This is a genomic window from Mesorhizobium sp. M0058, assembly GCF_040323095.1.
In the GTDB taxonomy this organism is placed as follows: Bacteria; Pseudomonadota; Alphaproteobacteria; order Rhizobiales; family Rhizobiaceae; genus Mesorhizobium.
The window spans coordinates 1-57,115 of the sequence record NZ_JAMYUQ010000022.1 but is presented as its reverse complement, the minus strand read 5'-3'; the positions used below and the strand labels follow the sequence as shown (position 1 = coordinate 57,115).

The 57,115-nt window shown below is 63.3% G+C and carries 50 protein-coding genes and 1 pseudogene; 25 read left to right on the top strand and 26 right to left on the bottom strand.

Translation table 11 applies throughout. From position 1 onward, the window contains the following. Positions 1–33 precede the first annotated feature (33 nt). The 8 genes from NKJ75_RS28895 (at position 34) to NKJ75_RS28860 (ending at position 7,717) form a co-directional block, all read left to right on the top strand. Positions 34–816 carry a formyl transferase gene (locus tag NKJ75_RS28895; RefSeq protein WP_352500489.1) on the top strand — a complete coding sequence of 261 codons (783 nt, stop codon included), beginning with the start codon at positions 34–36 and terminating at the stop codon, positions 814–816. A 188-nt stretch (positions 817–1,004) separates the two neighbouring features. After that, positions 1,005–1,307, top strand: a complete 303-nt coding sequence (locus tag NKJ75_RS28890; RefSeq protein WP_023670397.1) for a virulence factor — start codon at positions 1,005–1,007, stop codon at positions 1,305–1,307. Continuing rightward, a complete protein-coding gene (locus NKJ75_RS28885; RefSeq protein WP_023696447.1) occupies positions 1,300–1,923 on the top strand; it encodes a methylenetetrahydrofolate reductase C-terminal domain-containing protein in 624 nt (207 codons plus the stop codon). The genes NKJ75_RS28890 and NKJ75_RS28885 overlap by 8 nt, the downstream gene beginning before the upstream one ends. Next, a complete protein-coding gene (locus NKJ75_RS28880) occupies positions 1,920–3,011 on the top strand; it encodes a methylenetetrahydrofolate reductase (RefSeq protein ID WP_023744709.1) in 1,092 nt (363 codons plus the stop codon). Before NKJ75_RS28885 ends, NKJ75_RS28880 begins: the two co-directional genes overlap by 4 nt. A gap of 80 nt (positions 3,012–3,091) precedes the next feature. After that, a complete protein-coding gene (locus NKJ75_RS28875; protein WP_352500488.1) occupies positions 3,092–4,066 on the top strand; it encodes a methyltetrahydrofolate cobalamin methyltransferase in 975 nt (324 codons plus the stop codon). Then, positions 4,017–6,146 carry an ASKHA domain-containing protein gene (locus NKJ75_RS28870; protein ID WP_352500487.1) on the top strand — a complete coding sequence of 710 codons (2,130 nt, stop codon included), beginning with the start codon at positions 4,017–4,019 and terminating at the stop codon, positions 6,144–6,146. The genes NKJ75_RS28875 and NKJ75_RS28870 overlap by 50 nt, the downstream gene beginning before the upstream one ends. A gap of 186 nt (positions 6,147–6,332) precedes the next feature. Then, positions 6,333–6,500, top strand: coding sequence for a hypothetical protein (locus tag NKJ75_RS28865; protein ID WP_196813564.1), 168 nt, complete (start codon positions 6,333–6,335; stop codon positions 6,498–6,500). Between the two features lie 251 nt (positions 6,501–6,751). Beyond that, positions 6,752–7,717 carry an alpha/beta hydrolase gene (locus NKJ75_RS28860; RefSeq protein WP_352500486.1) on the top strand — a complete coding sequence of 322 codons (966 nt, stop codon included), beginning with the start codon at positions 6,752–6,754 and terminating at the stop codon, positions 7,715–7,717. Between the two features lie 124 nt (positions 7,718–7,841). On the opposite strand, the gene NKJ75_RS28855 is transcribed toward NKJ75_RS28860, so the two are convergent. Continuing rightward, entirely contained in the window at positions 7,842–8,741 is a 900-nt protein-coding gene (locus NKJ75_RS28855) for a LysR substrate-binding domain-containing protein (RefSeq protein WP_023670389.1), read from the bottom strand. Positions 8,742–8,943: 202 nt separating this feature from the next. On the opposite strand from NKJ75_RS28855, the gene NKJ75_RS28850 reads away from it, so the two are divergent. The 4 genes from NKJ75_RS28850 (at position 8,944) to NKJ75_RS28835 (ending at position 11,096) form a co-directional block, all read left to right on the top strand. Continuing rightward, a complete protein-coding gene (locus NKJ75_RS28850) occupies positions 8,944–9,129 on the top strand; it encodes a hypothetical protein (protein WP_023681786.1) in 186 nt (61 codons plus the stop codon). A gap of 363 nt (positions 9,130–9,492) precedes the next feature. Next, positions 9,493–9,627 carry a hypothetical protein gene (locus NKJ75_RS28845; protein ID WP_023681787.1) on the top strand — a complete coding sequence of 45 codons (135 nt, stop codon included), beginning with the start codon at positions 9,493–9,495 and terminating at the stop codon, positions 9,625–9,627. A 349-nt stretch (positions 9,628–9,976) separates the two neighbouring features. Further along, positions 9,977–10,915 (top strand): GlxA family transcriptional regulator, encoded by a 939-nt coding sequence (locus NKJ75_RS28840; protein ID WP_348524244.1) that lies wholly within the window; start codon positions 9,977–9,979, stop codon positions 10,913–10,915. A gap of 7 nt (positions 10,916–10,922) precedes the next feature. Beyond that, positions 10,923–11,096 (top strand): type II toxin -antitoxin system TacA 1-like antitoxin, encoded by a 174-nt coding sequence (locus tag NKJ75_RS28835; RefSeq protein WP_084569949.1) that lies wholly within the window; start codon positions 10,923–10,925, stop codon positions 11,094–11,096. 1 nt (position 11,097) lies between these two features. Here the strand turns inward: NKJ75_RS28835 and NKJ75_RS28830 are convergent, their stop codons facing one another. The 14 genes from NKJ75_RS28830 to NKJ75_RS28765 all read right to left on the bottom strand — a co-directional run bounded on the left by NKJ75_RS28830 (position 11,098) and on the right by NKJ75_RS28765 (position 28,424). Then, positions 11,098–11,883, bottom strand: a complete 786-nt coding sequence (locus NKJ75_RS28830; protein WP_023730688.1) for an ABC transporter ATP-binding protein — start codon at positions 11,881–11,883, stop codon at positions 11,098–11,100. Beyond that, positions 11,880–12,653, bottom strand: coding sequence for an ABC transporter permease (locus NKJ75_RS28825; RefSeq protein ID WP_352500485.1), 774 nt, complete (start codon positions 12,651–12,653; stop codon positions 11,880–11,882). The genes NKJ75_RS28830 and NKJ75_RS28825 overlap by 4 nt, the downstream gene beginning before the upstream one ends. Positions 12,654–12,743: 90 nt before the next feature. Next, positions 12,744–13,694 carry an ABC transporter substrate-binding protein gene (locus NKJ75_RS28820; protein ID WP_023730687.1) on the bottom strand — a complete coding sequence of 317 codons (951 nt, stop codon included), beginning with the start codon at positions 13,692–13,694 and terminating at the stop codon, positions 12,744–12,746. 99 nt (positions 13,695–13,793) lie between these two features. Next, a complete protein-coding gene (locus tag NKJ75_RS28815) occupies positions 13,794–14,639 on the bottom strand; it encodes a DUF1194 domain-containing protein (RefSeq protein WP_023730686.1) in 846 nt (281 codons plus the stop codon). Between the two features lie 91 nt (positions 14,640–14,730). Beyond that, a complete protein-coding gene (locus NKJ75_RS28810; RefSeq protein WP_352500484.1) occupies positions 14,731–17,292 on the bottom strand; it encodes a GcvT family protein in 2,562 nt (853 codons plus the stop codon). A 155-nt stretch (positions 17,293–17,447) separates the two neighbouring features. Beyond that, entirely contained in the window at positions 17,448–18,203 is a 756-nt protein-coding gene (locus NKJ75_RS28805; protein ID WP_023691006.1) for an FkbM family methyltransferase, read from the bottom strand. Then, the gene (locus tag NKJ75_RS28800) at positions 18,200–19,426 is read right to left on the bottom strand and encodes a hypothetical protein (RefSeq protein WP_352500483.1); all 1,227 of its coding nucleotides are present in this window, start codon (positions 19,424–19,426) and stop codon (positions 18,200–18,202) included. The genes NKJ75_RS28805 and NKJ75_RS28800 overlap by 4 nt, the downstream gene beginning before the upstream one ends. A 33-nt stretch (positions 19,427–19,459) precedes the next feature. Further along, entirely contained in the window at positions 19,460–20,890 is a 1,431-nt protein-coding gene (locus NKJ75_RS28795; protein ID WP_352500495.1) for an aspartate aminotransferase family protein, read from the bottom strand. 67 nt (positions 20,891–20,957) lie between these two features. Beyond that, entirely contained in the window at positions 20,958–21,965 is a 1,008-nt protein-coding gene (locus tag NKJ75_RS28790; RefSeq protein ID WP_023688098.1) for an NAD-dependent epimerase/dehydratase family protein, read from the bottom strand. After that, positions 21,962–22,405: an EamA family transporter gene (locus NKJ75_RS28785; RefSeq protein WP_352500482.1), complete on the bottom strand. Its 444-nt coding sequence runs from the start codon at positions 22,403–22,405 to the stop codon at positions 21,962–21,964. The genes NKJ75_RS28790 and NKJ75_RS28785 overlap by 4 nt, the downstream gene beginning before the upstream one ends. Before the next feature lie 124 nt (positions 22,406–22,529). Further along, complete coding sequence (locus tag NKJ75_RS28780) at positions 22,530–23,882, bottom strand: FAD-binding oxidoreductase (protein ID WP_023706098.1); 1,353 nt, start codon at positions 23,880–23,882, stop codon at positions 22,530–22,532. A 3-nt stretch (positions 23,883–23,885) separates the two neighbouring features. Further along, complete coding sequence (locus NKJ75_RS28775; protein WP_352500481.1) at positions 23,886–25,319, bottom strand: UbiA family prenyltransferase; 1,434 nt, start codon at positions 25,317–25,319, stop codon at positions 23,886–23,888. Between the two features lie 206 nt (positions 25,320–25,525). Continuing rightward, on the bottom strand, positions 25,526–25,789 hold the full coding sequence (locus NKJ75_RS28770; RefSeq protein WP_023670370.1) for a hypothetical protein: 264 nt from the start codon (positions 25,787–25,789) through the stop codon (positions 25,526–25,528). Between the two features lie 145 nt (positions 25,790–25,934). Beyond that, positions 25,935–28,424 (bottom strand): mechanosensitive ion channel family protein, encoded by a 2,490-nt coding sequence (locus NKJ75_RS28765; protein WP_352500480.1) that lies wholly within the window; start codon positions 28,422–28,424, stop codon positions 25,935–25,937. A 317-nt stretch (positions 28,425–28,741) separates the two neighbouring features. On the opposite strand from NKJ75_RS28765, the gene NKJ75_RS28760 reads away from it, so the two are divergent. From NKJ75_RS28760 to NKJ75_RS28740, 5 genes and pseudogenes are all read left to right on the top strand, one after another. After that, complete coding sequence (locus tag NKJ75_RS28760; RefSeq protein ID WP_023670368.1) at positions 28,742–30,001, top strand: sarcosine oxidase subunit beta family protein; 1,260 nt, start codon at positions 28,742–28,744, stop codon at positions 29,999–30,001. Between the two features lie 11 nt (positions 30,002–30,012). Continuing rightward, positions 30,013–30,309 carry a sarcosine oxidase subunit delta gene (locus NKJ75_RS28755; protein WP_023670367.1) on the top strand — a complete coding sequence of 99 codons (297 nt, stop codon included), beginning with the start codon at positions 30,013–30,015 and terminating at the stop codon, positions 30,307–30,309. Beyond that, positions 30,306–33,299, top strand: a complete 2,994-nt coding sequence (locus tag NKJ75_RS28750) for a sarcosine oxidase subunit alpha (protein ID WP_023815505.1) — start codon at positions 30,306–30,308, stop codon at positions 33,297–33,299. Before NKJ75_RS28755 ends, NKJ75_RS28750 begins: the two co-directional genes overlap by 4 nt. Continuing rightward, positions 33,292–33,909, top strand: coding sequence for a sarcosine oxidase subunit gamma (locus tag NKJ75_RS28745; RefSeq protein WP_050594087.1), 618 nt, complete (start codon positions 33,292–33,294; stop codon positions 33,907–33,909). Before NKJ75_RS28750 ends, NKJ75_RS28745 begins: the two co-directional genes overlap by 8 nt. Before the next feature lie 153 nt (positions 33,910–34,062). After that, positions 34,063–35,504: pseudogene (locus tag NKJ75_RS28740) on the top strand (MFS transporter). Positions 35,505–35,522: 18 nt separating this feature from the next. On the opposite strand, the gene NKJ75_RS28735 reads toward NKJ75_RS28740, so the two are convergent. After that, on the bottom strand, positions 35,523–36,227 hold the full coding sequence (locus NKJ75_RS28735) for a nitroreductase (RefSeq protein WP_023725586.1): 705 nt from the start codon (positions 36,225–36,227) through the stop codon (positions 35,523–35,525). 282 nt (positions 36,228–36,509) lie between these two features. On the opposite strand from NKJ75_RS28735, the gene NKJ75_RS28730 reads away from it, so the two are divergent. The 5 genes from NKJ75_RS28730 (at position 36,510) to NKJ75_RS28710 (ending at position 44,121) form a co-directional block, all read left to right on the top strand. Next, entirely contained in the window at positions 36,510–37,052 is a 543-nt protein-coding gene (locus NKJ75_RS28730; RefSeq protein ID WP_023739108.1) for a helix-turn-helix domain-containing protein, read from the top strand. 94 nt (positions 37,053–37,146) lie between these two features. Next, a complete protein-coding gene (locus NKJ75_RS28725; RefSeq protein WP_352500479.1) occupies positions 37,147–39,600 on the top strand; it encodes a GcvT family protein in 2,454 nt (817 codons plus the stop codon). Beyond that, entirely contained in the window at positions 39,597–40,496 is a 900-nt protein-coding gene (locus NKJ75_RS28720; RefSeq protein WP_023833849.1) for a homocysteine S-methyltransferase family protein, read from the top strand. The genes NKJ75_RS28725 and NKJ75_RS28720 overlap by 4 nt, the downstream gene beginning before the upstream one ends. Next, positions 40,496–41,677 (top strand): pyridoxal phosphate-dependent aminotransferase, encoded by a 1,182-nt coding sequence (locus tag NKJ75_RS28715; RefSeq protein ID WP_023833850.1) that lies wholly within the window; start codon positions 40,496–40,498, stop codon positions 41,675–41,677. Before NKJ75_RS28720 ends, NKJ75_RS28715 begins: the two co-directional genes overlap by 1 nt. Next, on the top strand, positions 41,674–44,121 hold the full coding sequence (locus NKJ75_RS28710; protein ID WP_352500478.1) for a GcvT family protein: 2,448 nt from the start codon (positions 41,674–41,676) through the stop codon (positions 44,119–44,121). Before NKJ75_RS28715 ends, NKJ75_RS28710 begins: the two co-directional genes overlap by 4 nt. 171 nt (positions 44,122–44,292) lie before the next feature. Here the strand turns inward: NKJ75_RS28710 and NKJ75_RS28705 are convergent, their stop codons facing one another. From NKJ75_RS28705 to NKJ75_RS28675, 7 genes are all read right to left on the bottom strand, one after another. Then, a complete protein-coding gene (locus tag NKJ75_RS28705) occupies positions 44,293–44,874 on the bottom strand; it encodes an NAD(P)H-dependent oxidoreductase (protein WP_023818027.1) in 582 nt (193 codons plus the stop codon). Next, the gene (locus tag NKJ75_RS28700; RefSeq protein WP_023833852.1) at positions 44,874–45,455 is read right to left on the bottom strand and encodes an NAD(P)H-dependent oxidoreductase; all 582 of its coding nucleotides are present in this window, start codon (positions 45,453–45,455) and stop codon (positions 44,874–44,876) included. Before NKJ75_RS28700 ends, NKJ75_RS28705 begins: the two co-directional genes overlap by 1 nt. A 286-nt stretch (positions 45,456–45,741) precedes the next feature. Continuing rightward, positions 45,742–47,145 carry an FAD-binding oxidoreductase gene (locus NKJ75_RS28695; RefSeq protein WP_352500494.1) on the bottom strand — a complete coding sequence of 468 codons (1,404 nt, stop codon included), beginning with the start codon at positions 47,143–47,145 and terminating at the stop codon, positions 45,742–45,744. Further along, on the bottom strand, positions 47,145–48,446 hold the full coding sequence (locus NKJ75_RS28690) for a cytosine deaminase (protein ID WP_023833854.1): 1,302 nt from the start codon (positions 48,444–48,446) through the stop codon (positions 47,145–47,147). The genes NKJ75_RS28695 and NKJ75_RS28690 overlap by 1 nt, the downstream gene beginning before the upstream one ends. Positions 48,447–48,644: 198 nt before the next feature. Continuing rightward, positions 48,645–49,496: an ABC transporter permease gene (locus NKJ75_RS28685; protein WP_023753453.1), complete on the bottom strand. Its 852-nt coding sequence runs from the start codon at positions 49,494–49,496 to the stop codon at positions 48,645–48,647. Further along, positions 49,483–50,307 carry an ABC transporter ATP-binding protein gene (locus NKJ75_RS28680; protein WP_352500477.1) on the bottom strand — a complete coding sequence of 275 codons (825 nt, stop codon included), beginning with the start codon at positions 50,305–50,307 and terminating at the stop codon, positions 49,483–49,485. The genes NKJ75_RS28685 and NKJ75_RS28680 overlap by 14 nt, the downstream gene beginning before the upstream one ends. Before the next feature lie 2 nt (positions 50,308–50,309). Next, positions 50,310–51,314, bottom strand: coding sequence for an ABC transporter substrate-binding protein (locus NKJ75_RS28675; protein WP_023670774.1), 1,005 nt, complete (start codon positions 51,312–51,314; stop codon positions 50,310–50,312). 255 nt (positions 51,315–51,569) lie between these two features. Between NKJ75_RS28675 and NKJ75_RS28670 the strand changes: the two genes are divergently transcribed. Continuing rightward, on the top strand, positions 51,570–51,953 hold the full coding sequence (locus NKJ75_RS28670; RefSeq protein WP_023670775.1) for a RidA family protein: 384 nt from the start codon (positions 51,570–51,572) through the stop codon (positions 51,951–51,953). 53 nt (positions 51,954–52,006) lie between these two features. Beyond that, positions 52,007–52,810 carry a creatininase family protein gene (locus NKJ75_RS28665; RefSeq protein WP_023744686.1) on the top strand — a complete coding sequence of 268 codons (804 nt, stop codon included), beginning with the start codon at positions 52,007–52,009 and terminating at the stop codon, positions 52,808–52,810. Between the two features lie 117 nt (positions 52,811–52,927). Here the strand turns inward: NKJ75_RS28665 and NKJ75_RS28660 are convergent, their stop codons facing one another. From NKJ75_RS28660 to cobD, 3 genes are all read right to left on the bottom strand, one after another. Further along, entirely contained in the window at positions 52,928–53,989 is a 1,062-nt protein-coding gene (locus NKJ75_RS28660; RefSeq protein ID WP_155923536.1) for a hypothetical protein, read from the bottom strand. A gap of 404 nt (positions 53,990–54,393) precedes the next feature. Next, a complete protein-coding gene (locus NKJ75_RS28655) occupies positions 54,394–54,903 on the bottom strand; it encodes a tyrosine phosphatase family protein (RefSeq protein ID WP_352500476.1) in 510 nt (169 codons plus the stop codon). Further along, on the bottom strand, positions 54,900–55,955 hold the full coding sequence (cobD, locus tag NKJ75_RS28650) for a threonine-phosphate decarboxylase CobD (RefSeq protein ID WP_352500493.1): 1,056 nt from the start codon (positions 55,953–55,955) through the stop codon (positions 54,900–54,902). The genes NKJ75_RS28655 and cobD overlap by 4 nt, the downstream gene beginning before the upstream one ends. Between cobD and cbiB the strand changes: the two genes are divergently transcribed. Then, complete coding sequence (cbiB, locus tag NKJ75_RS28645) at positions 55,954–56,931, top strand: adenosylcobinamide-phosphate synthase CbiB (RefSeq protein ID WP_023823095.1); 978 nt, start codon at positions 55,954–55,956, stop codon at positions 56,929–56,931. The genes cobD and cbiB overlap by 2 nt on opposite strands. Positions 56,932–57,115 lie beyond the last annotated feature (184 nt).

Here is a 57,115-nt window from a genome sequence, read left to right as displayed (position 1 = left end):
GCAAATGGTTGCGCGCCGGCAAGAAAGCGCGCCATGGCATCAGCGGTTGAAAAAAGTGCTGCGATCGTCATCGTCACCGAAGGCGGGCCGCACATCTGGACCATCGTCAACGCCATCGCCGACCAGTTCGGTCCTGTCAGCGTCATCCTCGAAAGCCCTGAATCCAAAAAACAATTGCTGCTCGGCCGGGCGCGCCGCCAGGGCTTGTTTTCGGCCATCGGCCAGCTTGGCACGATGGTGCTGACCAGGCTCGGCAAACGCTTCTTCGCCGGGCACGCGGAGCGGCTGATCGCAGCGCAAAAACTGCAGACAGAGCCGAGGCCGGGACAAAAGATCATCCACGTCTCCTCCGCCGACGGGCCCGATTGCCTGCAGGCGGTCGCCGACATCCGCCCGGGCGTGGTGCTGCTCGCCGGCTGCCGGATTTTGTCCCGGCAGACGCTGGCGCAAATGCCCTGCCCGGTGCTCAACTACCACGCCGGCATCGCGCCCAAATACCGCGGCATGAATGGCGGCTACTGGGCGCTGGCCTGCGGCGATCTCCAGAATTTCGGCACCACCGTGCATCTGGTCGACGCCGGCGTCGACACCGGCGGCGTGTTGAAACAGGCGCGCGGCAAGCCGGAGCCCGGCGACACGATTTCGAGCTATGCGTTGCGCCAGGCGGCGTTCTCGCGCGACATCTGCGTCGAGGCGATCCGCGACGCCTTGGACGGAAAGTTGGCCACGATCAAGCCGGACCTGCCCTCGAAACAATGGTACCATCCGACGATCTGGTTCTATCTCTGGACCGGCCTGACCAAGCGGGTTTGGTAGCCAGCCTTCCCTCGGAATCTCGCCTTTCTTTTTGCGACGTCCAATAGCGTCGCTTTTGAATGCGCGCGCGTCGTCCCATAACAAGCAGCCCCACTGCGCATCCGGCAATGCTCGCACCTGCTGGACAAAGTGGTGGAGCGTCGTTTCCCTCATGGACGCACGGCGCTCTACAGGGAGTGAGAGAATTCATGGCCGATCTGATCGTCGTCTATTGGCGCGACATCCCCGCCCAGGTCATCGTCAAGAAGGGCCGGCAGAACGCCAAGCGCGAACTGCCGCTGCGCTTCACCGAGGCGATCGATATGTGCGCCATGCGCACCGGCGCCGGCGGCACCGACGATTACCTCGCCGAATGGCGCAAGGCCGATCCGATCCCGGTCGGCGACGACCTCGAAGCCGAGGTCGAGAAGGCATTCAGCGACATCGACGCGAAATACGACCGCGAGCGGCTGGTCGCTCTGGTCAAGGCAGGCGGGAAAGAAAATGTCTGAAACCACTCCTGCCAAAGAGGGGCCAAGGGTTACCCAGCCGGTTACCCAGGCCACTCAGGTCAAGAAAGCAGCGCCGAAATCGGACTACAAGCCGGCCGACGTATCGCCGCAGCGGCGCGTGCAGCGCTCGTTTGCGATCAGGCTGTGGTCGATCCGCCATTCGCGATTGCTCGAATGGTTCTACTCCAGATTCGCAGACATGTTCCTGCTGCTCCATCCGCTGTGGAAAGGCCTTGGCTACGGCCGCGTCGAAGCGCCGATCAAGTTCGTTGAAAAACGCGTAAAAGGCTTCATGTTCGACTGCCGCATGTGCGGTCAGTGCATATTGTCCTCGACCGGCATGTCGTGCCCGATGAACTGCCCCAAACAGCTGCGCAACGGCCCGTGTGGCGGCGTGCGCGCCAACGGCAATTGCGAGGTCGAGCCCGACATGCCTTGCGTCTGGGTCAAGGCCTGGGAAGGTTCGCGGAACATGGAGCATGGCGACAGGATCCTGACCGTTCAGAAGCCCGTAGACCAGTCGCTGCGCGAAACCTCGGCCTGGCTGCGGGTGACGGCGCAGTCGGCAGCGGCCCGTGAAGCCGCTGCCAAAGCCAACACTGGAGCGGCCGCGTGATCGGCCGCCAGCGCGACGAAAACCCGGCCGGCATCCATCTGCCGCTCGATCCCCTGCCCGGCCACTCCTCACGTGGCCGACTGGAGCGTGTGCTGCGGCGCGGCGAATTCGCGGTCACTACCGAGCTCAACCCGCCCGACAGCGCCGATCCCGAAGACGTCTATAACCGCGCGAAAATCTTCGACGGCTGGGTCGACGCCATCAATGCCGTCGATGCCTCCGGCGCCAACTGCCACATGTCCTCGGTCGGCATCTGCGCGCTTTTGACCCGCATGGGCTATGCCCCGATCATGCAGATTGCCTGCCGTGACAGGAACCGGATCGCCATCCAGGGCGACGTGCTGGGCGGTGCGGCGATGGGCGTCGCCAACATGCTGTGCCTCACCGGCGACGGCGTCCAGGCCGGCGACCAGCCCGGCGCCAAGCCTGTCTTCGACCTCGATTCCATGTCGTTGCTGGAAACCTGCCGCATCATGCGCGACAACGGCAAGTTCCTGTCCGGCCGCAAGTTGACGACGCCGCCGCAAATTTTCCTCGGCGCCGCCGTCAACCCCTTCGCGCCACCCTTCGATTTCCGCCCGATCCATCTCGGCAAGAAGATCGCCGCCGGCGCGCAGTTCGTGCAGACGCAGTATTGCTTCGACGTGCCGATGTTCAGAACCTTCATGCAGAGGGCGCGGGACTTGGGGCATACGGAAAAAGTTTTCATCCTGTGCGGCGTCGGCCCGCTGGCTTCGGCCAAGACGGCCAAATGGATCCGCTCCAACGTGCCGGGCATTCATATTCCCGATACCATCATCAAGCGGCTGGAAGGCGCGCAGGACCAGAAGAAGGAAGGCAAGCAGCTCTGCACCGACATCATCAACGAGGTGAAGGAAATTCCTGGTGTCTCCGGCATCCATGTGATGGCCTACCGCCAGGAGGAATATGTCGCCGAGATCGTCGATGAATCGGGTGTGCTGAAAGGCCGCCAGCCATGGAAACGTGAGATCCGCCACGACGATCAGATGGTCGCCGACCGGCTCGAGAGCATACTGCACGACGACATTACCGAAACGCAGGTGGATATGGTGAAGACCGCGCACTGACAGCGCGGACGGCCAGCCATTCGCTTGAATGAAACCAGACAACGATATAAAGAAATCTTTATATCAGGCGGAGAAACTTCATGACCCGGACCATCGTCGCCTCGGCGACACGAGAGATCATCATCGGCTTCGACCAGCCTTTCTGCGTCATCGGCGAGCGCATCAACCCGACCGGCCGCAAGAAGCTGGCCGCCGAGATGATCGCCGGCAATTTCGAGACCGTCATCAAGGATGCGCTGGAACAGGCCGCCTGCGGCGCCACAATGCTCGACGTCAATGCCGGCGTCACCTCCGTTAATCCGAACGAAACCGAACCCGGCCTGCTGGTGCAGACGCTGGAGATCGTCCAGGGCCTGGTCGACCTGCCGCTGTCGATCGACTCGTCGGTGACCGCCGCCATCGAGGCAGCGCTCAGGGTCGCCAAGGGCCGCCCGCTGGTCAACTCCGTGACCGGCGAAGAGGAAAAGCTCGAAGCCATCCTGCCGCTGGTCAAGAAGTACAATGTTCCGGTCGTCGCGATCTCCAACGACGAGACCGGCATTTCGATGGATCCGGATGTGCGCTTTGCCGTCGCCAAAAAGATCGTGCAGCGCTGCGCCGATTTCGGCATTCCCGCGCATGACGTCGTCGTCGACCCACTGGTGATGCCGATCGGCGCGCTGGGCGATGCCGGCCGCCAGGTCTTCGCGCTGTTGCGCCGCCTGCGTGAAGAGCTCAAGGTCAACACCACCTGCGGCCTGTCCAACATCTCGTTCGGCCTGCCGCACCGCCACGGCATCAACGCCGCCTTCATCCCGATGGTGATCGGCGCCGGCATGACTAGCGCTATCATGAACCCGGTTCGCCCGCAGGAAATGGAAGCCGTGCGCGGCGCCAATGTGCTCAACGGCACCGACGAGAACTGCACCAACTGGATCCGCACCTACAAGGATTACAAACCGGCCGAAGGCGGCCAGGCGGTCGCAGCGCCCACCGCCGTGAACGCTCCGGGCGAAGGCGGCGGCAATGGCGGTCGCCGTCGCGGCGGCCGTGAAGCCCGCATGGCCAGGGGATAAGCGCGCAATCGTGAACTCGCCTGCAAACATTACTGATCCGCTCGTGCTGTTCATGCCGTCAGGCAAGCGCGGGCGGTTTCCCGTCGGCACACCGGTGCTCGATGCCGCGCGTCAGCTCGGCGTCTATGTCGAGAGCGTCTGCGGTGGCCGCGCCACCTGCGGTCGCTGCCAGATCGAAGTGCAGGAAGGCAATTTCGCCAAGCACAAGATCGTCTCGTCCAACGACCACATCTCGCCCAAGGGCGCCAAGGAAGAGCGATATGAGCGCGTCCGCGGCCTGCCCGAGCGGCGGCGCCTGTCCTGCTCGGCGCAGATCCTCGGCGACCTCGTCATCGACGTGCCGCAGGACACGGTCATCAACGCCCAGACCATCCGCAAGGATGCCGACACGCGCGTCATCGCCCGCGATGCGGCAATCCGCATGTGCTATGTCGAGATCGAAGAGCCCGACATGCACAAGCCGCTGGGCGATCTCGACCGCCTCAAGATCGCCTTGATGAAGGATTGGGGCTTTAAAAACCTCGAATTCGACTTCTACCTGATGCCGCAGGTGCAAGGCATACTGCGCAAGGGTAACTGGACCGCGACCGCGGCCATCCACAAGGATGCCGAAAGCGACATCGCCCGCGTCATAGCACTCTGGCCCGGCCTCAAGAACGAGGCCTATGGACTGGCCTGCGACATCGGCTCGACCACCATCGCCATGCATCTGGTGTCGTTGCTGTCGGGCCGCGTCGCCGCTTCGTCGGGCACCTCCAACCCGCAGATCCGCTTCGGCGAGGATCTGATGAGCCGCGTCTCCTATGTGATGATGAACCCGGACGGCCGCGAAGGCATGACGGTCGCCGTACGCGAGGCGATCTCGGGCCTGGTCGACAAGGTCTGCGCGGAAGGCAATGTCCAGCGCAACGACATCCTGGATTCCGTCTTTGTCGGCAATCCGATCATGCACCATCTGTTCCTCGGCATCGATCCGACCGAACTCGGCGGCGCGCCCTTCGCACTCGCCGTCTCGGGCGCGGTGCGCATCAAGGCCTCCGATATCGGCCTGAAGCTCAACCAGGGCGCCCGCCTCTATATGCTGCCTTGCATTGCCGGCCATGTCGGCGCCGACGCCGCAGCCGTGACGCTGTCGGAAGGCCCGCATCGCCAGGACGAGATGATGCTGATCGTCGACGTCGGCACCAATGCCGAGATCGTGCTTGGCAACCGCAAGCGGGTGGTCGCAGCCTCCTCGCCCACCGGTCCCGCCTTCGAGGGCGCGGAAATCTCCGGCGGCCAGCGCGCTGCCCCCGGCGCAATCGAGCGCGTGCGCATCGACCCCGATACGCTGGAGCCGAAATACCGCGTCATCGGCTCTGAACTCTGGTCCGACGACCCCGGCTTCCTGGATAGCGTGCAGGCGACCGGCGTCACCGGCATTTGCGGCTCCGGCATCATCGAGATCGTGGCCGAAATGTACCTCGCCGGCATCATCTCCGAGGATGGCGTCATCGACGGGTCGCTGGCCGAGCGGTCGCCGCGCGTCACGGTCAACGGCCGCACCTTCTCTTATGTCTTGAAGGAAGGCGAACCCAAGATCACCATCACGCAGACCGACGTGCGCGCCATCCAGCTTGCCAAGGCGGCGCTCTATGCCGGCACCAAGCTTCTGATGGAAAAGCAGAACACCGAACACGTCGACCGCATCCATTTCGCCGGCGCCTTCGGCTCGTTCATCGATCCGAAATACGCCATGGTGCTCGGCCTGATCCCGGACTGCGACCTCGACAAGGTCTCGGCCGTCGGCAACGCCGCCGGCGCCGGTGCGCGGATGGCGCTGCTCAACCGCGGCTATCGCCGCGAGATCGAGGACACGGTCAGCCACATCGAGAAGATCGAGACCGCACTGGAGCCGAAATTCCAGGAGCATTTCGTCTACGCCATGGCGCTTCCCAACAAGGTCGATCCGTTCCCGAAACTGTCGGCGGCGGTGAAATTGCCGCCACGCAAGACCGTCAGCGAGGATGGCGTCGCCGGCGACGCCGCCCCGCGCCGGCGTTCGCGCGAAGGCCATGCCGCCAGGCGCAGCCGGGAATAAGCCGCCTTACGAAGGCCGCCAATTCGCCCAATTTCATTTGTATGCAAATGTTTCCAGATCGCACCGATCTGGAAACCGAAACGCTGTTTTGGCGCAATCCGTCCGATACAGACGTGAAGCATTTAACGGACATCGAATGGCGGACCGGACTATTCCGCCGCCACAACGCTCCAAAGGAGAATAGAGATGTTCGAGACCCTGGGCCGTTTTCGTGCGGCCATGAAGAATGCACAGGCCGTGCGCGCCATGAACAACCTGCCACCCGAAATCCAGAAGGACATCGGCTGGCCCGTGTCGCCGCGCATCGACGCCCAGACCAACCTGTCGCGTCTGATCCTGGGCTCGGGCCGCTGATGACCTTCGCCGACAAGTGCAAATTGCTGACCAAGCGCCGGGGCCGCCGCATGGTCCCGGCTGCGACCGACGTCAAGCTGCGCGCCGCGCTGCTGCCCCGGCGCTGAGCCGCGCTGCGCAAAACAGCGGACCTGGCTGATCAAACAACCGTGTTGGCTTGGGCCAGAATCTTGACATTTCGGCTGGAGGTACGATCTTCGAGACAGTGGGGGAATTCTCTTAGTCGGCTGCGGCCGAGCTTGTGTACGCGAATGCCCAGTTTCAAAAGCCACCTCGTTTCCTTCATCCTCCGGCACAGCCGCAAGAAGGCATTTGCCAGCCCGGAAAACCTGCAGCGCTGGATCGCCTATGCCCGCAAGACCGAGGATCATCATCCCCCGGCATTGCTGCGGGAGCAGCTCGATATCACCGAGCGCAGCGTCGATGGCTTCCCTGTCTATGAAATCGCGCCGAAGGCCGGCGAACGCAGGCGCATCCTCTACATGCATGGCGGCGCCTATGTCTTCCAGATCACATCCTATCATTGGGGGTTGATCGCCGAGGTGGCCGAGCGCTTGGGTTTCGGCATCACCGTGCCGATCTATCCCATCGCGCCGGAGCATGATTTCCACGCCATGTTCGGCATGGTCGGCGACGTCTACCGGCAGATGCTGGATGAGACCGACGCTGAAGACATCGTCTTCATGGGTGATTCCGCGGGCGGCAACATGGCCGTCGTGCTGACCATGATGGCGGCTGAGGAAGGCCTGCCCTTGCCGTCGCGCCACGTGCTGATTTCACCCGGCCTCGACATGTCGCTGTCCAACCCCGAAGTGTTCGAGGCGGAACGCAACGATCCGTGGCTCGGCATTTCCGGCGGGCTGGAAGCGATCCGCATGTACAGTGCCGGCATCGATCGCAGCGACTGGCACATCAGCCCGCTCTATGGCGACCTCTCGGTGCTGCCGAAGACCCTGCTTCTGACCGGCTCGCACGACCTGCTCAGCCCCGACAATCTGATCTTCGCCAAAAAGGCGCGCGCTGCCGGCGTCGACGTCGAGGTCGTCTACGAGGAAGGCATGTTCCACGTCTGGCCGCTGATCGAGATGCCGGAGGCGCGTCGCGCCAGGGACAGCATCGTCACCTTCCTTGAGGGTGAGCCCACCAAGCGGCGCGCAACTGCGCGGCGCACGGCGCGACCCGCTCTCGCGGCGCGCCCCGCCCAAGCAGCGGAATAGCAGAGCAATTCCAGGAAAAGTGTAAAACGGTTTTCCAGGGAAAAGCGTGTAGCGCTTTCCCTTGGGAATTGCGTCAAAACAAGGAGTTAAAGCGGCTCGCGTCTCCGTGAAACGGTGAACCGCTCTAGAACTTGCCGGTTTCGCGGAAAAGCTCGAACGTCGCACGGATATGGTCGGCGACGGCCTTGACCGGCGCGCTGGCGTCCGGCGACACCACCATCGCCAGATTGTAGGTGCCGATATCGGGCATGCCGTCCTTCGGGCAAAGCTCGACCATGTCGTTGCCGAGGAACGATTTCGGCAACGGTGCAACCGCGAGATCCGACATGATGGCGGCGCGCTGGCCGGCCGTGTGGGCGCTCATATAGGCGATGCGGTAATTGCGGCCTTCACGGCTCAGCGCATCGAGCGCGCCGGCCCGCCAGGCGCAGCCCTCTTCCCACAGCGACACCGGCAAAGGCTCGCGCAGATGCGCGCTGCCGCCCTTGGCGCCGGCCCAGACGATCGGCTCGGTGAGCAGCACCTCGGCGCCGAGCGCGCTGGTCTTGTAGGAATTGGTCAGCAGCGTGATGTCGAGCGCCCGGTCGTCCATGCGACGGCGCAGATTGCTGCTCTGGTCGATGGTGACGTCGACGGCGATCGACGGATGCGACTGCGCGAAACGCTTCAGCACATGCGGCAACACGCGCTCGCCATAGTCGTCCGGCGAGCCGAGCCGCACCACGCCGACGATCTCGGGGATGATGAACTTCGACACCACCTCGCGGTTGATCGACAACAGCCGGCGGGCATAACCGAGCAGCATCTCGCCATCGGTGGTCAGCGTCACCGAGCGCGCATCGCGCGCGAAGACTGAGCGCCCGAGAATGTCCTCGAGCTTCTTGATCTGCATGGAGACCGCCGACGGCGTGCGGAACACCGCATTGGCCGCCGTGGTGAAACTGCCGGTCTCGGCAATGGCCACGAAGGTGCGCAAAACGTCGAGATCGAGCAGCGGCAGCGGATGATTGAGTGGGGCGTTCATCGGGATCGACCTTCAATTTTTCTGATGTGAAGCATCATTCCATTTCGTTTGATTGAACATCAGATTGGGAGGATAGTCAACTCCATCGAAGGCAGGACGTGCCATGGGCCTAACGCTCCTGACACGGAATTGCACTCGATGCGGAATATCCAGGCGACGGAACGCGTTCATGCGGGACGTGCCACAACCAAAGGAGAATGAAATGTCTATCCTGTCATCCATCGGTCGGCTTGCGACCGAATTGAGCGCGGCCCGCGCCCGCTTCCAGACCGAACGTGCGATCCGCTCGCTGCCGATCGAACTGCAGAAGGATATCGGCTGGCCTGAAGCTGCCGACACCAAGACCGGTGCACGCCACGGCGTCGGATCCTGGGCTGGAGCAAAGTAAACCATTGTGTACCTTGTGCTGAAGGCCTGCCGCGCAGACCAGCCCGGCAGGCCTTCTCTATTCGCCCTGCAGGCTTTCTCCAACTTATTTGCACTCAAATGATTTTCAGAGCCGTGTCGCCGCTGCATGGCGCATATGCGTCACTTGCATGGCGCCTCAATGTCGCCGGTAACACACTGTAAGTAATCGTAAATTTTGGGCACCATGCCCAATAATGTCGCAAACGATGTCGCATTTCCATTCAAGCGCTTCGCATTTGCGATTTAGTTTCTGCTCACGCAGGCCTATATCACCGTCAGCAAACGAGCTGCCCCACTCCATCAAGCGAAGGCGACCCGTCTGAGCAACCGATAGGAGATGATGATGAAGCTTTTTGCCCGCCTCTTTGCCCGCCGCGAAATGAACCTGACGACCGCTCTCGAGCGCCAGCGCCTTGCCAATACCATGCCCGGCCAGACCGGTGCCATGAATGCGGTGCGCCTCGGTTTCGTTGCCTGAGATAACGGCTAGCGCTCAGCGCTTCCCTGCCGCTGCCGATAGTCGATAACAGCGCCGCTTCGGCTTGACCGAAGCGGCGTTTCTCGTTTTTGGCACCTATGCCGCCGCAACCATGCCCAATCCGTCGGCAGCCCGTGCCTGTCATCCCGGACGATCGCTCATTTGCGACCCATGTCGCAAATATAGTTTCCGCTTAGCCCCCTAGCCAATTGACAGGAATGGTTTTTCCTGATGTCGCTGTGCTGTTCGCGACATCCTGTTCGCGCCATGGCTGCGTGAGGTTCCCTTGAACGCCGTAAAGCATCCGATCAAGCGATCGTTTGTATTCTTCCTTGTCCCGGACTTCACCATGATCGCCTTTGCGACGGCGCTCGACCCGCTGCGCTCGGCCAACCGCATGCTTGGCTATGAGGCCTATCGCTGGCGCTTGGCCAGCATCGACGGCAAGCCGGTGCGCGCCTCCAACGGCGTCGAATGCGCCGTCAACACCTCGCTCGAGGAAGAGCGCAAGAAGATGGCCGGACCGGATCGGCCGAACATGGCCATCGTCTGCAGCGGCATGAATGTCGAGCGCTACCAGAACAGGTCTGCCTTCGCCTGGCTGCGCGAGGAATATAACAGAGGCGTCGCCGTCGGTGGCCTGTGCACCGGCGCGCATATCCTTGCCGCCGCGGGCCTGCTCTCCAACAAGCGCTGCGCCATCCATTGGGAAAACCTGCCGGGCTTTTCCGAGGCTTTTCCGAAGGCCAATGTCTTTGCCGACCTCTTCGAGATCGACCAGAACATCTACACCTGCGCCGGCGGCACCGCCGCCCTCGACATGATGCTGAAGCTGATCGGCGACGATTTCGACGACAATCTGGTCAACCGCGTCTGCGAGCAGGTGTTGACCGACCGCGTGCGCAGCCCGACCGACCGCCAGCGCCTGCCGCTGCGCGCGCGCCTGGGCGTCCAGAATTCCAAGGTGCTGACCATCATCGAACTGATGGAAGGCAATCTCTCCGAACCGCTGTCGCTGATCGAGATCGCCGACCATGTCGACCTGTCGCGCCGCCAGATCGAGCGCCTGTTCCGCACCGAGATGGGCAGATCCCCTGCCCGCTACTACTTGGAAATCCGCCTCGACCGCGCCCGGCACCTGCTGATTCAGTCGTCGATGCCGGTGGTCGAGGTAGCGGTCGCCTGCGGCTTCGTCTCGGCCTCGCATTTCTCCAAATGCTACCGCGAACTCTACGCCCGCTCGCCGCAGCAGGAGCGCGTCGACCGCAAGCAGCTGCTGGCGGCCTGAGAGTCACATGACCGCGCGAACGGCACTCTCCAAAGAACTCGCCGACCGGCAGAGTTTCCGCCTCGACGTCGAAAAATGGGCAGCATTTAAGGCGGCGTTGGAAACTCCTGCGCGTGACCTCCCACGCTTGAAGCGATTGCTGAGCGAACCGAGCATCTTTTCCGTAGGCAACCCAGCTTAGGTCACTGCGCCTGCGCCGTCCGCATCGCCTCGACGCGGATATCCTCGGTCAGCTGCGCCTTGAGCGCCGAGAATTCCGGGCTGGTCTTCAGCGTGTAGTGGCGTGGATGGGGCAGGTCGATGGCGACATCCGACTTAATGCGGCCTGGCCGCGCGCTCATCACGATTACCCGCGAAGCCATGAAGATCGCCTCCTCGATGTCGTGGGTGACGAACAGCACCGTCTTCTTGCGCCGCTCCCAGATGCCGAGCAGCAGTTCCTGCATCAGTCCGCGCGTCTGGTTGTCGAGCGCACCGAACGGCTCGTCCAGCAACAGGATTTCGGGGTCGTTGGCCAGCGCCCGGGCGATCGCCGTGCGCTGCTGCATGCCGCCGGACAGCTGCTTTGGCCAATGGTTCTCGAAGCCCTTGAGCCCGACGAGGTCGACATAGGAAGCGACGATCCCGTCTCGCTCCTTTTCGGCCATGCCGCGTTCGCGCAGGCCGAAGGCGATATTCTGCGCCACCGTCAGCCACGGAAACAGCGTGTAGGACTGGAACACCATGCCGCGATCCGGTCCCGGCTGCGTCACCGCGTTGCCGTCAAGCAGCACACGGCCTTCGCTCGGCGCTTCCAGTCCGGCAACGATCCTGAGCAGCGTCGACTTCCCGCAGCCGGACGGCCCCAGAATGGTGATGAAGTCGTTGGCCGCGACCGCAAGGTCGACCGGCATCAGCGCCTTGACCGGCTGCCCGCCGCGCACGCCGGCGAAGGTTCGCGAGACGCCTTCGATAAGCAACTTGCTCATGCCAAGCTCCAGGGGAAGAGCCAGCGATTGAACGCCTTGAAGGCGAAGTCGGACAACAGTCCGATCAGCCCGATGACGATGATGCCGAAGATGATCTGCCCTGTCGCCAGCCGCGACTGGCTGTTGATGATCATGTAGCCGATGCCTGAGGACGAACCGATCAGCTCGGCGACGATGACATAGGTCCAGGCCCAGCCGAGCACCAGCCGCAGCGTTTCGGCAATCTCGGGCGCATTGGCCGGCATGATGACCCGTTTGACGATACCGTTGTTGGTCGAGCCCAGCGTATAGGCCGCCTCGACCAGATCGCGCCGCGTCGAGCCCACCTTGACCGCGACGATCAGGATGATCTGGAACACCGAGCCGACGAAGATGACCAGCAGCTTTTCCAGCTCGCCAATGCCGGCCCACAGGATGAGCAGCGGAATGAAGGCCGAAGCCGGGAGGTAGCGGGCGAAGGAGACGAACGGCTCCAGAAACGCCTCTATTGGTTTCCAGGCGCCCATGGCGATGCCGATCGGCACGGCGACGATCGACGCCAGCAGGAACCCGCCGAAGACCCGCCAGATGGTGATCATTATGTCGAGCCAGAAGCGGTCCTCGACCAGCAGCCGCCAACCATCCCGCAGCATCGACAGCGGGTCGGCGAGGAAGATGCGGTTGACGTGGCCGCCAAGCGTGATCCACGCCCAGAAGGCGACGAACAGCACGAAGAAGGAAATGCCAAGCACGGTTCGAATGCCCGGCGACACCGGATGCAAGGGGCGCATCTTCAGATCGTCCGCATCGTCAAATCATCACTTGTCCAGGAGAGAGCGACGGCCTAGGCGCCGCCGCACAATGGTCAAAGGCGAGGCCTGTCAGTTCGCCACCGCGCTGGTATCGGCAAGCGCTGCAACATCTGGCGCTTCCTTGATCAACCCCATCTGCAGCAGAAGCTCGCCGGCGGTCTTGGAAAAGTCCTGGAATTCCTTGGTGAAAAACTGCTTGTTCTCCGCCTTGTCGGCCCATTTCAGGTATTTCGCCGAATCCTCGAATTCTTTAGCAGACTGCTTCACGTCGGCGCCCATGATCTCGTAGGATCTCTGCGGATCGCTCTTGATCAGGTCGAGCGCTTCGAAATAGCTGTCGGCCAGCGCCTTGGCAGCGTCTGGATTGGCGGTGAGGAATTCAGGCGTGCAGCCGACCGTGTCGAGCACCATCGGATAGTCGAGCGTGGTCGCCAATATGTGGCCCTGATCGGACTTGTCGCGCACCGCCGAGATGAACGGCTCATAGGTGACCGCCGCATCGTTCTGGCCGGCGAGGAAGGCTTGCGCCGCCGCATCCGGTTCCAGGTTGACGACGGTCACATCCTTGGTCGACAGGCCGTTCTTGTTCAGCACCCAGGCCAGCATGAAATAAGGCGACGTGCCCGGCGCCGAGGACGCGACATTCTTGCCCTTGAGGTCGGCGACGGTCTTGATGTCGTTGCGCACGACAATGCCGTCGGCGCCATAGGATTTGTCGAGCTGGAAGATCTGCTTGGTGGTCACCCCTGAGGCGTTCCACACCAGCCAGGTCTCGACCGTGGTGGCGGCGCATTGCAGGTCGCCGCTGGCGATGGCGAGCGGCCGGCTGGCCTGCGGCACCTTCTTCAGGGTCACGTCGAGGCCATGCTTCTCGAAGATGCCGGCCTGCTTGGCGAGCGTCAGCGGCGCAAAGCCGGTCCATCCGCTGATGCCGATGGTGACCGATGTGGCAGCCTCGGCCGGCACGGATATTGCAGCCGCAAGCGCCAATGCCGCGGCAGCGACGATGGTCTTGTTCATGTCGGTTCCCCTTGTTTTTTCGGATGTCGAATTGTGTCACAGACGCCCATGGGCTTGTCAATGAAGCCGGCCCTTCACGGCAGCGTGATGATGCGCACGCTAACGCGCATCGAACATCCAGCTGCGGTCGCGCCACATCTTTTCGCCGACCTGGCAGTCGGTCGGCCGGTCCTGCGCCAGCACCACCAGCGGATGCCCGGCCTCCTCGCTCGCCCGTTGCGGCGAAGCGGCGCCGGCCAGCTCCAGCACCAGCTTGCGGCGGATCGCTTCGGGAAACTGCGTCCAGTCATTGACCGGGATCATGAAGGATCCGGGACCGCCGATGACGCAGTCGCTGTAGTAGCGGTCGAGATTGTTGACGTCATAGGCGCCGCCGAACCCGCCGCGCGTCATCAGCGGCAGGCCGTTGATGATGATGCCTTGCTTGACCACCGCGTCGCGGGTGATGTCGACGGGCGCGCCCTGGTTGTTGGGGCCGTCGCCGGAAATATCGATGACGCGCTTTGTCCCCTGAAAACCGCTTTCGGCGAACAGATCGCTGCCGAATTCCAGCGCGCCGGAAATCGAGGTGCGCCGGGCGCTGGCCGGCGGATGGGCGGAAAGCTGCGCGGCCACCCGCTCGGCATCGGCCCGGCTGGCGATCACCGTCCACGGCACGACGACCTGCTGCGTGGTCGCTCCCGCCCATTCGACATAGGTGACGGCGACCTTGCCGTAGGCGCCATCGGCGATGGCCTGCAGAACATTGTCGTGCGTCAGCGCAGCAGCATAGCCGTGACGCTGGATTTCAAGTTCGCCCGGCGACATCGACAGCGACACGTCGACGGCCAGCACCAGCTCGACGTCGACCGGCTCGGCGGCTTGAACCGGCGGCACCAGCCAGAGCCCCAGCGCCAGCGCGGCGCTGCCTGAAAGGAAATGTCGTGCGCAAGAAAAAGCAGACATACCCGAAGGTAAGCGAAAACCGGCTGCTGACAAAGCAAAAAGCCCGGCGAGGTGCCGGGCTTTTCGATGTGTTGGTTGGAACCTATGACGCTCAACTCCTCGGCTTCAAATTCTCTGGATCGTAGAGCGGCTTGTAACCAACCGCCGCCACTTCTACCGGGTAGGTCTCGCCGAAATACTCGATGGCGAGCTTGCGGCCTTCCTGGGCATGGGCCCAGGGCAGATAGGCGAGGCCGATGTTCTTGCCGATGGTCGGGCCATAGGCCATCGACGTGGTGAAAGACCGGCGGCCGAGTTCGTCAACCAGCGTCTCGCCGGTCTTCGGATCCATCACCGGCATGGTGCCGACGGGATAGCGGGCAACGCCTTTCGCATCGACGTTCTCGGTCATCACCAGCGTGCACAGGATCGCCGGCTGGTGCTCGCGGGCGCGGTATTCGACATGTTTGGCCTTGCCGCAGAAATCGTTCTCCTTGACCTTCGGTCGGGCAAGGTCGGCCTCAAGCAGATTGTACTCGGTCAGAAGGTCGGCGTTCTGCAGGCGCAGGCTCTTTTCCATGCGCCGCGTGTTGGCATAGGTCTCGACGCCGAACGGCATCACGCCGGTCGAGCGCAGCGCGTCCCAAACGGCCAGGCCGTCCTCGTAGCGCATGTGCAGTTCCCAGCCCTGCTCGCCGACATAAGAGATGCGGAAGGCGGTGACGTCCTTGCCGCCGATCCTGACCGGCTTGATCGCCGCGAAGGGGAAGTTCTCCAGCGAGAGACCATCCGGATTTTCGACCACTTTCTGCAGTGTCGCCCGCGCGTTCGGTCCCCAGATGCCGATGGTGACATATTTTTCCGTCACGTCGGTGATGGTGACGTCAAAGCCTTTGTCCTGCGCGGTGCGCTGCATGTAGCGGAAGTCGCGCGGGCCGGCGTCGGCGCCGTCGATCAGCCGGCAGCGGTCGGCCATGCGGATGACGGTGAAGTCGGCGCGCACCATGCCTTGCTCGTCGAGGAAGTGGGTGTAGATACCCTTGCCGATATTGTTGTCGCCACCGATCTTGGCCGCGCACAGCCACTCCAGCAGCGCGACATGATCCGGCCCTTCGATGTCGTACATCGAGAAATGCGAGAGGTTGACGATGCCGCAATCCTCGCTCATCGCCAGGTGCTCGGCATTGGACACCCGCCAGAAATGGCGATTGTCCCACTCGTTCTCACGTATGGGAACCCGGTTGCCATACTTCTCCAGCAGATGCTCGTTGGCGGCATAGCCATGCGCGCGCTCCCAACCGCCCAGCTCCATGAAGTAACCGCCAAGCTCCTTCTCGCGCTCCCAGAACGGCGAGCGGCGGATGTTGCGGCCTTTGGAGAACGGCTCGCGCGGATGCACCGCCGGATTGTAGACCTTCATCGCCGTCTCGGTGCAGCGATCCCAGATGAACTGCTCTTTCGTCTGGTGCGGATAGAAGCGCGCATAGTCGATGGCGTGATGGTCGATTTCCGTGCGGCCGTCCGTCATCCAGTCGGCGATCAGCTTGCCCATGCCGGGGCCGTCCTTGACCCAGATGGCGACGGCGTACCAGAGGCCCCTCACCTTCTGGCTCTCGCCCATGGACGGGCCGCCATCGGGGGTCACCTGCAACAGGCCGTTGAAGGAATGGCTTTCATTGTAGCCGAGTTCGCCCAGAATCGGCGTCAGTTCCATGGCGCGCTCCAGCGGCGCCAGGATCTGCTCCATGTCGAGATCGCGCTGCGACGGCGACAGCCGCGCCTGATCCTTTTCCAGCAAATCGCGCGGATGGCAAAGACGCGGATTGGTCTCTTCGTAGTAACCCCATTCGATCTGGCCGCCTTCGGCGGTCCTGGGGTCGCCGGTGTCGCGCATATAGGCCGAATTACCCTGGTCGCGCAACAGCGGCCAGCCGATCTCCTTGCCGGTGCCGGCGAATTGATTGTAAGGCCCGAAGAAGGTCAGCGGATGGTCGATCGGCATGACCGGCAGGTCTTCGCCGACCATCTCGGCGATCAGCCGGCCCCAGATGCCGGCGCAGACGATGACATAATCGGCCATGATCGTGCCGCGGTCGGTGACGACGCCCTTGATGCGGCCTTCCTCGACGATGAGAGATTTGGCGGGCGTGTTCGCGAAGGATTTGAGTTTCCCCGTAGCTTCCGCCTGGTCGACCAGCTTGCCGGCGACGGTCTGCGAGCGCGGGATGACCAGGCCGGCGTCCGGATCCCACAGGCCGCCCTGCACCATGGACTCTTCGATCAGCGGGAATTTTTCCTTGATCTCGGCCGGTTCGATCAGCCGGGCGCGAGTGCCGAAGGATTTGGCCGAGGCGATCTTGCGCTTGATCTCGTCCATGCGGCTGTCGTCGCCGACGCGCGCCACTTCGAGACCGCCGATGCGGGCGTAATGGCCCATCTTTTCGTAGAAATCGATCGAGTAGAGCGTCGTCCAGCACGACAGGAAATCATGGCTCGTGGTGTAGCAGAAGTCCGAGGCATGCGCGGTCGAGCCGATATCGGTCGGGATGCCCGACTTGTCGATGCCGACAATGTCGGTCCAGCCGCGCTCGATCAGATGATGCGCGATCGACGCGCCGACAATGCCACCCAGGCCGACGATGACGACCTTCGCCTGTTTCGGAAACTCTGCCATTGCCCGCGACTCCAAGGGGATAAAGCGGGCGCGTCCGCGCCCGTTCGAATGGCGCACAATATGCAGAGGACGTGGATGCAGCTACCGCCTGTTTGCGACACGTCGCGGATGCGACGCGACCCGGCGCGCCGGCGTGCCGCCAGTGGCGATCTATCTCAGGCGAAGGCCCAGATGTCCTCGGCCTGGAAGCCGACCTGATAGCCTGATGTCTTCAGCTTGACCACGACCTGGCCGATTTCGGCGGCCGGCAGCGCGCCGACCTCGACCTTGATCATGCCGGGGCGGTAGCGCTTGAGGTCGAGCTGTTCGAAGACGATCCAGTCGGCGCCCTCGCAATCGACCAGGAAGGCGTCGATATGCGTGATGCCGTTGCGGTCGAGCAGCGTCTGCAGCGTTTCCGACGTCACCTCGATATCCCTCACGTGCGGCGCGAACTTGTTGAAATTGGCGTCGTCCTCGCCCCAGGCATTCTTGCCCGACATCAGATTGGTGTCGGTGACCGACGAGCAGCCGATGAACTCGATCGGCAGCGTGCCGGCCTCGAGTGCCGCGGCATCGAAAGTGTGGACGGTGATCGTGCCCTTGGTCTTCGTCACCGCGACCGGTTCGATGACGAAGCGTTCCGTGTCGGGATAGTTGGCGCGCAACCGCTTCTGATTGTACGGGATCGGCTCGACCAGCACGGCCCGCGCCCGCGGAATGCGGTGCAGCCACGGCGTGACGTCGTCGAACAGCGCGCCGTCGCAAGCGCCGACATTGACCATCTGGAAGGCTTGCCCACCGCCAAACCGCGCCTTCAGCGCCGCCTTGGCCAGGAATTTCGTGCCACGCAACGCCGGCCCGCGATCGAGCAGGCCGGCGGGCAGGCCGAGCGAAAGGGCGATGCGCGCCAGCCCGGAAATGGAACTCATGGCTTACCTCCAGGTATGGCGATGGGCCGCCTTCCATTCAGGCTTGCCGACGCCCACAGCGCCATGATCGGGCCGACAAGCAAAAGGTAGGGCGGCAGAAGGTTCGGGAAGTAGATGCGGGTGTCGTGGATCGGAAAGACGGTGAATTTCGCCAGCACGCCGAGCACCAGTGCTGCAAGCACGATGCCGGCGCGGCGATCGAGCCGGAAGCCGGCGCGGCCGAGCGCAAACCACGCGGCCAGCGCCAGAACCGAGACCCCGACCCAGCTGTTGATGCTGATAGCGCGAATGAAGGATGCGGCAAACGCCTTGAGATAGGCGCCAACCGAGAACGGCGGCTCGAAGCCATCCATATTGTAGTGCTGCTCGATGCTGGAGAACCACAGATGCGGCCACCAGCCGGGATGCTGGGCCCAGTGCGAAATCGCGAAATAGGCGACGAAGGACGCGGCAAAGCCGGCCAGCGCGCCCCACGCCCGCTGCCGGAAGACCAGCAGCAGCACGGCGAAAATGGCCAGGAACACGATGTTGTCCGGCCGCGCCATGAAGGCCAGGAAAAGCAGGACAGCGGTCGCTGCCTCGCGGCCGCGCACATAGGCAAGCAGCCCGCCGAGGAACAGCGCCGAGCACAACAGATCCGGGGTCGAGGCGCGTGCGGCATCGCCGAAATCGGCCATGATCAGCACCGCGCCGACCACAGGCGCCAGCGCAAGCGCGCCTTCGGTTCGCAGCCACAGCAGCGTGATCATCCCGAACAGCAGCACCGAGACCACCTGCAGCACCCGCATCGCCTCGACCGGCGACATCACCGAACTCATCGTCGACAGCATCTCGGCATAGAGAAACTTGATCCGGTACATGCCAAGCAGCGAGTGAAAGTCGGCGGCATTTTGCGCCATATGGCTGCGGAAGCCGCCGCCATCGTCTGTCAGCGCCTTGTAGTCGGCGGCCGAAACGCCGGCCTGGACCGTCCTGTAGGCATAGTCATGCAGCGCCTGGGCATCTGGGTAAGCGCCCTCCTCGGCGATTGTGAGATAAGGCAGCATGTCCCAATTGGCATCGGGCATCGTCCAGGCGGTAAACGCCGTCAGCAGGATATAGAGCGAAAACGCGATCGCGCCGATTGGCGCGGCCCATCGCGCATAAGTCCCCTCGCCCCACGCCAGAGCGGCCGCGGTCAGCCGGTCGAGTGTGTTTTGCGGGGCGGGAGACTTGCTCAGCATTGTCGGACTCGGGACTTCGCTCAACGGACTTCTTTAACGGACCTGGCTTTTGACGAAATCCTTCACGATCCCCACGATGCCGCGCGACAGCAGGCTATCGAAGGCATCGACGAAATGGTCGACATGCTCGCGCTGGCAGATCAGCGGCGGCTCGAGACGGATGACGTTGCGGTTGTATTCGGTGAAGGCGACGAGCACGTCATAGTCGCGCAGCAACAGCGCGCCGACGAAGCCCGACAGCGAGCCCTTCAGCTTGTCGTCGAGGACGCTGACGATCGGACGCAGCACCATCGGCAAGGTCTGCGAGAAGTCGTGGAACTCGAGGCCGACCATAAAGCCTTTGCCGCGCACATCCTTGATGATCTTCGGGTACTTCTCCTTCAGCGCCTGCAGGCGCTGCAGCAGATAGTCGCCGGTAGTGGCGGCGTTGTCGATCAGCCCCTCATCATAGAGCACGTTGATGCCCTCGATCGCGGTGACGCAGGCCTCGCCCATGCCGCCAAAGGTGGCCATGGCATGGATCATCGCCGTCTTCGGCGTGCCATAGGCCTTCATATAGACCTCGCGCCGGGCGATCATCGCGCCGACCGCCGCCTTGCCGGCGCCGAGCGATTTCGCCAGCGCCGTCACATCGGGCACGACGCCATAATGCTCGAAGGCATAGAAGCGTCCCGAACGGCCATAGCCGCACTGCACTTCGTCCGCCACCCACAGCACGCCATACTGGTCGCAGAGCACGCGCAATTTCTGCCAGTATTTGGCCGGCGCCTGGATGATGCCGCCGCCGCCCTGGATTGTCTCAAGCACTATGACGCCGACCTCCGGGTCGGAGCGGAACAGCCGCTCGACCGCTTCGATATCGGCGAACGGAATGCGAACGGTGTTCTCAGCCATCTTGAAGTCCGCGCGGTAGAGCTGGCCATCGGTAATGCCGAGCACGCCCTTGGTCTTGCCGTGGAAGGAATTCTCGGCATAGACGACCTTCGGCCGCTTCGGCCCGGCGGCGCGCTCGGCGAGCTTCACCGCCGCTTCCATCGCTTCCGAACCCGACGAGCCCAGAAATACCATGTCGAGATCGCCGGGCGAGCATTTGGCGATGTTGTGCGCCAGCGCCGATGCATATTGCGACATGAAGGCGATGGCGATTTCCTGGCGCTTCTCCTCCTGGAATTTGCGCCTGGCCTCCAGGATGCGCGGATGGTTGTGGCCGAAGGCCAGCGAACCGAAGCCGCCGAAGAAGTCGAGAATCTTGCGGCCGTTCTGGTCGATGTAGAACATGCCTTCGGCACGCTCGATCTTGATCTTGTGGAAGCCGAGCAGCTTCATGAAATGCAGCTGGCCCGGATTGAGATGCGCCTTGAACAAGTCGGTCATGCGCGCAACATCCATCGCCTTCGCCTGCTCGACGCTGATCAGGTCGGGCTTGGCGATGGCGGTAGGCGACAACGCCGGCGCGCCGACCATGGTGCGCGCGTTCGTCTGCTCAGGCTTGGCCATGACGGTCATTTCGGAGTTCTCCTGGTCGTCCCACCTATTCGGCGGGGACATGATTTGCGGTGACGGCAAGCCCGTCTTTCTTGGCGCGGTATTCGCTGTAGGCGGCGATCAGCATGTCCTCGTCGCGATATTGCGGCACCCAGCCGAGCTGGCGCTCGGCCTTGGATACGTCGAGCACGCACTCCTCATCGGCGATCAGATATTGTTCGGGATCCATGATCGGCATGTTCATGAGATCGAGCAGGTCGAGGGTGCGCTTGACCGCCCAGCCCGGCGTCGGGATCAGCAGCGATTTCGAGCCGGCATGCTTGATCAGGTCGCCCAGCAATTTCTTCACCGGCGGCGGATTGAGGGAGCCCAGATTATAGGCCTGGTTGGGCACGCCTGCCTTCCAGGCCGCGCGGGCAGCTTCCGCGCAATCGAACACCGAGATGAACTGATAGGGGTTCTTGCCCGAGCCGATCATCGGCACAGGAAAATTCCAGTCGATCAGTTTGAACAGCTTTTCCAGGATCCCGAGCCGGCCGGGACCGATGATCAGACGCGGGCGAAACAGCGAGATCGACATGCCGCGCTTGCGCCATTGAGCGGCGAGCTCCTCGGTCTTCTGCTTCGACCAGCCATATTCGCCGAGCGGTGCGACCGGGTGCTCCTCGGTCATCGGCTGGGTGACCGTGTGGCCGTAGATCATGTCGGTGGTGTAGTGGACGAGCTTGGACGCGCCGGCCTTGTCCATCGCCTGCATGATGTGTTCGGTGCCGTGGAAATTCACCGGAAAGAAGAAGTCGTGACGCTTGGCCCGCACCTGGATCGGCGACAGCATTTTGGCCGACAGGTTGTAGACCATGTCGTCGGCCTTCAATCCGATGTTGGCCACCGAGGCCGTATCCGTGACATCGCAGGTGACGAAGCGAACGTTGCGATAGTGCGTCAGGTCGCTCTTGACGATGTCGGCAACGACAACCTCTTCCCCATCGGCCACAAGCTTCGGGGCAAGATGACGGCCGACGAAGCCGTCGCCGCCGAAAATAACATGTCTCATCGAACGATCTCGCTGGTCTTGTCGGGGATGATGGAAGCGGTTTGGTCGTCATGCCCGCTCCCGCCCAAGTCTCGACCGCTTTGCGCGATCAGCACGGTGCCGATGCAGATGAAGGCGATGCCGGCAATGCGCCAGGCATTGAGGTCCTCGCGGAAGATGAAATAGGCGAAGATCGCAACCGCGACATAGGCAAGGCTGAGGAACGGATACGCAAAGCTGAGCTCGACCTTGGACAGCACATAGAGATGCGAAGCCATCGAGATGACGAAGGTGCACAGGCCGAGAAACACCCATGGGCTGAAAACGACCTGCAACAGCCTCAACAGCGGATTGGTGCCTTCGAACGAAATCGGCCCGAGTGACATCATGCCTTGCTTCAGCATCAGCTGCGCGGCGGCATTGGTCATGACCGTGAACAGAATGAAGACGATGTATTTCATATTTTGCACCCGCCACTCGCAACGGTCGTATTACGAACCTGCAAACATTTCATGAAGTCACGACAATGCTTTGAGTAAACCACGGAAATTACGATCTATTCACCATGACTTATTCGGATTGTACCTATTCAGCTGCCTCGACACGCCCTGGCCGGACGTTGAGCTTTTTCGCCGTCCGCAGCCAGAAACTGGACACGAACGCCGGGTCGCGCAGCGCTTCAAGCCGCTGCCAATTCGGGAAGGAGGCCGCGAAAGTATCAGCGCCCATGCGCGCATCCTTGTACGGGTTGACCGCGCCGCCGGCCGCGACCGTGATGCCGTCGAGTTCGCTGAGCAGGGCCAGCGTCCTGTCGCCGCGATTGGGGAAATCCAGCGTCAACGTGAAGCCTGGCCGCGGAAAAGACAGCAGCCCCGGCGAGCGGATCGAGCCGAAGCGCTTCAACACGGTGAGGAAAGAGCCCTGCCCGGCCCGTCGCGCCGCCTCGAGCAGCGCCGGCACGGTCTGGCGCGCGACATTTTCCGGCACCAAGCTCTGGTGCTGGTAGAGACCTTTCGGGCCATACAGCCGATTCCAGTCGCCGACACCATCAAGCGGAAAGAAAAAGCCCTGGTAGCCGGTTTGGCTCGGCCCCGGCGAGCGCCCCTTCTTCCACCGATAGGCGGCGTTGAAGGCGGTGAGGAACGGCCGGTTGAGCACATTGAACGGCGGCTGGAACGGCACTGAAAAACGGGAGCCGGCGCGAGACGCCGCATGCGAGCCATACTCGGCATGATTGCCTGTCAACAACAGGCCGCGCCCGCGGCCATGGCCGCCGGCAAGCTGGTCGATCCAGGCGACGGCATATTCATTGGCCTGGTCGGCGGCCTCGGCCAGTTCGAAGAATTCGCCGAGATCGGCAAACCGCGTTACCTTCTCGGCGATATCGAGCGAATGCACCCGCATCAGCCGGATCGAGGCCGACAGGATCAGGCCGGTCAGCCCCATGCCGCCGATCGTCGCCGCAAACAGCCTTGCATTGTCGGTTGCCGAGCAGGTGTAGGTCCGCCCGTCCGAGCGCAGCAGCGTGAACGACTCGACATGGCAGCCAAAGGTGCCGCGCCGGTGATGGTTCTTGCCATGGACGTCATTGGCGATCGCGCCGCCAAGGGTGACGAACTGGGTGCCTGGGACGACAGTCGGAAAGAAACCGTAAGGTGCAGTGTGCGCAATGATATCGGAGAGGAACACGCCGGCCTCCGCCTCGAGCAGGCCGGTCTCGGCATTGAAGGCGCCGATGCGGTTCAGCGGCCGCATGTCCACGACCGCACCTGGCCCGTTCTGGCAGGAATCACCGTAGGAGCGGCCATTGCCATAGGCGAGCAGAGCGTTCTTTGTCGCCTTGCCGCTTCGCATCAGCGCGATGGCATCGTCGGCCGCGATGGCTCGCTTTGCGGCCGGCGTGGCGAGGCCAAAACTCCGGTACCGTTCGCCGGCCATGCCCTACCAGCCTCCCGCGACCAGAAGGGCGGCGCCGATCACCACGACGATCTGGCTTCGCCAGTCGCGAATGATGAAGATGACCGGATCATCATTCATCTCGTTGCGGCGCGCCAGGATCCAGACCCGCATGGTCAAATACAGCACGATCGGCGCCAGCGGCCAGACCAGCCTGGGATGCGGATAGAGTTCGCGCACGGAGACGCTGTCCATGTAGAGCGCCAGCACCAGCGCCGAGGAGAAGGCCGACGCCATGCCCGCCTGGGCGACGATCTCCTGATCTTCGATGCGGTAGCCGCGACCGGCAATGCGCTCGCCCACCGGAATGGCTGTGGTGCGCAGTTCGACATAGCGCTTCACCAGCGCCAGCGACAGGAAGAAGAAAATCGAGAAGGCGAGCAGCCAGAACGAGACTTCGACCCCGGTCGCCGCAGCACCTGCCAGCACACGCACTGTGTAGAGCCCCGCCAGCGTCAGTACGTCGGCCAGGAGCATGCGCTTGAACGACAGCGAATAGGCTGTGGTCACCACCAGATAGCCGGCGAGCACGCCCAGGAACTCGATCGGCAACAGAAGCCCGGCGGCGATGCCGATCGTCAGCAGAGCGGCCAACGCGCCGAGACCGAACGGTATCGACAGCGCGCCGCTGGCGAAAGGCCGGTTGCGTTTGGTCGGGTGCTTGCGGTCAAGCGCAAGGTCGAAGAAATCGTTGAGGATGTAGATGGCGGAAGCCACGGCGCTGAAGGAGACGAACGCCAGCAGGCATTGCCAGATCATGTTGATGTTGAAGTATTCATGCGACAGCACCATCGGCACCGCTATCAGCGAATTCTTCAGCCACTGATGCACCCGCAGCATCTTGACGAATGTCTTCAATGTCCTTTTCGGCGCCGGCATCCTTTCGGCGCTATGCGCGGCCTGCCAGCGCCTCGCATGGCGGTCGGGCGCCACGACGATGGCGTTGCGTGCGGCTCCGAAAACCTTGAGGTCGTGCCGGCTGTTGCCGGCATAGTCGAAACCGCCGTCGCCATAGGCGGCGATGAGCGCGTCGCGCTTGCGGCCCGAGGTCATGTTGTGGGGACCGTCGGTCGCCAGCACATAGTCGAAGACGCCCAGATGCGCGGCGATCGCCTCGGCGAACTTGCGTGGCGTACCGGTCGCCAGCACGATCTTGCGTCCGTCGCTATGGTCGGCGCGCAGCCGCTGCAGCAGCGCTTCGCGATAGGGCAGCGAGGCCGGATCGATGTCGATGCGGTCTGCGATCGCTTGTTTCAGCCGCGCCGGGCCGGCGGCCAGCCAGAACGGAACCAGGAAAACATAGAGCGGATTCTTCTTGAGCAGGATGAACAGGCCTTCCCAAAGAAGATCGGTCGCAATCAGCGTGCCGTCGAGGTCGACCGCAAGCGGGATTGCGTTCTTGTCCGACCGCGCATCCATGTCCGTTCTGCCCTATTCATAACCGGTTGCGCCGTGTTTCGGCGTCTTCGCACCGGTATAGCGGCGGAACGGCGTATTGAACGTTAAAACGCACGGTTGCAGCCGGTAGGCGCCACGATATTTCCCGCGTCATTGTTAAGCAATCGCTACCGCGAACAATAAAAGGCCGGGCATTGCCCGGCCTCTACTACATCTGCCTGCCGACGTTACTTGATGCGGGCAACGCCACCCGAGATTTCGACCGTTTCCGAGCCGGTCAGGGCCTCGAGGTCACCATTGGGCAAGGTGACGAAACAGCCGTTAGGGCAGAATTCCACGGTTTCGCCGGCCGCCAGCGCCAGCTCCGTCTTGCCGCCGCCTTCCGTCACAATCAGCGTACGGGTCTCAGCATCCTTGTTGACCGCGCTGGCGGCAAAGGCCGAGCCACTCGCTGCGGTAAGAGCGATGGCGACGACGAGCGACTTCCACATTTTGCAATATCGGTGTTTCCACACCGCCTCTGTTGCATTTCGCAAGGCATTCTCGCCTTTGCATGTGAGCTTATATGAGATGCAAGCTGAACCGCAACTGAATGCCGCATTCATGCCGCAATTGGTTTGGGAGGGGCTTGGGGCCCTAGCTAGGATCGGGTTTGCGGGCCTTGCGACCAGTCTTGGCCAGCCGCTTCGCCTCGGCGGCGGCTCTGGCCTTCGCCTGCTCCTTCTCGGCGAACTCGACCTCGATCTTGTCGTCGTCGATCGGCCATGCGTCGGTCTTCTTGACCTTGACCTCGGCGCGCGGCGTCGAGGGGATTTCTATGTGCTCGGCGTCAAAAGCATCGAGAACGGCAAAGCGGATATCGTTCTGAACGATGGCGCCGTTCAGCACATCGGCCAGGAACACGCGGATCTCGAACTCGAGTGCTGCCGGCCCGAAATTGGTGAACAGCACGAAGGGTTCCGGGTTCTTCAGCACCAGCGCATGGCCGCGCGCAATCTCAAGCAGGACCGCGTGTACCCGCTTGACGTCGCTGCCATAGGCGACCCCGACCTTGATCTCCACACGTCCGAGCTTGTTGCGGTGCGTCCAGTTGCCGACGGCGTTGTTGATGAGGTTCGAATTGGGCAGGATCACCGATTGCCGCTGGAAGGTCTCGATTTCGGTGGCGCGCACGCTGATCTTCTTGACCGTGCCTGATGTGTCGCCGGCGACGATCCAGTCGCCGACCTTGAACGGCCGCTCGGCGAGAAGGATCAGGCCCGACACGAAGTTGGACACGACATTCTGCAGGCCAAAGCCGATACCCAGCGAGAGTGCGCCGGCAACGAGCGCCAAATTGGAAAGATCGATGCCCGCCGCCGAGATGCCGACCAGGCCGGCGAGCGCGACGCCGGCATAGCCGACCGCCAGCCGGATCGAGTTGCGCACGCCGGTATCGACCTTGCCGCGCGCCATAACCGAGCCGTCGAGCCAGCCCTGGAACCAGCGGGTCAGGAAATAGCCGATGATGAAGACGACGATGCCGGTGAGGATGCCGGTGACCGAAATCGTCACCGAACCGACGGTGACGCCTGTCGCCAATTTATAGCCCCAGGCCTGGATATCGCCGGGCTGGAAGCCCCACATCAACAGGATCAGCGGCAGGAACACCAGCACGATCATCAGGTTGATGGCGACGCTGACGACGAGGCCGAGTTGGTCGAGCGCGGTGTCCTCATAGCTGGAATTGGTCTTCAGCCAGCGCCCGATGGACGTGCCGGCGAAACCACCCTCCTCGCCGATCTCGCGCGCCGACAGGAAGCCGATATAGGCGGTGAGCAGGATGGTGCCGGTGACCACGACCTGCAACGAGACGAAGATGGCAAGACCGATATAGCCGAACAGCGCCGCCGCAATCGTGAACAGGCCGAGCGCGACACAGGTGTAGCGCAGCCAGGCCGGCCAGGGGCGCCAGCGCCCGTCGGCGTCCTTGTAAGGCTTCAGCAGCGCCATAAGGATCAGGATGACGCCGACGATGACGGTGGCGACAAAACTCCTGGCCACCGTCAGCGACAGGGGCGAGCCCATCTTGTCGTTGACGATCGACAGGAAATTGTTGATGCCGATGACGACTGCCATGGCCGTCGTCAGCCGCACCAGCCAACGCGCCGGGCCGGTCTCGACCTGGATCAGGCGCCAGTTCGGCATGCTAGGCGACAGCGCCGCATTGGTCAGGCGGTTGACACAGAACACTATGGCGATGACGGCTGCCAGCGCGTTGAGGAACACGCCTATGTCGCCGCGCAGCACATTGTAATAATTGTACAGGAACACCGTCGAGGCGAGGAAGGCGCTGACCGCCAGCGTCGGCAGCAAGGTCGACCAGAACGCCACCGACAGGCGACTGAGATACGTCGGATCTTCAACCGACGCGTCGGGCTCGAAGATGCGCCCAAACAGGCGGCGCCCACCGACCAGAAGCACCACGGCCAACGCGAGCGCCATGAGGGTCGCCGCGAGCATCGCCTGGAACTTGAACTTGAAGGCAAAGCTCAGCCACGATGACACCGCCCTGTAGAAGTTGGCGTATTCGTCCCTGGCGTCGGAAAACACTTGCGGGCTCAGTGCATCGGACAGCACATAGCGCTTGGTCAGCCCGCTGCGAAACAGCTCGCTACGCATATTGCCGATCTTCTCGATCAGCGCATTGATGCGGATCGACAGGTTCTGCGCGCCGGCGATGACGGCGTTGATCTCCGCCTTTTCCGACGCCAGCGCCTGGCGCTCGCCGGTCACGATATCCGGTTCAGGCGGCTGTCCGGCAGCCGGGGGCGCACCAAGCTGCTCAAGCCTCGAATTGATCTCCCCCAGCCGGGACCGGAACGCCAGCGCGCTGTTCAGCGCAGCGCGCGACAGCTCTTCCAGCTGCAGGCGGATCTCGACAAGGGTGGTGTCGTCGAGGCCGTCCTCCTGGACTTTCTTCTCCAGAGCGTCGGTTTTCGTCGTCAAACCCTGCAGGATTTTCTGCTGGTCGGCGACCAGCCCGGCAGGCGCCTGGCCCAGCCCCTGCGCCATCGCGCCGAACGAATGCGGCGCCAAGGCAACGAGCGCGAGGACCAGGATCAGGCGAAAGAAGCGAAAAAGCATAATGGTGGCGACTCAAAGGGCGGCAAGGCCGCTTCTAAAGCGGTCCTTGATAGAGACGCTCATCCCGTGGGGCAAGTCGTGGCGAAGTCATCGCAGTTGGGCGCCTTGCGGGAGTCGGCCAGTCGAAAAGCCATGGCGCAATCTTGGCTTTGCGCCCGCCGCCTGCTCTATAGTCTGCCGCATCGCGCCGAGCCGGAAGGTTTCAGGTCTGTCCGACCTGAAACCTTCCGGCTCTAGAAATCAAAGATATAGAGCATGATGTCGTTCGAAAACCGCTTCACACTTTTCGGCATCATGCTCTAGGGATGACATGAAGAATGGCGGAATATTCAGCCCTTTCGCTTCTCACGAACGCGCTCAAGGGAAACAAGGACTGGAAGCCGGCCTGGCGCAAGCCCGACCCCAAGGCTTCCTATGACGTCATCATCATCGGTGGCGGCGGCCACGGCCTGTCGACGGCGTACTATCTGGCCAAGGAGCACGGCATCACCAATGTCGCGGTGCTGGAAAAGGGCTGGCTGGGTTCCGGCAATGTCGGCCGTAACACCACGGCGGTGCGCTCCAACTACCTTTTGCCGTCCAACACCCGCTTCTACGAACATTCGATGAAGATGTGGGAGAACCTTTCGCACGACCTCAACTACAACGTCATGTTCTCGCAGCGCGGCTGCCTGAATCTGGCTCACACGCCGGGCCAGTTCGACGACTTGGCAAGGCGCGGCAACGCCATGCGCCATCTCGGCGTCGATGCCGAGCTGATGAGCACCGCCGAGATCGCGCGCCTGGTCCCGGCGCTGGACATGTCGGCCTCCGCGCGCTTTCCCATCGTCGGCGGCCTGATGCAGCCGCGCGCCGGCACCGCCCGTCACGATGCGGTTGCCTGGGGCTATGCCCGCGGCGCCGACCGACGCGGCGTCGACATCGTCGAGAATTGCGAGGTCACCGGCTTCCTGCGCGACGGCGACCGCATCACCGGCGTGCAAACGACGCGCGGAGAGATCCGCGGCAAGAAAGTTGCCGTGGCCGTTGCCGGCAGCACCGGACGGGTGATGCAGCTTGCCGGCATCGACAGGATGCCGATCGAGAGCCATGTGCTGCAGGCCTTCGTCACCGAATCGCTGAAACCTTTCGTCGACACGGTGCTGACCTTCGGCATGGGTCATTTCTACATGTCGCAGTCCGACAAGGGCGGCCTCGTCTACGGCGGTGACATCGACGGCTACAACAGCTACGCTCAGCGCGGCAACCTGCCCATCGTCGATGAGGTGATGAGCGAGATGCTGGCGCTGTTTCCCGGCCTTGCGCGTGTACGCATGCTGCGCTCATGGGGCGGCGTCTGCGACATGTCGATGGACGGTTCGCCGATCATCACCACCGGCCCGCTGCCGGGCATGTATCTCAATTGCGGCTGGTGCTATGGCGGCTTCAAGGCGACGCCGGCCTCGGGCTGGTGCTTCGCATACACCATCGCCAAGGACGAACCGCACGCGTTCAACGCGCCGTTCACGCTCGACCGTTTTTATCGCGGCCTAGTGATTGACGACAAGGGCCAGGGCGCAACGCCCCGGCTGCATTAGGGTTCAAACAAATGCTTATCACTTGTCCCTATTGCGGCCCGCGCGACGTCATCGAGTTCACCTATCAGGGCGACGGCAACCGCGAGCGCCCGCAGCCCAACTCGCAGGACCTCGACGCCTGGAACGCCTATGTCTACGATCGGCTGAACCCGGCCGGCGACCACAATGAGATCTGGCAGCATTCGGGCGGCTGCCGCACCCATCTGAGGATGGTGCGCAACACGGTCACGCATGAGATTTCCAGCACCGGTTTCGCCCGCGGCGACCACAATGCCGCCGCCCGGCACAAAGCCGGAGGCAAGTCGTGAGCCCGCGCCGCACCGAGACCGGCGGCCGCGTCGACCGGCTGCGCACCATCCGCTTCACCTTCGACGGCACGCCCTACACCGGCCATGCCGGCGACACGCTGGCCTCGGCGCTGCTTGCTAACGGCGTCACGCTTTTCGGCCGCTCATTCAAATACCACCGCCCGCGCGGCCTGCTCTCGGCCGGCGTCGAGGAACCGAACGCGCTGGTGACGGTGCTGCGCGGCGAAGTGCGCGAGCCCAACATCGCCGCAACCATGGTCGAGATCTATGACGGGCTGGTGGCCGTCAGCCAGAACCGCTTTCCCTCGCTCGCCTGGGACATCAACGCCGTCAACCAGCTCGGCGGCAAGATCCTGGCCGCCGGCTTCTACTACAAGACCTTCATGGGCCCTGTCTTCGGCCCCCTGAAAGGCACCCGCTTCTGGATGTTCTGCGAGCATTTCATCCGCCGCGCCGCCGGCCTGGGCCGCGCCGGTATTGCCGCCGACACCTCGCGCTACGAGCGCATGAACGCGTTTTGCGACGTGCTGGTGGTCGGCTCCGGCCCGGCCGGCCTGTCAGCCGCCAAGGCCGCTGCCGACCAGGGCGCGCGCGTCATCCTGGCCGAACTCGAGCCGCGTTTCGGCGGCTCGGCCAACTGGTCCGGCGAGGCCATCGACGGCGCGCCGGCCGCCGACTGGGCGGCGCGCGCCGTCAGCCAGCTCGAAGGCCATGACACGGTCCGCCTGCTGCCGCGCACCACGGTGTGGGGCTATTACGACGGCAACACGCTAGCCGCGCTCGAGCGCGTCACCGACCACAAGGAAACGCCCGGCAAGGGCGAGCCGCGCCATCGCTACTGGGCGATCCGCGCCAAGACGGTGGTGCTGGCCACCGGCTCTTTCGAGCGGCCGCTTGTGTTCCCCGGCAATGACCGGCCGGGCGTCATGCTGGCGCATGCCGCCGAGCGCTATGCTAACGATTATGGCGTGCTGCCCGGCGACAGGATCGCGCTGTTCACCAACAATGACAGCGCCTATCGCTCGGCGCTGGCGCTGAGGAAGGCCGGGGCGGCTATTGTCGCCATCGTCGATGTGCGCCCCGAGCTTTCGGCCGAAATGCGCAGCCTCGCCACCGAGGCCGAAGCCGAAATCCTCTCCGGCCATGCCGTGGTCGCCACCGAAGGCGGCAAGGCGCTCTCCGGCCTCAAGGTGCAGCGCTTCGACATGACCTCGGGCGCGCTCAGCGGTGACGCCCGCAGCATCCACGCCGATTGCCTGCTGATGTCGGGTGGCTGGTCGCCGACCATCCATCTCGCCAGCCAGGCCGGTGCCAGAGCCGAATGGAACCCTGCCCGCCAGGCCTTCCTGCCGCCGAAACCGACTCGGCAATGGATTGGCGCCGGCGCTTTCAACGGCAGCTTTTCGACCGTCGAAGCCATCACTGAGGGCCGTGCAGCCGGCCTGTCCGCCGCGGGCGGAGCGGCTGCGCCGGCAGCTTTGCCGGATGTCGAAGCAGCCCCGGGAAACCCCGATCCGGCGCCGGTGTTCGAGATCAAAGCCAAGGGAAAAAGCTTCGTCGACTTCCAGCATGACGTGACTGCTGAAGACGTGCGGCTGGCGCATCGCGAAGGTTTTGTCTCCGTCGAGCATCTGAAGCGCTACACCACGCTCGGCATGGCGACCGACCAGGGCAAGAACTCCAACGTTCCGGGCCTCGCCATCATGGCCGAGGCGTTGGGCAAACCGATCCCCGAAGTCGGAACGACGCGCTTCCGCCCGCCCTATTCCGCGGTGTCGATCGGCTCGCTTGCCGCCGAACGCTTCGGCGATCTGAAACCCGAGCGCCTGACGCCCATGCATGACTGGCACCTCGCCAATGGCGCAACGATGTATTCCGCTGGCCTCTGGTATCGACCAATGATCTACGGCCTTGCCGGCGAGACGGTCGAGCAGGCCTATGTCCGTGAAGCCAGGGCGACGCGCGAAAGCGCCGGCATCGTCGACGTCTCGACGCTGGGCAAGATCGCCGTTCAGGGGCCGGATGCGGGCGAATTCCTCGACCGGGTCTACACCAACATGTTTTCCACCCTCCCCGTCGGCAAGGCCCGCTACGGCCTGATGCTGCGCGAGGACGGGCTGGCCTTCGACGACGGCACCACATGGCGGCTCGGCGAACAGGATTTCCTGATGACGACCACCACGGCCAACGCCGGCAAGGTGATGCAGCATCTGGAATATTTCCTCGACGTCATCTGGCCGGAGCTCAAAGTGCACGTCACCTCGGTAACCGACGAATGGGCGGGCGCGGCCATCGGCGGGCCGAAGGCGCGGGCCATCCTCGCCGCCTGTGTCACCGGCACCGCGGTCGACAACACAGCCCTGCCGTTCATGGGCATCGTGCGCGGCGAGATATCAGGCGTGCCGGTGATGATTTGCCGGCTGTCCTTCTCCGGAGAAATGGCCTTCGAGGTCTATTGCGGCGCCGGCTACGGCACCCATGTCTGGGAAGCCCTTATCGAAGCCGGCAAGCCGTTCGGCCTGGTCACCTACGGGCTGGAGGCGTTGGGCACGATGCGCATCGAAAAGGGCCATGTCACCGGCGCGGAGATCGACGGGCGCACTACGGCGCGCGACCTGCATCTCGACTGGATGCTGTCGAAGAAGAAGCCGTTCATCGGCTCGGCGATGATGGACCGCGAAGGCCTGATCGCGCCCGAGCGGCTGCAGCTGGTCGGCCTAGTCTCGCTCGACAATCGGCCGTTCAATGGCGGAGCCCACCTCGTCGAGGAACTGGACGAAGCCAATCCGCACGACTCCATCGGCCATATCACCGCCTGCTGCTACTCGCCGGCGCTGGGCAAGCACATCGCGCTGGCTTTGGTCGAGGGCGGCAAGGCGCGCCATGGCACCCGGGCATTCGTCTCCGATCCGCTGCGCAAGCGGTTCGGGCCGGTCGAGATCGTCTCCAACCATTTCTACGACCCGGACGGGAGCCGCATGCATGGCTGAGCGCCAATCACCCGAACGCCAATCACCCGAGCGCCTCTCGCCGCTCGAGCCGGTGTCCCATCCGGGTTCGCACGGCAATTTCGAGCATGGCGTTGAAGTCATCCTGACCGAGACCCGGCCGGGCTCGATCCTGCAGCTGGCCGCGTGGCCGGGCGCGGAAAAGCAACTGATCGACGTGATCGGCAAGGTCACCGGCCTCGATTTGCCCGATGGCGCCGGCGGCGGTCTCGCCAAGGACGGCAAGGCCGTGTTCGGTTTCGCGCCTGGAAAATTCACAGTCGTCGACGAGGCCGAGGGCCTGGCGGCGAGTTTTGCCGGGGACGTAACCCCGGCAATCGGCACGATCACCGACCTGTCGCATGGCCGCACCGCTATCCGCATCGCCGGCCCTAAGGCCGAATGGGTGCTGGCGAAATTCTTCGCCATCGACTTCGCCCTGCCCGCCTTCCCCACAGGCTCCGGCCGTTCGACCACCCATCACGACGTCTTTGCGCAGATCCAGCGCACCGGCGCCGACCAGTTCGACATCTATGTCTTCCGCTCCTTCGCCCGATCGTTCTGGAAGGCGCTCTGCCATGCCAGCGAGGAGGTCGGCTACGAGGTTCAGTAGGGCCAAAAGCCGTTCTGGCCTCAAAGCCAGCCGGTTCTGCCGCTAGAGAATGCTCCAATGGAAGCCCATGGTGGGGAACGTGGCCCAACCGGCCCAGGGGATTAAAAAGATCCCGTCTCAGAGTCGGCATCGTCGTTTGGTTCGAACATCCCCATGACCGCAGAACTATCCGCCGGCGCCACGGATTGCGCCGATGTGTCGGCCAGAGCCTTGCTCCTGCTGCCGCTCACGGTCGCCTGCGGCGTGTTCATGACCAGCCTCGACCAGAATGTCGTGGTCACCGCCCTGCCCGGCATCAGCGACAGCCTCGGCCGGCCGCCGAGGCAGCTCGGCCTGTTGATCACCGTCTATGTCGCCAGCCTGATCATCTCGATGCCGCTCGGCGGCTGGGCCGCCGACCGCTTCGGCCTGCGCAATGTCTACTGCTTCGCTTGCTGGTGTTCGCCGCGTCATCGGCGCTGTGCGGCCTGTCCAACGACATCTGGACGCTGGTCGGCGCCCGCGCGCTGCAAGGCTTCGGCGGCGCCTTGATGGGGACGCTCGGCCAGGTCGTCATCCTGTCGACCTTCCCGCGCAGCCGCACGCTGAAGATCAACATGTATATTTCGCTGGCCGGCCAGTCCGGACCGCTGGTCGGCCCGCTGGTCGGCGGCGCCCTGACGACTTATATCTCCTGGCGCTGGATCTTCTTCTTCAACGTGCCGTTCGCGCTGGCGGCGGCCGTTCTTGCCGCCTCGCTGTTTCCGACTGTTACCAAACCGGTGCGCACGCCGTTCGATTTCCCGGGCTTCCTGCTGGTCGGCAGCGGCATGGTCCTGCTGGTCTTCGGCATGGATTCGCTTGCGGCGAAAGACGCCGCCGGCAGCATGATCGCGGCCGAGCTGACGCTGGCGATCGTCATCCTGACGCTTGCCTCCTTCCACTGCCTGCGCGCCTGCAACCCTTTGCTTGACCTGAAACTCCTGCGCATCCGCACCTTTCGCATCTCCTTCCTCACAGGCGGCGGACTGGACACGATCGGCCTCAGCTCGGTCGTCTTCCTGCTGCCGCTGATGTTCCAGCTCGGCTTTGGCATGAGCGCGGTGCAGGCGGGATCGCTGACTTTCGTTGCCGCAATCGGCTCGCTGATCATGCGTGTGTTCATGCCGCGCCTGCTCAACCGCTTCGGCTTTCGCCGTGTGCTGGTTGTCAACACGCCGATCGTTGCCGCCATGGTTGCGGGCTTCGCCTTGATAGAGGCAACAACGCCCGTCTGGATCGTGCTTGCCTATATCTTCGCCTTCGGTGTCCTGCGCTCGGCGCAATGGGCTTCGACCGGCAATCTCGCCTATTCCGACATCGCGCCCGACCAGCTCGCCCGCTTCAGCGCGCTCTACTACATACTGTGGCAGTTGGGGGTGGCGATCAGCGTCGGCCTGGCGGCGGCGCTGTTGTCGTTCCTGGCTGGCGGCAGGCCGGCGGTGACCAACGATTTCCGCATCCTGTTCGTGGTCGAGGGCGTCATCACTTTGTGCGCGCTGATCGCCTATCTCAGACTGACACCGCAGGACGGCGCCCATGTCAGCGGCCATGGCGCGCAGATGAACGTGGAATAAGGCCCCGGTAGCCGAGGCCTAGCCGCTGAACGTCACCCACTCTTCCAGCGGCACGCGGTCGGTGCGGAAGTCGTTTTCGGGTTTCGACGTATCCTCGAGGCCGAGCGCCATGCCGCAGACGACGATCTCCTCGTCGGGGATGTTGAGCACCGGCCGGATCTGCCGGTGATAGGGCGCGAAGGCGGCCTGCGGGCAGGTGTGCAGGCCCCTGCCTCGCGCCGCCACCATGATGTTCTGCAGGAACATTCCGTAGTCGATCCACGAGCCCTGGTTCAGCCGCCGGTCGATGGTGAAGATCATGCCGACCGGCGCGTCGAAGAAGACGAAGTTGCGGTCGTGCTGGGCGCGCATCTTGTCGACCTCGCGGCGGCCGATGCCGAGTGCCCCATAGAGCCCGAAACCGTTGGCGCGGCGGCGGGTGAGATACGGCTCGAAGAACTGGGTGGGGTAATAGCGATACTCGTCCCAATCGGCCTTTTCGGCGCGGATACCGGAATTCAGGATGGCATTGGTGATCTGCTGCTTGACCTCGCCCTTGACGACATAGACCCGCCAGGGCTGCATATTGGTGCCCGAAGGCGCGCGCGCGGCGACGCCAAGAATGGCTCGGATCGTCTCGTCATCGACCATGTCGGGCAGGAAGGCGCGCACTGAACGGCGCGAGATGATCGCCTCGTCGACAACAGCCGCGTTATGCGCTGCCAGGCCGTTTTTTTCCAGCATGGGCCGTCCCTTTGCGCACACTTCGAAAGCCGAACCGGCTATCGGAAAAGACCTTGCGCAGATTTCAATCCTTGGTCGCCGACCCGCATTCCCACACCCGCCGCTCGTGCCAGAGCCTTTGCATGAACCGCCAAAATCGCGCAAGCAAATCTTGTGTGTCCATGAAAATTCGCTTGATTTTTTCACGGACATGAGCTCTCATGAAATTCATTTCCAGTTTTTCATCAAGTGAGCGTTTTGGCCCCAGCTATCCCCAAAACATTGCAGGGACCTGACGAGCGCCTGCTGGCGAGCGACATCCGTGCGCTGCGCAAGGCGCGCGGGCTGACGCTGGCTGAGATCGCGCTGAAGCTTGGTCGCTCCGTCGGCTGGGTCAGCCAGGTCGAGCGCGGCCTGTCTATCCCTTCGCTTGGCGACCTCAGGGCTTTCGCAGACCTGTTCGGCGTGCCGCTCAGCCTGTTCTTCAGCCACGACGTGCCGATCGAAAAGGAGCGCGGCTTTGTCGTGCGCGCCGGCAGCCGGCGCACGCTTGGCACAAGCGAATCCGGCCTCGTGGAAGAGCTTCTGTCGCCCGATCTCGGCGGTAGTTTCGAGATGGTGCGTTCGATCTTTGCGCCGGGCGCCGAGATGAAGAGCGAGCAGCTGCGGCCGACCGAGGAAGCCGGCTACATCGCCTCTGGCATTTTCGAGATCGAGATAGCCGGCGTCTGGCACCGGCTCGGCGAAGGCGATTCCTTCCGCTTCGAGCGCAAGCCGTACCGCTGGCGCAATCCCGGCAGCGAGCCGGCCGTGGTCATCTGGGTGGTTTCGCCGCCTGTTTATTGAATGCATGTCGCCCAAAGTGTGCAGCGGTTTGGGAAACGACATGCATCAAGCAAAAAGATAGAAGCGCAGCGCGCTTCAGGTTTGGGAGAAGAATATGGCCGGTTTGCCGACCACGGCACGCGTGGTGATCATCGGAGGCGGTGTCGTCGGCACCTCCTCGCTCTACCATCTGTGCAAGGCGGGTTGGACCGATTGCGTGCTGCTTGAAAAGAACGAGCTGACATCGGGCTCGACCTGGCATGCCGCCGGAAACGTGCCGACCTTCTCGTCGTCCTGGTCGCTGATGAACATGCAGCGCTATTCGACCGAGCTTTATCGCGGCTTGGCTGATGCCGTCGACTATCCCATGAACTACCACATTACCGGCTCGCTGCGGCTCGCCCACACCAAGGAGCGCATGCAGGAGTTCCAGCGCGCCAAGGGCATGGGCCGCTACCAGGGCATGGACATCGACATTGTCGGCCCTGATGAGATCAAGCGCCGCTATCCCTTCATCGAGACGCATGAATTGAAAGGCGCGCTCTATGATCCAAACGACGGCGACATCGACCCCGCGCAGCTGACGCAGGCACTTGCCAAGGGTGCGCGCGACATGGGGGCAAAGATCATCCGCTTCTGCCCGACCACGGGCGTGCGCCGTGAGAACGACGAATGGGTGGTTGTCACCCCGCAAGGCGAAATCCGCTGCGAGATCGTCGTCAATGCCGCCGGCTACCGTGCCGCCGAAGTCGGCAAAATGTTCGGCCGCGACGTCCCGATGATGGTGATGAGCCATCAGTACATCTTGTTCGAGGAGATACCCGAACTGGTGGCGTGGTCGAAGGAGCAGGGCAAGAAGCTGCCGCTGCTGCGCGACGTCGACACCTCCTACTATCTGCGCCAGGAAAAGAACGGCATGAATCTCGGCCCCTATGAGCGCAATTGCCGCGCGCATTGGGCGACCCACAACGACCCGGTGCCGGAGGATTTTTCCTTCCAGCTCTTCCCCGACGATCTCGACCGTCTCGAGCACTACCTTGCCGATGCCGTAGCCCGCGTGCCGATTCTCGGCACTGCCGGCCTGTCCAAGGTGATCAACGGGCCGATCCCTTACGCGCCGGACGGCAATCCGCTGATCGGTCCGATGCCCGGCGTTCCCAACGCGTTCGAGGCCTGTGTCTTCACCTTCGGCATCGCCCAGGGCGGCGGCGCCGGCAAGGTGCTGGCCGAATGGGTTACGCAGGGCCAGACCGAATGGGACATGTGGTCTTGCGATCCGCGCCGTTTCACCAGCTTTGCGGCCGCCCCCGACTATAGCGTCGCCAAGGGCATGGAGATCTACGGCAACGAATACGCCATCCAGTTCCCGCGCCATGCCTGGCCGGCCGGGCGCGACCGCAAGCTGTCGCCGATCCACGATCGCATCAAGGCGCTCGGCGCCCAGTTCGACGCCTATAATGGCTGGGAGCGTGCCACCTGGTATGCGCAACCCGGTGACGACACGTCGGAAGAAGCAACACTCACCTTCCGCCGCGACGGGCCGTGGCAGCACCGCGTGCGCGAAGAATGCCTGGCGGTGCGCGACGCCGCCGGCATTCTGGACCTGCCCGGCTTCTCGCGCTTCAACCTCGAAGGTCCTGGCGCAGCCGAATGGCTGGCGCTGCAGGTCACCGGCCTGGTGCCCAAGCCCGGCCGCATCGGCCTCGCCTATTTCGCCGACGACAAGGGCCGCATCGTCACCGAGATGTCGGTGGTGCGCCATGGCGAAGAGCAGATGACGCTGATCACCGCGGCGGTAGCGCAGTGGCACGATTTCGAATGGCTGAAGTCGCGCCTGCCGAAGGACGCAGCTTTCACCCTCACTGACAGAACCGAAGACTATTCGACGCAAATCCTCGCCGGCCCCAGTTCGCGCAAGATCCTGGCCGAGGTCTGTGGCGCGGATCTCTCGCTGCCCTGGCTGACGCATCAGGAAACCACCATCGCCGGCCGCTGGGCGAAGCTGGTGCGGGTATCCTTCGCCGGCGAACTCGGCTGGGAAATCCACACCAAGGTGGGAGACACCGCCGCCATCTTCGACGCCGTCTGGACGGCGGGACAAAAACACGGTCTGAAACCGTTCGGCATGTACGCGCTGGATTCGCTGCGCCTCGAAAAGGGCTACCGGACCTGGAAGGGCGACCTGTCGACCGACTATACGGTCCTGCAGGGCGGGCTCGAGCGCTTCGTCAAATGGGACAAGCCCGACTTCCGCGGCAAGGCAGCCCTGCAGAACGAAAAGCAGCAAGGCGTGAAGAAGCGCTTCGTCACGCTGGTGGTCGAAAACCCAGGCGATTGCGACGCGCCGTCCGTGTCGACGCTCTGGCATGACGGCAAGATCGTCGGCGAGACGACGTCCGGCGGCTGGGGGCATCGCATCGACAAATCGATCGCGCTCGGCATGCTGCGCGCCGACCTGGCTGAACCCGATACCGCGATCGAGATTGAAATTTTTGGCAATCGTTTCAGGGCGGTCGTGCAGAAAGACGAGCCGCTGTGGGATCCGAAAAACGAAAGACTGAGAGCATGAAGAAAGTCATTCTCACCGATGGCGGCATGGGCCAGGAACTGGTCCGCCGCAGCAGCTCCGAGCCGACGCCGCTCTGGTCGGCCAGGGTGCTGATCGACGAGCCGGATCTGGTGCGTGACCTGCATGCCGAATTCATCCGGGCCGGCGCTCGCGTCATCACCATCAACACCTATTCGGCAACGCCGGAGCGGCTCGCGCGGGAAGGAGCAGAAGATCTCTTCAAGCCCTTGCAGAAGCGCGGCATCGAATTGGCAAGACAGGCACGCGACGAGGCAGGCGATGCAGCGATCGCCGGCTGCCTGTCACCGCTGTTCGGCAGCTATGCGCCGGCGCTGGCCATATCGTTCCAGGAGACGCTGGACATCTATCGCCGCATCGTCGCCGAGCAGGCCGATGGCGTCGACCTGTTCCTGTGCGAGACCATGGCCTCAGCCGAGGAAGGCCGTGCGGCCGTTACCGCTGCGTCGGAAAGCGGCAAACCTGTCTGGGTGTCTTGGACTCTCGCCGATCACGGCGCGCCGCGGCTGCGCAGCGGCGAAACAATAGCGGCAGCGGCGGACGCCCTCGACGGCCTGACGGTTGCAGCGCGCCTGGTGAATTGCTGCCGGCCAGAAGCTATCGCCGCGGCACTGCCCGAATTGATTGCTCTCGGCGGCCCGGTCGGCGCCTATGCCAATGGCTTCACCTCTGTCGAAGCGCTCAAGCATGGCGGAACGGTGGAAGTGCTGCACGCACGCCACGACCTTGATCCGGATGCCTATGCCGACCAGGCGCTAGGCTGGGTCGCCGCTGGCGCCACCATCGTCGGCGGCTGCTGCGAAGTCGGCCCTGCCCACATCGCCGCGTTGCGCGACCAGCTGGAACAGGCCGGCTACGAAATCTCGGGAGTATCCTGATGCCCAGACCGTCATCGCGCATTTCCGGCATCGTGCCTTCGGGCAAGGATGGCTGGGAGGTCCACACCGAGGCCTGGGCCCGCAACGAGGCCGGCCAGGACATCATCATGCTGTCGGTCGGCGACCATGATTTCGATACGCCGAGCCAGACGATCGAAGCCTGCGTGACGGCGGTTCGCGGCAGCAACCATCACTACACCCCGCTGTCCGGCGTTCCGCGCCTTCGCAGGGCGATGGCGGCGGCCTCGACCGCTTGCACCGGGGTCGAGACGGCACCTGACCAAGTCATCGCCACGCCCGGCGGCCAGGCTGCCCTTTACGCGGCCGTGCAGGCCGTTCTCGACCAGGGCGACCACGCCATCGTGGTGGCGCCCTACTACGCGACTTATCCCAACACGTTCAGCGCCGCCGGCGCCAGCTTCACCGTCGTCGAGACGCCGGCCGAAGACGGTTTCCAGCCGCACGCCGAGATGATCCGCGCGGCGCTCAAGCCCAACACGCGCGCCATTTTGATCAACACGCCGAACAACCCGACCGGCGCCGTCTATTCGCGCGAGCGGCTGGAAGAGCTGGCCGAGATCTGCCGCGAGCACGATCTCTGGCTGCTGTCCGACGAGGTCTATTGGACGCTCGGCGGCGGCGAGCACATCTCGCCGCGCGGCCTGCCCGGCATGGCCGAGCGCACGCTGGTCATCAATTCGATGTCCAAGAGCCATGGCATGACCGGCTGGCGCATGGGCTGGCTGACTGGCCCGGCGCAGATGATCACGCTGTTGACCAATCTCAATCTGGTGACGACCTACGGCCTGCCGGCCTTCATCTCGATCGCCTGCGCCGAGGCGCTGGAGAACCGCTATGGCGTGAAAGAGATCGCCGAACGCTATGCGGCGCGCCGCACCGTCCTGCTCGACGCCGTGCGCGGCATGAACAATATCAGCGTGCACGGCTCGGAGGGCGGCATGTATGTCATGCTCGACATCTCCGCCGTCGAGCCCGACGACGAGAAATTCGCCTGGGCCTTTCTCGACCAGGAGAGTGTCGGCGTCATGCCGGGTTCCAGCTTCGGCAAGGCCGCTGCCGGCCACATCCGCATCAGCCTCTGCCAACCGGAACCGGTGCTTCAGGAAGCCGCAAAACGCCTGCGCCGCTTCGCATCCGGCTATCGCCGCGAGGCCGCATGACCAGAAGCATTCCCACCAAGGCCCGCGCGGTTATTATCGGCGGCGGTGTCTCCGGCTGTTCGGTCGCCTACCACCTGGCCAAGCTCGGCTGGACCGACATCGTGCTGCTGGAACGCAAGCAGCTGACCTCGGGCACGACCTGGCACGCCGCCGGCCTGATCGGCCAGCTGCGCGGCTCGCAGAACATGACGCGGCTGGCGAAATATTCGGCCGACCTCTACGTCAAGCTGGAGGCCGAAACCGAAGTCGGCACCGGCATGCGCCAGGTCGGCTCGATCACCGTGGCGCTGACTGAGGAGCGCAAGCACGAGATTTACCGGCAGGCCTCGCTCGCCCGCGCCTTCGATGTCGATGTGCGCGAGATTTCGCCTGGTGAAGTCAAGGAGATGTACCCGCATCTCAACGTGTCCGATGTGGTCGGCGCCGTGCATCTGCCGCTCGACGGCCAGTGCGATCCCGCCAACATCGCCATGGCGCTGGCCAAGGGCGCCCGCCAGCGTGGCGCCGCCATCGTCGAGAATGTGAAGGTCACCAAGGTCCACACCAAGGCCGGTCGCGTCACCGGTGTGTCGTGGGCGCAAGGCGAGGATCAGGGAACGATCGAGGCCAACATCGTCGTCAACTGCGCCGGCATGTGGGCGCGCGAGCTCGGCGCCCAGAACGGCGTCACCATCCCGCTGCATGCCTGCGAACATTTTTATCTCGTCACCGAGCCGATCCCCGGGCTCGGTCGTCTACCGGTGCTGCGCGTTCCCGATGAATGCGCCTACTACAAGGAAGACGCCGGCAAGATGATGCTCGGCGCCTTCGAGCCGGTGGCCAAGCCCTGGGGCATGGACGGCATAAGCGAGGATTTCTGCTTCGACCAGTTGCCTGAGGACATGGAGCATTTCGAGCCGATCCTCGAAATGGGCGTCAACCGCATGCCGATGCTGGCAACCGCCGGCATTCACACCTTCTTCAACGGCCCCGAAAGCTTTACCCCCGACGACCGCTACTATCTCGGCGAGGCCCCGGAACTCCGTGGCTACTGGATGGCGACCGGCTACAATTCCATCGGCATCGTCTCGTCCGGCGGCGCCGGCATGGCACTGGCGCAATGGATCAACGATGGCGAAGCGCCCTTCGACCTCTGGGAAGTCGACATCCGCCGCGCCCAGCCGTTCCAGAAGAACCGCCGCTATCTCAAGGAGCGGGTCTCCGAGACGCTCGGCCTGCTCTATGCCGACCATTTCCCCTACCGGCAGATGGCAACGTCCAGGAATGTCAGGCGCTCGCCCCTGCACGAACAGCTGAAGGCGCGCGGCGCAGTGTTCGGCGAAGTCGCCGGCTGGGAGCGCGCCAACTGGTTCGCCCGCGAGGGACAGGAGCGCGAATATCGCTATTCCTGGAAGCGGCAGAACTGGTTCGACAACCAGCGCGAGGAACATCTGGCGGTCCGCAACAAGGTCGCCCTGTTCGACATGACCTCGTTCGGCAAGATCCGTGTCGAAGGCCGCGACGCCTGCGCCTTCCTGCAAAGGCTCTGCGCCAACGACATGGATGGGGCGCCCGGCAAGATCGTCTACACCCAGATGCTCAACCAGCGCGGCGGCATCGAGAGCGATCTGACGGTATCGCGGCTATCTGAGACCGCCTACTTCCTCGTCGTGCCGGGCGCGACGCTGCAACGCGACCTCGCCTGGCTGCGCCGGCATGTCGGCGATGAATTCGTAGTCATCACCGATGTCACGGCAGCTGAGGCCGTGCTCTGCCTGATGGGTCCGGATGCGCGAAAGCTGATCCAGAAAGTCAGCCCCAACGATTTCTCCAACGACAACAATCCATTCGGCACCTTCCAGGAGATCGAGATCGGCATGGGCCTCGCCCGTGCCCACCGCGTCACCTATGTCGGCGAACTCGGCTGGGAACTTTATGTCTCGACCGACCAGGCGGCCCATGTCTTCGAGGCGATCGATGAGGCGGGGGCGGACGTCGGCCTGCAACTTTGCGGCCTGCATACGCTCGATTCCTGTCGCATCGAAAAGGCGTTTCGGCATTTCGGCCACGACATCACCGACGAGGACAATGTGCTGGAGGCCGGCCTCGGCTTTGCGGTCAAAACCGCCAAGGGCGAGTTCATCGGCCGCGATGCCGTGCTGAAGAAAAAAGAAGCCGGCCTGTCACGCCGGCTGTTGCAGTTTCGGCTGAAGGACCCGCAGCCTCTGCTCTTCCACAACGAGGCGATCCTGCGCGACGGCAAGATCGTCGGCCCGATCACATCAGGGAATTACGGCCACCATCTCGGCGGCGCGATCGGACTGGGCTATGTGCCCTGCCAGGGCGAGAGCGAGGCGGATGTGCTGGCCTCGTCCTACGAGATCGAGATCGCCGGCGAGCGTTTTGCGGCGGAAGCATCGCTGAAGCCGATGTACGATTCCAAGGCGGAACGGACGAGGATGTAGCACCTTTTTACCCTCCCCTTGTGGGGAGGGTCGGCTCGCAGTCGGAGCGAAGCGGCGATTGCGAGACGGGGTGGGGGGGTGCGCCCTACGAGACCCCCCACCCCGCTTCGGAAAAGCCGCCTTGCGGCATTTGCTGCGCGACCCTCCCCACAAGGGGGAGGGTGAAGAAGCTCAAAACCGCTCCAGCTTCGCCCGCACCTTCACCAGAAACGCCGCCCTCGTCCTTGGCGTGGAGGCGTCCATCAGGTAGTGCGCCAGGAAAAACGTCCGGCAGCGGCGGGCGCACAGCGCGCGCATACCGCGCAGCAAGGTCTTGCGGCCGGGCTGGCCGACGACGACGCTCCACCAGGTCGGCGCGCCGCAGGTGGTGATGACGCCGACCCTGGTGACATGTGTCATCAGCGACGTGATGCGCCCCTTGCCCAGCTTGAAGGCGACACCGGTCGCCCAGACCCGGTCGAGCCAGCCCTTCAGCATGGCCGGCAGCCCGTACCACCAGGTCGGATAGATGAACAGGATCGCCTCAGCCCAGGCGAGATGCTCGAAATGCGGTTTTAGGGCCGGATCCTCCGGCGCCCGCTCATTGTAGGCGCGCCGCTCCTCGCTACCCATCACCGGGTCGAATTTTTCGGCATAGAGGTCGAGCAGCCGTACCTCCCAACCCCGCGCCTTCAGCACGTCGACGGCGGTATCTCTGATCGCGGCGCAAAAACTTTCGGGCACCGGATGGCAATAGACCACCAGCACGCGCATCAGAATTCATCCATCCCGGCCGCGACCTTGGCGATGAAGGCTGCCCGCGTCTCGTCGGTCGACAGGTTCATCGAATAATGAGCGAGGTAGGACACCGAGGCGCCGGGCCTGATCGTCGCGCGCAGCATCCGCTTGACCAATCTGCGTGGCGGATCGCCCATCAGCATGGCGCGGAAGCGGCTGCCGCCATAGGTGGTGACGGCGGTCAGCTTGCGGATGTTGTGGAGCGACGGCTGCGCCTTGCCGTCGGCCAATTTGAACGACACGCCGGGCAGAAACACGCGATCGAAATAACCCTTCAGGATGGCCGGAAAACCGTAGTTCCAGACGGGATATGACAGCACCAGCGCCTCAGCCCGCAGCAAACGCTCGACATGGGGCGCGGCCGGGTCCGCAGGGCTGCGTTGGTTATGATAATCCAGCCTCTCCCCGCGCGTCAGCCTGGGGTCGAAATCCTCGGCATAGAGATCGCAATCGTCGACCTCATGGCCGGCGGTCGTCAGCCGCTCGACGATCGTGCGGTGCAGGCTGGCATTGAAGCTGGTCTCCACCGGGTGTGCGTAAAGGACGAGGACTTTCATGGGAAGGCATTGCCGGGGTCGGCGCGAGGCACCCCCCTCTGCCCTGCCGGGCATCTCCCCCTCAAGGGGGGAGATCGGACTGCCGCATCGCTTTCACTAATTGTCAGCGTGTCAGATTGGCTGCGGCGTTCAGGCTGCCAATCTCCCCCCTTGCGGGGGGTGAGAAGTGGTCGGCGAAGCCGATGGGAAGCCAATTGCTTGGCTTTCCAAACGACGAACGCCCGAAGCGGCAGCGTAGGGCCTGTGCCGGCAGGACAGAGGGGGGTGCTCAAGCTCAAACCTCTGCTCATTCTGCTTTCTGCAACCCCTTGAACAAAAAAGTCCGGCCTAAGCGATAGTCGTAATCCGGATTTTCCCAGGCGATCATCTTGCCGGGATTGAGCAGGCCTTGCGGATCGGTCTCGCGCTTGAAGGCGAGCTGGATTTCATCCGTCTGCTTCATGCCGCCCTCTTCCAGCGTGTAGCGGTGCGGGTTGAAGATCGGGCAGCCGTTCTCCTCATGCAGCCGGATGATTTCGTTGAGCCGCGCCTCGGTGGTGAATTTCACCAGCGGCAGGCCGAAGCAGGTGATGTTGCCGTCGAGGCGCACGAATTCGAGATGCGAAAAGACTTCGCCCGGAAACATCGCGTCCATCTTCTCCACCAGCGCCAGCTGGTTGGGAAACGGATAGAGCGATTGCAGATAGGTGATCGCGGGATCGACCCGCAGTGCCCTGAGCGTGGTGTGGTTCCACGCCAGTTCGAAGCCCGGCGGCAGGCCCTTTTTCTCTTCGTCCGTGGCCGTCGCGGCATTGAAGATGACCTCGCCGCCGGCGCGGCGGGTGAAGGCGAGGAACGCGTCTAGCCCATGCCGGGCAACCATGACGACGCAGATGCTTTGCCCGTCCCGGAAGAACTTCTGGTGGCGCTTGAAATAGAGCTGCGGCACGGGCGCGGCGATCGGCGTGATCAGCTTGGTCAGGATGCCGTCCTGGCGTGCCAGCGCGTTGCCGTAGCGGGCTGCCGGCATGAAAGCGTCGAAGCCGACGATCACGTCGATCCATTCATAGGCTGCAGTCAGCGGCATCTCGACCTCGGTGATGATGCCGTTGGTGCCATAGGCGTGGGTGACCTTGTGCAGGTCCTCGCCGGCGAGTTCGAGCGCCTTCGGCTCCGCCTCCATGGTGACGACGCGCAGGCGCAGCACATTGCCGAAATCACGCAGACCGCCGAAATTGATCGAACCGACGCCGCCCGAGCCGCCGGCGATGAAGCCGCCGATCGAGGCGGTGTTGTAGGTCGACGGCGACAGCCGCAGTTCCTGCCCGGAATGCGCGCGCGTCGCTCTGTCGATGTCGGCGAGGATCGCGCCCGGCCCGGTGACGACGCGGCCCGGCGCTATGGCCTTGATCTCGTTCATCTCGGCAAGGTTCAAAACCACGCCGCCCGACAGCGGCATCGCCTGGCCGTAATTGCCGGTGCCGCTGCCGCGCGGCGTCACCGGAACGCCATGACGGTGGCAAGCGGCAAGCACGCGGATCAGTTCGGCCTCGTTCCTGGGCGTCACGATCAGGTCGCCGGTGACGTGGTCGAGCTGCTGCTTCAGCACCGGGCTGTACCAGTAGAAGTCGCGGCTCTTCTGCTGGACGATGGCCGGATTGTCGTCGAGCTTTATCCCGTCGAGATCGCATTTGAGCGCCGAAACATCCATCATTCCACCATCAGTTCGTCGAGCTCGGCATAGTCGGGCAATTGCCTGTCGATCGCTCGGCCGTTGCGCACGACGATGCGATCCGATTCGGGCCGCGACAGCAATTCCGTCCAGCTCCGCCCTTTGAAGACGATGAAATCGGCGCTGCCACCTGCTGCCAGTGTCCCGACACCGTCGAGCCGCATCACCTTGGCCGGCGTCGCCGCCACCGTCTGCGGCCAGTCGCCGACCGGATGATCGAAATGCAGGATGCGCGTCGCCATGCGGTAGACCTCCAGCATGTCGAGATCGCCATAGGCATAGAACGGATCGCGGGTGTTGTCGGAGGCGACCGCGACCGGGATGCCCCTCGCCTTCATCTCGTGCAGCAGCGTCACGCCGCGCCAGCGAGGCGTGGTCTGGTCGGCGCGCCGGTCCTGCAGATAGAGATTGCACATCGGCAGCGACACCACGGCAAGCTTGGCCTTGGCGACCTTGTCCAGCGTGTCGAGCACGTCGAGATCCGGCTGGCGCGCCAGCGAGCAGCAATGTCCCACCAGCATGTTGCCCTCAAAACCGTTCCACAGTGCCGCCTCGGCGATCTTCTTCAGCGATATCGCCGCGATGTCGTCGGTCTCGTCGGCGTGGAAATCGAGATCGAGCCCGTGCCTGTTCGCCTCGGCGAACACCTTGTCGAGAAGCTCTTCGAGATCCGGCACCACATAGGTGACGACGCCGAGCACGCCCTTGGCCGCAGCCACGCGCTTGGCCAGCCTCTCGAACCACTTTCTGTCGCGCACGCCTTCGATGCCGAGCAGGCAGGCTGCCTGCAATTCGATGCGGCCGCGCCATTTCTCCCGCATCGCCTCGAACACCGGCCAGGAGATTTCCTCCTGTGGCGGCACGCTGTCGAGATGCGTGCGCAGCGCCTTGGTGCCGTGCGCGTAGGCCGAGCGCAGCGAGAAATCCATGCGCCGCGCCACGTCCTCGGCGCTCCAGCGCGCTGCACGGTCGGCGCCGGTGGCATTGAGCGCGCCCATGAAACTGCCGTCGGGATTGGGTTTGCGCGGCCAGATATGGCCCTTGTCGATGTGGGTGTGGCAGTCGACGAAGCACGGCAGCACGATGCGGCCGGCAAGGTCGATGGCGGTGGCTGGCGCTTTTGATTTCTTGTGCGCGGCGATGGCTGAGGTCTTGCCATCGGCGACCGTTATGTCGGCCAGGGCGAAGCCGTCGCTGTCGTAAGTGGCGGCAAGGCCTGATGTCAGCGACCGGTGAAGGCGGACGTTTGTGAGATGGTACGAGCCAGAGGTCGGTATCAAGGACCGCCCCCCTCTGCCCTGCCGGGCATCTCCCCCTCAAGGGGGGAGATTGGCAGCTTTTCCGACAGCACCCGTCTTCCAACGTCGATAATTGGCGAAATCCCGGATGACGTCCAATCTCCCCCCTTGAGGGGGAGATGGCCGGCAGGCCAGAGGGGGGTGTTTCGCGCCAGCATCTCAATCACGTCACCCAACCCCCTACCGCTCCTGCTTCAGCGCGCTCTCGTGCCAGCGGCGCAGGATGAGATGCGATATCAGCGACAGCACCAGGAAGATCAATATGCCGGTGAGCGAGATCAGGATCAGCGCCGCGAACAGCCTTGGCGCGTTGAGGCGGTAGCCGGCCTCGATGATGCGCGACGCCAGCCCCGACGACTGCCCCTGCGCGCCCGCGACGAACTCGGCCACCACGGCGCCGATCAGCGACAGGCCGCCGGCTATCTTCAAGCCTCCTAGAAAATACGGCATGGCCGCCGGCAGTCTGAGATAGCGCAATTGCTGCCAGCGCGTCGCGCCGTTGAGCTTGAACATGTCGCGCAGATTGCGGTCGACCGAATTGAGGCCGAGCGTGGTGTTGGACAGGATCGGGAAGAACGCGACGATCCAGGCGCAAAGCAAAAGCTTCACCGTCTGGTTGTCCACATAGATGTTGATGAGCGGGAAGACCGCCACGATCGGTGTTACCTGCAGCACGATGGCGAAGGGAAAGAACGACATCTCCACCCATTTCGATTGCGCAAACAGCACCGCCAGTCCGACGCCGCCGACGACCGCGAGCAGCAGGCTGAGAAAGGTTATGCGCAACGTGACCAGCAGCGCGGAGAACAGGAGCCCCGCATCGCTATAGAGCGTCCACAGCACCACGCCGGGGCGCGGCAGGATATATTGCGGGATCGCGTTCCACACGCAAATGCGGTCCCACAGCCAGATCGCCAGGATCATGATCGCCAAAGGCAAGACCCACCGGCCGATCCGCTCCAGCCGCTCCTGGCGTACGCGGCCCGCCTCTTCCGCGTCGAGCGTTGCGGCATTCTGGTCAATGGCCGTCATGGTGCGGTCCGGCTGATGTGTTGATGGCGTTGACCAGGATGTCCGAGGCCTGGCGGCAGAGCGCGGCATAGTCGGGCGAAGTGCGGAAAACCTCGTCTCGCGGATAGAAGGCGTCGATGGCAAGCTCGGCATGGACGCGGCCCGGCCGCGCCGCCATGACGACGACGCGGTTGGACAGGAACACGCTTTCGAAGACGCTGTGGGTGACGAAGACGACGGTGAAGCGCTCGTCCTGCCACAGCTCCAGAAGGTCGTTGTTGAGCTTGAAGCGGGTGATCTCGTCGAGTGCGGCGAACGGCTCGTCCATCAGCAGAATGCGCGGCTTCGTCACCATCGCGCGTGCGATCGAGACGCGCATCTTCATCCCGCCGGAAAGCTCGCGCGGCACGGCGTTCTCGAAGCCGGTCAGGTGCACCCGCTCCAGCATCTCCGTCACCGCCGGCGCCGCCTTGGCGCGCGACACGCCTTTCAGCCTGAGCGGCAGCCAGACATTGTCGAATACATTGGCCCAGGGCAGCAGCGTCGGTTCTTGGAAGACGAAGCCGATATTGGCGCGGTCGATCGAACCGCCCCAGTCGAGCTGACCGGATGTCGGCGTCGACAGGCCCGCGATCAGCCTCAACGCCGTTGACTTGCCGCAGCCGGACGGCCCGAGAAGGCTGACAAAATCGCCCTCGCGGATGGCGAGATCGACGTCGCTCAATGCAGTCACGCCATTGGAAAACACCTTGCCGACATGGCGCAGCGTCAGCAGCATCGGGCCTTCACCCGATGCCGTCATGGGCGCCTGCGCCATCTTTTCCAGCTTCACGACTACTTCTTCAGCTCGATCCCGACACCTTTGTTGATGAAGGCCAGCGTGTAGGCCTTCTTGATATCGATGCCCTCGGGCGTGACCTTGGCCTTGACCATCTTGTCATAGAAGCTCTTGATCCGGTCTTCGTTCATGGCGCCGATGCCGAGCTTTTCGGTGTCGCCGGAATCGGCCAGGCCGAACTTCTTCATCTGCTCGATCGAGAAGGCAATCTGCTCGTCGCTCATGTCGGGGTTGTCTTTCTTGATCATCTCGTTGGCGGCCTTGTTGTCGCCGTAGAGGTAGTTGTACCAGCCCTTGGCCGAGCCATCGACGAAGCACTGGACCACCTCCGGCCGCTTGTCGATCGTGTCCTGCATCACCTCGATCGTCGTCGAATAGGTGTCCCAGCCATAGTCGGCGAGCAGGAACTGGTTGGGCACGAAGCCGCCTTCCTTCTTGACCGCAAAAGGCTCCGAGGTGACGTAACCCTGCTGGATCGACTTCTTGTTGGCCAGGAATGGAGCGGTGTTGTAGGTGTAGGGCACGCGCTTGGCGGCATCGAAACCGAGTTCGATGACCATCCACTGGAAGAAGGTCTGGACGCCCTCGTCGCCGAGAATGTACTGGTCGGCGTTCTTCAAATCCTCCCACTTGTCCAGCCCCTGCCCCGGGTGGGACATGATGACTTGAGGGTCCTTCTGGAAATCGGCGGCGACGACGCGCATCGGGATGCCCTGCTGGACGGCGTCGAAGGCCGACAGCAGATTGCCGCCCATGTAGAAATCGAGCTTGCCGGCCAGCAGCAGCGGCCGCCCGCTGACCTGCGGACCTCCCTGCGAAATCGTCACGTCGAGGCCACATGCAGCGTAGGTGCCGTCGGCGACGGCCTGGTAGTAGCCGCCATGCTCGGGCTCGGCCAGCCAGTTGGTGCCGAAGGTGACCTTCTCGTTTGCTGCCGCGCCGAACGTGCCGGCTCCAAGCAGCGCGACCGCAAGCGCTGAAATCTTCTGTTTTCCGTACATCGACACCACCCTTTGTTGGCTCCGGAGCGTCACGCGCCGGGCTCGACACCATTGATCCAAGAAGCAAGACACATGCCACCGCCCGGGCCGCCTGCTTGCGCGGCAGTCACTGCCAACACCGGACGGGTCATGCTGTGCGGGAGGCATCGTGCCTATTTTTTGGACGCCTGTCCACAATCGCCCTTGTGCCATGCACCACATCTTGAACGTACTATCGGTCACGTCTTAGGCTGGTCTCGCAGACAGGAGATTGCCATGTTCAGATACCTCGCGCCGAAGTCGATCAAGCCGCCTTTCGCCCGCTATAGCCACGGCGTCGAGGTGCCTCCAGGCAAGCGGCTGGTTCTGTGCTCCGGTCAGGTCGCCATCACGGCGGACGACCAGATCCCCGAGGATGCCGGCGCGCAGGCCGAGCTCTGCTTTCAAAACATAGCGGCGATTCTGGCTGAAGCCGGGCTGGGGCTAGGCGACATCGTGCGCATAAACGCCTACGTCACCGACCGCGCCTTTCTGCGGCCCTATATGGACGTCCGCGACCGCTTGTTTGCCAGCCCCGCGCCCGCCTCGACGCTGATGATCGTGTCAGGCTTTGCGCGGCCGGAGTTCAAGGTCGAGGTCGAGGCGATTGCGGCTGGGTGATCGACAGGCGACGTTTGGCGCGCTAGGTCTCCCTCACAGTCAAGAGGCATCACATGACCGTTGCAAACAGACGCGTTTGGTGGGGCGACTACCGGACCACCGAATACGCCGCGATCGATCCGGAGGCGACGGTTGCCGTGCTGCCGGTGGCGGCGATCGAGCAGCACGGCCCGCATCTGCCTGTATCAACCGATACCTCGATCATGAACGGCATGCTGGAGACGGTCATCGCCCGCCTGCCCGGCGATCTCGACATCCGCATCCTGCCGGTCCAAACGGTCGGCAAGTCGAACGAGCATCTGCAGGCGCCGGGCACGCTCACCCTGCCGGCGGCCACCCTGGTCGATGCCTGGACCGAGCTTGGCCTGTCCGTTGCCCGCGCAGGCGTAAGGAAACTGATCGTCGTCAACTCGCATGGCGGCAATGAAGAGATCATGGGCATCGTCACGCGCGAGCTGCGCGTGCGTGAGAGGATGCTGGCGGTGAAGACCAGCTGGCAGCGCTTCGGCCGCCCCGCCGGCATGTACACCGAGCTGGAAGACCGCCATGGCATCCATGGCGGCGACGTCGAGACCTCGTTGATGCTGCATTTTCGCCCGGAGTTAGTCGACATGGCCAAGGCCGACAATTTCGCCTCCAAGGTCGCCCGCGCCGAAACCGAATTTGCGCTGCTGCGCCACACAGGCACGCACGCCTTCGCCTGGATCGCCAGCGACCTCAACCCCAATGGCGTCGTCGGCGATGCCTCGATTGCAACGGCCGAAAAAGGCCGGCTGACGGCAGAGCATCAGGCCGAAGGGTTCATCACCCTGCTGAGGGATGTGCGCAAGGCGAAATTGGCCGAGTGGCTGGCGTAGAGCAATTTCGGGAAAAGTGCGTGGCGGTTTTCCGTCTGAAATTGTGTCAAAACAAATAATGATTGCAAGAGTGCTTCTCCACCTCCTGAAGGCGGACGGAGAAGTCATCTAGGAAAGTCAATGCGCCAGACATGTCGCCATTTGATGCAATTTTTCGGGGGTAAATCCGGCTTTGGTGACCCATTCACGTAGCCGTTCTAGCGTCACCTCTTCGGTCACAGTTGTGCCTGACATAGGTGGCTTAATGGATGCCAAAATGATCGAGGTGACACCGCTGCCGATGCCTTGGTAGGCGCGAATGTCGGAGGAGGTCTTTGCCTTGTGTCCGGCTTTGCAAAGATCATTAGCTCCTCCGTCCGGTCTCGAGACGAAGGGCGGCTTGAGGCCGGTCTCCACCGACGAGCAGCGCAGGTCGATGGGTATAGGCCCAATGGGTTGGATCGATCCTACTTGCCCATTTCGCAATTGCTGATGAAGCGCCACTGAGCCTTCGCCAAAAGCAGGTCCGCTATCATTGACGATCGCGAAGACTTCATGATCCCCATAGCGCACCCACGCCAGTGCACCAACGAGATTGGACTGCGGGGTGACAAGGCCGGGTATGGCTGCAGAATCTATATAAGCAACTTGGCCATGCACTGTATGCGTCAAGTGAGTCATTGATAGATACGACGCCACCATATCTCCCGAGGCTGTCGGCACCTGCTCCCCGGCCTTCGGTCGCCCTTTCCCGTTGCCCACGAAGTACCGGCCTTTTCTTGGCAGCTCACACGCCGTTTTTGTGCCACCGGCAGGCGGTTCGACCTCCATCGCATACACACAAAACTCCGCCGTGCCCGGACCGAAGTTGCCTGCCTCTGCTTTGGTCCATTCGGTATGGCATAATGACTGGTTGCCCTGAGCGGAACAGCCCAGCTTCTTGCCGTGGATATGCAGATTTACGCCATTGTTGATGTAGGTGTAGCCGTGATCACCTGGAGTATAGGACGCAGCAGCCCCGTCAGGATTCACCTCAAGCCCAGTCTTCATCAAGATGGAGCCGTCGCCGAACGTCACACGTCCGTTGGCGTCTGGCGCAGGACATGCGGGCTGCTTCCCCGCTGCAGAGGTCGCCAGCATCGCCGATCCAGTAACAATACCCGCACAAGCTGCTAATCGCAATGTACTCGTCATGCTCATTTTCAATCCCCCCGAACAATCGAATTTCCGGCGGCTATCTAGTTTTGTTTTGATACCGCAAGCAATACGTATCATATTGCAGATTTAAATATATACGACGTAGTGGATTTTCCCTCGAATTTTTACAAGCCTACGTCGTCAGCAGCGGATACGAACTTATAACGATGCGCACAAAGGTTGGCGTGAACAGTAAGGCGTTTGTTGGGGGCTATCCGTAGTTTCACTGGTGCTCATTCCTTCTAAAAATGGCATGAGTTGATCCAACGGCACAAGATTTAAGACTGAACATTGAGTTTGGCGGCGCTGATTGCAAGGCCGATTCAAGCATTCACAGCCAGGCAGCTTGACCTAGTTTTGGGCGGGAAAGGCATCGGCCCAACCGATCTCGCCATTGGCCAAGCTAGTTAGCCGTCGATCTTCAAAACGAAAGGCGTGCCCTCAAAAGCATCGGCGCCGCGACCGATCGCCTCGATCGCTTCAATCATCCGGCCCTCGCGCCCCAGCAGCGCATCGGCGACGGCAATCAATCGTGGATTGGGCGTTGCCGACAGCGAAAGCTTTCGCAAAGTCCGAGCCAGTTCCGCCTCGTCGCGCTTGGGCGCCAGTGCCGCGGCTATGATGTAGGCCGACGCCGTCGAGCGGCTGATGCCGGCATAGCAATGCACGACCATCGGCTTCGCGCTGTCCCAGCGGCGCGCAAAATCGAGCAGATTGCGCACATGCTCCTCGCCCGGCATGGTCATGCCGTCCTGCGCCACCGCAATGTCGTGCATCACCAGGTGCAGATGGTTTTCCCTCGATATCGAGGCCGGGCGCGTCACCTCGGTGCCGGCGGCAAGCAGCGACAGCACGCGCTCGGCGCGGCTTCTGGCCACAGTCTCCTCGAGCTTTGCCAGCGAACAGACATGGATCATGGCGCAATCTCCCTGGCGCTATCGTCGCGCCGTGCGTGCCAGTCGGCAAGCGCCGATTCGAGCCGCTGCCATTCCTCCTGACTTCCAGGCAGCCCCGCGCGGAGCACCTGAGGACGCTCGGAAAAATGCCTGAGCAATATGCCGCGCTCACCGAGCGTCGAAAACAGCCCCGGTGCATCGGCAAGCCGGAGATAGCGAAACAGCGTCGTGCCGCCGGCGACAGCAACGCCAAAGCGCGAAAGCAGCGCATCGAGCCGCGCCGCATCCTGCGCCAGCCGCCGCCGCATGTCGGCCTGCCAGCCGCTGTCGGCAAGCGCGCGGATGCCGTATTCGAGCGCTGGGCCGGCGACCGCCCAAGGGCCGAATTGCGTTTCAAGCCTTTCGACCGTCGCTGCATCGGAAAGTGCGAAGCCGAGCCGCAGGCCGGCGAGACCGAAGAACTTGCCAAACGAGCGCAGCACGACGATGCCGCCCCGCCCGACATCGCCGGCCAGGCTTTCCGCGTGCGGGCCGACATCCATGAAGGCTTCGTCGACGACCAGCAGACCGCCTATGGCGCGCAATGTCTCGGCAAGCCGAAGCAGCCTTTCCCGCGACACGACTCGCCCGTCGGGATTGTTGGGATTGACGACGATGGCAATTTCGGCTCCGGCAAGCGCCTCGAAATCGTCGACCGCCGCCACCGCATGGCCGGCAATCGCGGCGGCCCTGGCATGCTCGGCATAGGTCGGCCCGAGCACCAGCGCCTTGCCGGGGCTGACCAGCGAGGCGACGCGCGGCAGCAGGATCTGCGTGCCCGGGGCGACCGCCACATTCTCGGCCGAAGGCGCGCCATAGGCGCAGGCCGCGACCCTGGCCAGCTCACGCAGGCGGGCGGCCTCCGGCAATCGTGACAGGGCGGTGGCGGGCAGCTCGAAAAGCGGGTAGGAGTGCGGATTGATACCTGTCGAGAGATCGACGAAAGGTTGTGGCGCGTGAGGGAAGAGCGCCCTCGCCCGGCCAAGGGATCCACCGTGATCCACCACAGTAATCGCTCCATCAGAAAGCTTCATGTCGATCCTGATCGCTTTCCTGTCGCTGGCCATCGAACGCATCCTGGGTTACCCGGACTGGCTGTTCCGTGCCGTCGGCCATCCCGTCACCTGGTTCGGCAGGCTGATAGCCTTTCTCGACCACAGGCTCAACCGCGACACTGATTCCGACGCGCTGCGTCGCCGCCGCGGCGTGCAGGCGCTGCTGGTGATCGTGCTGGTGCCGGCGGCAATCGCCTTCATCGTGCAAATCCTGCTCTGGCAGCTCTTTCCTGCCGGCATGATCATCACGGCAATCCTGGCCTCGTCGCTGCTGTCGCAAAAGAGCCTTACCGAACATGTCGAGGCGGTGGCCGATTCGCTGGATACCGGCGGGCTGGCGCTCGGCCGCATTGCGGTTGCGCGCATCGTCGGTCGCGATCCAGAGAAGCTCGACCATGCCGGCGTCAGCCGCGCCGCCATCGAAAGCCTGGCCGAGAATTTCTCCGACGGCATCGTTGCGCCCGCCTTCTGGACAGGTGTCTGCGGTCTGGCCGGCGGCGTGGCCTACAAGGCCGCCAACACCGCCGATTCGATGATCGGCCACCGCACCCCGCACCACGAGGCCTTCGGCCGCGCGGCAGCACTCTTCGACGACTGGATCAACCTGCCGGCGTCCCGGCTGACCGCGTTGCTGATCGTTGCCGCCGCCTTTCTCGTTGACGGCGCCGATCCCCGCAACGCCTGGCAAGCAGTGCGGCGCGACGCCAAAAAGCACCGCTCGCCCAATGCCGGCTGGCCGGAAGCGGCAATGGCCGGCGCACTCGGCCTGGCGCTCGCCGGCCCGCGCAGCTATGGCGGCGTTGTCGTCAACGATGCCTTCATGGGCGAAGGCGGCCGCCGCGAGGCGGAAAGTCTGGACATCAGGCGGGCGCTGAAACTTTATCAGGTCGCCGACTATCTGCTGATTGGGCTGTTCGGGTTGCTGTCGGCGGTGCTTATCGCGGTAACGTCCTGAGAGCTTACCGTCGCCCTTCCTTTACCCTCTCCCCCTTGTGGGGAGGGTCGGCGCGAAGCCCCGGGGCGGGGGACTGCGCCCTACGAGGACCCCCCCCCCCCCCCCGCAAACAGCAGCCCAGACCCCAACCACACGAGGGGGCGAATGACAAGAAACAAAAAAACCAAAACCAAACAGGAAACGA

Excerpts from the sequence above, each read along its gene's own strand:
- NKJ75_RS28840 (WP_348524244.1), top strand. The coding sequence starts at position 9,977 with ATGATCGCCTTTGCGACGGCGCTCGACCCGCTGCGCTCGGCCAACCGC.
- NKJ75_RS28825 (WP_352500485.1), bottom strand. The coding sequence starts at position 12,653 with ATGCGCCCCTTGCATCCGGTGTCGCCGGGCATTCGAACCGTGCTTGGC.
- NKJ75_RS28715 (WP_023833850.1), top strand. The coding sequence starts at position 40,496 with ATGCCCAGACCGTCATCGCGCATTTCCGGCATCGTGCCTTCGGGCAAG.
- NKJ75_RS28875 (WP_352500488.1), top strand. The coding sequence starts at position 3,092 with ATGACCCGGACCATCGTCGCCTCGGCGACACGAGAGATCATCATCGGC.
- NKJ75_RS28660 (WP_155923536.1), bottom strand. The coding sequence starts at position 53,989 with ATGAGCATGACGAGTACATTGCGATTAGCAGCTTGTGCGGGTATTGTT.
- NKJ75_RS28815 (WP_023730686.1), bottom strand. The coding sequence starts at position 14,639 with ATGTCTGCTTTTTCTTGCGCACGACATTTCCTTTCAGGCAGCGCCGCG.
- NKJ75_RS28870 (WP_352500487.1), top strand. The coding sequence starts at position 4,017 with ATGGCGGTCGCCGTCGCGGCGGCCGTGAAGCCCGCATGGCCAGGGGAT.
- NKJ75_RS28805 (WP_023691006.1), bottom strand. The coding sequence starts at position 18,203 with ATGAGTTCCATTTCCGGGCTGGCGCGCATCGCCCTTTCGCTCGGCCTG.
- NKJ75_RS28895 (WP_352500489.1), top strand. The coding sequence starts at position 34 with ATGGCATCAGCGGTTGAAAAAAGTGCTGCGATCGTCATCGTCACCGAA.
- NKJ75_RS28735 (WP_023725586.1), bottom strand. The coding sequence starts at position 36,227 with ATGCTGGAAAAAAACGGCCTGGCAGCGCATAACGCGGCTGTTGTCGAC.
- NKJ75_RS28700 (WP_023833852.1), bottom strand. The coding sequence starts at position 45,455 with ATGAAAGTCCTCGTCCTTTACGCACACCCGGTGGAGACCAGCTTCAAT.
- NKJ75_RS28770 (WP_023670370.1), bottom strand. The coding sequence starts at position 25,789 with ATGTGGAAGTCGCTCGTCGTCGCCATCGCTCTTACCGCAGCGAGTGGC.
- NKJ75_RS28745 (WP_050594087.1), top strand. The coding sequence starts at position 33,292 with ATGGCTGAGCGCCAATCACCCGAACGCCAATCACCCGAGCGCCTCTCG.
- NKJ75_RS28755 (WP_023670367.1), top strand. The coding sequence starts at position 30,013 with ATGCTTATCACTTGTCCCTATTGCGGCCCGCGCGACGTCATCGAGTTC.
- NKJ75_RS28695 (WP_352500494.1), bottom strand. The coding sequence starts at position 47,145 with ATGGATGTTTCGGCGCTCAAATGCGATCTCGACGGGATAAAGCTCGAC.
- cobD (WP_352500493.1), bottom strand. The coding sequence starts at position 55,955 with ATGAAGCTTTCTGATGGAGCGATTACTGTGGTGGATCACGGTGGATCC.
- NKJ75_RS28790 (WP_023688098.1), bottom strand. The coding sequence starts at position 21,965 with ATGAGACATGTTATTTTCGGCGGCGACGGCTTCGTCGGCCGTCATCTT.
- NKJ75_RS28710 (WP_352500478.1), top strand. The coding sequence starts at position 41,674 with ATGACCAGAAGCATTCCCACCAAGGCCCGCGCGGTTATTATCGGCGGC.
- NKJ75_RS28670 (WP_023670775.1), top strand. The coding sequence starts at position 51,570 with ATGTTCAGATACCTCGCGCCGAAGTCGATCAAGCCGCCTTTCGCCCGC.
- NKJ75_RS28780 (WP_023706098.1), bottom strand. The coding sequence starts at position 23,882 with ATGGCCGGCGAACGGTACCGGAGTTTTGGCCTCGCCACGCCGGCCGCA.
- NKJ75_RS28675 (WP_023670774.1), bottom strand. The coding sequence starts at position 51,314 with ATGTACGGAAAACAGAAGATTTCAGCGCTTGCGGTCGCGCTGCTTGGA.
- NKJ75_RS28685 (WP_023753453.1), bottom strand. The coding sequence starts at position 49,496 with ATGACGGCCATTGACCAGAATGCCGCAACGCTCGACGCGGAAGAGGCG.
- NKJ75_RS28795 (WP_352500495.1), bottom strand. The coding sequence starts at position 20,890 with ATGGTCGGCGCGCCGGCGTTGTCGCCTACCGCCATCGCCAAGCCCGAC.
- NKJ75_RS28855 (WP_023670389.1), bottom strand. The coding sequence starts at position 8,741 with ATGAACGCCCCACTCAATCATCCGCTGCCGCTGCTCGATCTCGACGTT.
- NKJ75_RS28865 (WP_196813564.1), top strand. The coding sequence starts at position 6,333 with ATGTTCGAGACCCTGGGCCGTTTTCGTGCGGCCATGAAGAATGCACAG.
- NKJ75_RS28885 (WP_023696447.1), top strand. The coding sequence starts at position 1,300 with ATGTCTGAAACCACTCCTGCCAAAGAGGGGCCAAGGGTTACCCAGCCG.
- NKJ75_RS28655 (WP_352500476.1), bottom strand. The coding sequence starts at position 54,903 with ATGATCCATGTCTGTTCGCTGGCAAAGCTCGAGGAGACTGTGGCCAGA.
- NKJ75_RS28850 (WP_023681786.1), top strand. The coding sequence starts at position 8,944 with ATGTCTATCCTGTCATCCATCGGTCGGCTTGCGACCGAATTGAGCGCG.
- NKJ75_RS28785 (WP_352500482.1), bottom strand. The coding sequence starts at position 22,405 with ATGAAATACATCGTCTTCATTCTGTTCACGGTCATGACCAATGCCGCC.
- NKJ75_RS28720 (WP_023833849.1), top strand. The coding sequence starts at position 39,597 with ATGAAGAAAGTCATTCTCACCGATGGCGGCATGGGCCAGGAACTGGTC.
- NKJ75_RS28725 (WP_352500479.1), top strand. The coding sequence starts at position 37,147 with ATGGCCGGTTTGCCGACCACGGCACGCGTGGTGATCATCGGAGGCGGT.
- NKJ75_RS28810 (WP_352500484.1), bottom strand. The coding sequence starts at position 17,292 with ATGGCAGAGTTTCCGAAACAGGCGAAGGTCGTCATCGTCGGCCTGGGT.
- NKJ75_RS28765 (WP_352500480.1), bottom strand. The coding sequence starts at position 28,424 with ATGCTTTTTCGCTTCTTTCGCCTGATCCTGGTCCTCGCGCTCGTTGCC.
- cbiB (WP_023823095.1), top strand. The coding sequence starts at position 55,954 with ATGTCGATCCTGATCGCTTTCCTGTCGCTGGCCATCGAACGCATCCTG.
- NKJ75_RS28845 (WP_023681787.1), top strand. The coding sequence starts at position 9,493 with ATGAAGCTTTTTGCCCGCCTCTTTGCCCGCCGCGAAATGAACCTGACG.
- NKJ75_RS28830 (WP_023730688.1), bottom strand. The coding sequence starts at position 11,883 with ATGAGCAAGTTGCTTATCGAAGGCGTCTCGCGAACCTTCGCCGGCGTG.
- NKJ75_RS28835 (WP_084569949.1), top strand. The coding sequence starts at position 10,923 with ATGACCGCGCGAACGGCACTCTCCAAAGAACTCGCCGACCGGCAGAGT.
- NKJ75_RS28760 (WP_023670368.1), top strand. The coding sequence starts at position 28,742 with ATGGCGGAATATTCAGCCCTTTCGCTTCTCACGAACGCGCTCAAGGGA.
- NKJ75_RS28890 (WP_023670397.1), top strand. The coding sequence starts at position 1,005 with ATGGCCGATCTGATCGTCGTCTATTGGCGCGACATCCCCGCCCAGGTC.
- NKJ75_RS28860 (WP_352500486.1), top strand. The coding sequence starts at position 6,752 with ATGCCCAGTTTCAAAAGCCACCTCGTTTCCTTCATCCTCCGGCACAGC.
- NKJ75_RS28800 (WP_352500483.1), bottom strand. The coding sequence starts at position 19,426 with ATGCTGAGCAAGTCTCCCGCCCCGCAAAACACACTCGACCGGCTGACC.
- NKJ75_RS28665 (WP_023744686.1), top strand. The coding sequence starts at position 52,007 with ATGACCGTTGCAAACAGACGCGTTTGGTGGGGCGACTACCGGACCACC.
- NKJ75_RS28775 (WP_352500481.1), bottom strand. The coding sequence starts at position 25,319 with ATGGATGCGCGGTCGGACAAGAACGCAATCCCGCTTGCGGTCGACCTC.
- NKJ75_RS28820 (WP_023730687.1), bottom strand. The coding sequence starts at position 13,694 with ATGAACAAGACCATCGTCGCTGCCGCGGCATTGGCGCTTGCGGCTGCA.
- NKJ75_RS28705 (WP_023818027.1), bottom strand. The coding sequence starts at position 44,874 with ATGCGCGTGCTGGTGGTCTATTGCCATCCGGTGCCCGAAAGTTTTTGC.